56 protein-coding genes (2 of these 56 only partly in view) are annotated in these 54,816 nt (G+C 72.6%); 21 read left to right on the forward strand and 35 right to left on the reverse strand.

What is annotated here, in order from left to right; translation table 11 throughout:
* On the forward strand, positions 1 to 372 hold the 3' end of the coding sequence (mgrA, locus tag IO24_RS0131080) for an L-glyceraldehyde 3-phosphate reductase (RefSeq protein WP_031141423.1). Its footprint begins 621 nt before the window's first position; only the last 372 of its 993 coding nucleotides appear in the window; its start codon lies off the left edge, out of view; the stop codon is at positions 370 to 372.
* A gap of 43 nt (positions 373 to 415) precedes the next feature.
* On the opposite strand, the gene IO24_RS0131085 is transcribed toward mgrA, so the two are convergent.
* Together IO24_RS0131085 and IO24_RS0131090 are read right to left on the reverse strand one after the other, a co-directional pair.
* Positions 416 to 703, reverse strand: a complete 288-nt coding sequence (locus tag IO24_RS0131085) for a DUF1905 domain-containing protein (protein ID WP_031141425.1) — start codon at positions 701 to 703, stop codon at positions 416 to 418.
* A gap of 77 nt (positions 704 to 780) precedes the next feature.
* On the reverse strand, positions 781 to 1,164 hold the full coding sequence (locus IO24_RS0131090; RefSeq protein WP_031141427.1) for a nuclear transport factor 2 family protein: 384 nt from the start codon (positions 1,162 to 1,164) through the stop codon (positions 781 to 783).
* Between the two features lie 335 nt (positions 1,165 to 1,499).
* On the opposite strand from IO24_RS0131090, the gene IO24_RS0131095 reads away from it, so the two are divergent.
* Genes IO24_RS0131095 through IO24_RS0131110 form a run of 4 tightly spaced genes read left to right on the forward strand, consistent with a single transcriptional unit; the run spans position 1,500 to position 6,372 of the window.
* Positions 1,500 to 1,910, forward strand: a complete 411-nt coding sequence (locus IO24_RS0131095) for a hypothetical protein (RefSeq protein ID WP_031141429.1) — start codon at positions 1,500 to 1,502, stop codon at positions 1,908 to 1,910.
* Positions 1,911 to 1,969: 59 nt separating this feature from the next.
* On the forward strand, positions 1,970 to 4,309 hold the full coding sequence (locus IO24_RS0131100) for an FHA domain-containing protein (protein WP_031141435.1): 2,340 nt from the start codon (positions 1,970 to 1,972) through the stop codon (positions 4,307 to 4,309).
* Positions 4,310 to 4,318: 9 nt separating this feature from the next.
* Positions 4,319 to 5,380, forward strand: coding sequence for a hypothetical protein (locus IO24_RS47695; protein WP_045296752.1), 1,062 nt, complete (start codon positions 4,319 to 4,321; stop codon positions 5,378 to 5,380).
* A complete protein-coding gene (locus IO24_RS0131110; RefSeq protein WP_031141444.1) occupies positions 5,377 to 6,372 on the forward strand; it encodes a serine/threonine-protein kinase in 996 nt (331 codons plus the stop codon). The genes IO24_RS47695 and IO24_RS0131110 overlap by 4 nt, the downstream gene beginning before the upstream one ends.
* A 9-nt stretch (positions 6,373 to 6,381) precedes the next feature.
* Here the strand turns inward: IO24_RS0131110 and IO24_RS0131115 are convergent, their stop codons facing one another.
* Positions 6,382 to 7,680 (reverse strand): streptophobe family protein, encoded by a 1,299-nt coding sequence (locus IO24_RS0131115; RefSeq protein WP_031141446.1) that lies wholly within the window; start codon positions 7,678 to 7,680, stop codon positions 6,382 to 6,384.
* Positions 7,681 to 7,859: 179 nt separating this feature from the next.
* Between IO24_RS0131115 and IO24_RS41110 the strand changes: the two genes are divergently transcribed.
* Positions 7,860 to 9,026 (forward strand): DUF6777 domain-containing protein, encoded by a 1,167-nt coding sequence (locus tag IO24_RS41110; protein ID WP_045296754.1) that lies wholly within the window; start codon positions 7,860 to 7,862, stop codon positions 9,024 to 9,026.
* Positions 9,027 to 9,035: 9 nt separating this feature from the next.
* Here the strand turns inward: IO24_RS41110 and IO24_RS0131125 are convergent, their stop codons facing one another.
* Genes IO24_RS0131125 through IO24_RS45785 form a run of 3 tightly spaced genes read right to left on the reverse strand, consistent with a single transcriptional unit; the run spans position 9,036 to position 10,170 of the window.
* On the reverse strand, positions 9,036 to 9,452 hold the full coding sequence (locus IO24_RS0131125) for a PRC-barrel domain-containing protein (protein ID WP_031141454.1): 417 nt from the start codon (positions 9,450 to 9,452) through the stop codon (positions 9,036 to 9,038).
* Positions 9,449 to 10,033, reverse strand: coding sequence for a PRC-barrel domain-containing protein (locus IO24_RS0131130; RefSeq protein ID WP_031141456.1), 585 nt, complete (start codon positions 10,031 to 10,033; stop codon positions 9,449 to 9,451). Before IO24_RS0131130 ends, IO24_RS0131125 begins: the two co-directional genes overlap by 4 nt.
* Entirely contained in the window at positions 10,030 to 10,170 is a 141-nt protein-coding gene (locus IO24_RS45785) for a hypothetical protein (RefSeq protein WP_167551643.1), read from the reverse strand. The genes IO24_RS0131130 and IO24_RS45785 overlap by 4 nt, the downstream gene beginning before the upstream one ends.
* 186 nt (positions 10,171 to 10,356) lie before the next feature.
* On the opposite strand from IO24_RS45785, the gene IO24_RS0131140 reads away from it, so the two are divergent.
* Positions 10,357 to 10,821, forward strand: a complete 465-nt coding sequence (locus IO24_RS0131140; RefSeq protein ID WP_031141459.1) for an ATP-binding protein — start codon at positions 10,357 to 10,359, stop codon at positions 10,819 to 10,821.
* A gap of 167 nt (positions 10,822 to 10,988) precedes the next feature.
* Here IO24_RS0131140 and IO24_RS0131145 read toward each other — a convergent pair whose 3' ends face one another.
* Positions 10,989 to 11,876 carry an RNA polymerase sigma factor SigF gene (locus IO24_RS0131145; RefSeq protein ID WP_031141461.1) on the reverse strand — a complete coding sequence of 296 codons (888 nt, stop codon included), beginning with the start codon at positions 11,874 to 11,876 and terminating at the stop codon, positions 10,989 to 10,991.
* A gap of 207 nt (positions 11,877 to 12,083) precedes the next feature.
* Here IO24_RS0131145 and IO24_RS0131150 point away from each other — a divergent pair, with 207 nt between their 5' ends.
* On the forward strand, positions 12,084 to 12,497 hold the full coding sequence (locus tag IO24_RS0131150) for a helix-turn-helix domain-containing protein (protein ID WP_031141463.1): 414 nt from the start codon (positions 12,084 to 12,086) through the stop codon (positions 12,495 to 12,497).
* A 21-nt stretch (positions 12,498 to 12,518) separates the two neighbouring features.
* Here IO24_RS0131150 and IO24_RS0131155 read toward each other — a convergent pair whose 3' ends face one another.
* Positions 12,519 to 13,121 (reverse strand): ClpP family protease, encoded by a 603-nt coding sequence (locus IO24_RS0131155; protein WP_031141465.1) that lies wholly within the window; start codon positions 13,119 to 13,121, stop codon positions 12,519 to 12,521.
* Entirely contained in the window at positions 13,121 to 13,762 is a 642-nt protein-coding gene (locus IO24_RS0131160; RefSeq protein WP_031141467.1) for an ATP-dependent Clp protease proteolytic subunit, read from the reverse strand. The genes IO24_RS0131155 and IO24_RS0131160 overlap by 1 nt, the downstream gene beginning before the upstream one ends.
* A 248-nt stretch (positions 13,763 to 14,010) precedes the next feature.
* On the opposite strand from IO24_RS0131160, the gene IO24_RS0131165 reads away from it, so the two are divergent.
* Positions 14,011 to 14,493 (forward strand): VOC family protein, encoded by a 483-nt coding sequence (locus IO24_RS0131165; RefSeq protein WP_031141468.1) that lies wholly within the window; start codon positions 14,011 to 14,013, stop codon positions 14,491 to 14,493.
* A gap of 33 nt (positions 14,494 to 14,526) precedes the next feature.
* On the opposite strand, the gene IO24_RS0131170 is transcribed toward IO24_RS0131165, so the two are convergent.
* Together IO24_RS0131170 and IO24_RS0131175 are read right to left on the reverse strand one after the other, a co-directional pair.
* Positions 14,527 to 15,417 (reverse strand): aminoglycoside phosphotransferase family protein, encoded by an 891-nt coding sequence (locus IO24_RS0131170; protein ID WP_031141470.1) that lies wholly within the window; start codon positions 15,415 to 15,417, stop codon positions 14,527 to 14,529.
* An 18-nt stretch (positions 15,418 to 15,435) separates the two neighbouring features.
* Complete coding sequence (locus IO24_RS0131175; RefSeq protein WP_031141472.1) at positions 15,436 to 16,335, reverse strand: hypothetical protein; 900 nt, start codon at positions 16,333 to 16,335, stop codon at positions 15,436 to 15,438.
* A gap of 229 nt (positions 16,336 to 16,564) precedes the next feature.
* On the opposite strand from IO24_RS0131175, the gene IO24_RS0131180 reads away from it, so the two are divergent.
* Both IO24_RS0131180 and IO24_RS0131185 read left to right on the forward strand, forming a co-directional pair.
* On the forward strand, positions 16,565 to 17,362 hold the full coding sequence (locus IO24_RS0131180; RefSeq protein ID WP_031141473.1) for a VOC family protein: 798 nt from the start codon (positions 16,565 to 16,567) through the stop codon (positions 17,360 to 17,362).
* 52 nt (positions 17,363 to 17,414) lie between these two features.
* Entirely contained in the window at positions 17,415 to 18,128 is a 714-nt protein-coding gene (locus IO24_RS0131185) for a ribonuclease H family protein (protein ID WP_031141475.1), read from the forward strand.
* Here IO24_RS0131185 and melC2 read toward each other — a convergent pair whose 3' ends face one another.
* The 3 genes from melC2 to IO24_RS0131200 all read right to left on the reverse strand — a co-directional run bounded on the left by melC2 (position 18,129) and on the right by IO24_RS0131200 (position 21,518).
* Positions 18,129 to 18,950: a tyrosinase MelC2 gene (melC2, locus tag IO24_RS0131190; RefSeq protein ID WP_031141477.1), complete on the reverse strand. Its 822-nt coding sequence runs from the start codon at positions 18,948 to 18,950 to the stop codon at positions 18,129 to 18,131.
* A 32-nt stretch (positions 18,951 to 18,982) separates the two neighbouring features.
* Positions 18,983 to 19,351, reverse strand: a complete 369-nt coding sequence (gene melC1, locus IO24_RS0131195) for an apotyrosinase chaperone MelC1 (protein WP_031141479.1) — start codon at positions 19,349 to 19,351, stop codon at positions 18,983 to 18,985.
* 442 nt (positions 19,352 to 19,793) lie between these two features.
* On the reverse strand, positions 19,794 to 21,518 hold the full coding sequence (locus tag IO24_RS0131200) for a cholesterol oxidase substrate-binding domain-containing protein (RefSeq protein WP_234335304.1): 1,725 nt from the start codon (positions 21,516 to 21,518) through the stop codon (positions 19,794 to 19,796).
* 139 nt (positions 21,519 to 21,657) lie between these two features.
* Here IO24_RS0131200 and IO24_RS0131205 point away from each other — a divergent pair, with 139 nt between their 5' ends.
* Positions 21,658 to 22,641: an aldo/keto reductase gene (locus tag IO24_RS0131205; RefSeq protein ID WP_031141483.1), complete on the forward strand. Its 984-nt coding sequence runs from the start codon at positions 21,658 to 21,660 to the stop codon at positions 22,639 to 22,641.
* 9 nt (positions 22,642 to 22,650) lie between these two features.
* Here the strand turns inward: IO24_RS0131205 and IO24_RS0131210 are convergent, their stop codons facing one another.
* Positions 22,651 to 22,998, reverse strand: coding sequence for a hypothetical protein (locus tag IO24_RS0131210; protein ID WP_031141485.1), 348 nt, complete (start codon positions 22,996 to 22,998; stop codon positions 22,651 to 22,653).
* A 147-nt stretch (positions 22,999 to 23,145) separates the two neighbouring features.
* Here IO24_RS0131210 and IO24_RS0131215 point away from each other — a divergent pair, with 147 nt between their 5' ends.
* Positions 23,146 to 23,643: a DUF6328 family protein gene (locus IO24_RS0131215; protein WP_031141486.1), complete on the forward strand. Its 498-nt coding sequence runs from the start codon at positions 23,146 to 23,148 to the stop codon at positions 23,641 to 23,643.
* A gap of 76 nt (positions 23,644 to 23,719) precedes the next feature.
* On the opposite strand, the gene IO24_RS0131220 is transcribed toward IO24_RS0131215, so the two are convergent.
* Positions 23,720 to 24,145, reverse strand: a complete 426-nt coding sequence (locus IO24_RS0131220; protein WP_031141488.1) for an SsgA family sporulation/cell division regulator — start codon at positions 24,143 to 24,145, stop codon at positions 23,720 to 23,722.
* 62 nt (positions 24,146 to 24,207) lie between these two features.
* On the reverse strand, positions 24,208 to 25,236 hold the full coding sequence (locus IO24_RS0131225; RefSeq protein WP_045296759.1) for a hypothetical protein: 1,029 nt from the start codon (positions 25,234 to 25,236) through the stop codon (positions 24,208 to 24,210).
* Positions 25,237 to 25,397: 161 nt separating this feature from the next.
* Between IO24_RS0131225 and IO24_RS0131230 the strand changes: the two genes are divergently transcribed.
* On the forward strand, positions 25,398 to 26,093 hold the full coding sequence (locus IO24_RS0131230; protein WP_037668859.1) for a hypothetical protein: 696 nt from the start codon (positions 25,398 to 25,400) through the stop codon (positions 26,091 to 26,093).
* Here the strand turns inward: IO24_RS0131230 and IO24_RS0131235 are convergent.
* The gene (locus IO24_RS0131235; protein WP_031141493.1) at positions 25,990 to 26,961 is read right to left on the reverse strand and encodes an LLM class F420-dependent oxidoreductase; all 972 of its coding nucleotides are present in this window, start codon (positions 26,959 to 26,961) and stop codon (positions 25,990 to 25,992) included. The two genes, IO24_RS0131230 and IO24_RS0131235, sit on opposite strands and share 104 nt — an antisense overlap.
* Positions 26,962 to 27,033: 72 nt before the next feature.
* Here IO24_RS0131235 and IO24_RS0131240 point away from each other — a divergent pair, with 72 nt between their 5' ends.
* Positions 27,034 to 28,482: a serine hydrolase domain-containing protein gene (locus tag IO24_RS0131240; RefSeq protein ID WP_031141495.1), complete on the forward strand. Its 1,449-nt coding sequence runs from the start codon at positions 27,034 to 27,036 to the stop codon at positions 28,480 to 28,482.
* Here the strand turns inward: IO24_RS0131240 and IO24_RS0131245 are convergent.
* The 6 genes from IO24_RS0131245 to IO24_RS0131270 all read right to left on the reverse strand — a co-directional run bounded on the left by IO24_RS0131245 (position 28,474) and on the right by IO24_RS0131270 (position 36,155).
* Positions 28,474 to 30,126: a serine/threonine-protein kinase gene (locus tag IO24_RS0131245; RefSeq protein ID WP_037668880.1), complete on the reverse strand. Its 1,653-nt coding sequence runs from the start codon at positions 30,124 to 30,126 to the stop codon at positions 28,474 to 28,476. The genes IO24_RS0131240 and IO24_RS0131245 overlap by 9 nt on opposite strands.
* A gap of 343 nt (positions 30,127 to 30,469) precedes the next feature.
* Positions 30,470 to 31,429: a threonine/serine dehydratase family protein gene (locus IO24_RS0131250; protein ID WP_031141499.1), complete on the reverse strand. Its 960-nt coding sequence runs from the start codon at positions 31,427 to 31,429 to the stop codon at positions 30,470 to 30,472.
* 331 nt (positions 31,430 to 31,760) lie between these two features.
* The gene (locus IO24_RS0131255; RefSeq protein WP_045296763.1) at positions 31,761 to 32,831 is read right to left on the reverse strand and encodes a polyprenyl synthetase family protein; all 1,071 of its coding nucleotides are present in this window, start codon (positions 32,829 to 32,831) and stop codon (positions 31,761 to 31,763) included.
* A gap of 44 nt (positions 32,832 to 32,875) precedes the next feature.
* Positions 32,876 to 33,931, reverse strand: coding sequence for a tetratricopeptide repeat protein (locus IO24_RS0131260; protein ID WP_031141502.1), 1,056 nt, complete (start codon positions 33,929 to 33,931; stop codon positions 32,876 to 32,878).
* A gap of 172 nt (positions 33,932 to 34,103) precedes the next feature.
* Entirely contained in the window at positions 34,104 to 34,781 is a 678-nt protein-coding gene (locus tag IO24_RS0131265) for an AIM24 family protein (protein ID WP_031141504.1), read from the reverse strand.
* Positions 34,782 to 34,859: 78 nt separating this feature from the next.
* Positions 34,860 to 36,155, reverse strand: coding sequence for a CAP domain-containing protein (locus tag IO24_RS0131270; RefSeq protein ID WP_031141506.1), 1,296 nt, complete (start codon positions 36,153 to 36,155; stop codon positions 34,860 to 34,862).
* A gap of 610 nt (positions 36,156 to 36,765) precedes the next feature.
* Between IO24_RS0131270 and IO24_RS0131275 the strand changes: the two genes are divergently transcribed.
* A complete protein-coding gene (locus IO24_RS0131275; protein WP_031141508.1) occupies positions 36,766 to 38,007 on the forward strand; it encodes an SGNH/GDSL hydrolase family protein in 1,242 nt (413 codons plus the stop codon).
* 21 nt (positions 38,008 to 38,028) lie between these two features.
* On the opposite strand, the gene IO24_RS0131280 is transcribed toward IO24_RS0131275, so the two are convergent.
* The 4 genes from IO24_RS0131280 to IO24_RS0131295 all read right to left on the reverse strand — a co-directional run bounded on the left by IO24_RS0131280 (position 38,029) and on the right by IO24_RS0131295 (position 44,526).
* Entirely contained in the window at positions 38,029 to 40,965 is a 2,937-nt protein-coding gene (locus tag IO24_RS0131280; RefSeq protein WP_031141510.1) for a helix-turn-helix transcriptional regulator, read from the reverse strand.
* A 92-nt stretch (positions 40,966 to 41,057) separates the two neighbouring features.
* Positions 41,058 to 41,411, reverse strand: a complete 354-nt coding sequence (locus tag IO24_RS0131285) for a UBP-type zinc finger domain-containing protein (protein ID WP_031141512.1) — start codon at positions 41,409 to 41,411, stop codon at positions 41,058 to 41,060.
* Positions 41,408 to 42,853, reverse strand: coding sequence for an ATP-binding protein (locus tag IO24_RS0131290; RefSeq protein WP_031141514.1), 1,446 nt, complete (start codon positions 42,851 to 42,853; stop codon positions 41,408 to 41,410). Before IO24_RS0131290 ends, IO24_RS0131285 begins: the two co-directional genes overlap by 4 nt.
* Entirely contained in the window at positions 42,850 to 44,526 is a 1,677-nt protein-coding gene (locus IO24_RS0131295; RefSeq protein ID WP_031141516.1) for an NAD(P)/FAD-dependent oxidoreductase, read from the reverse strand. The genes IO24_RS0131290 and IO24_RS0131295 overlap by 4 nt, the downstream gene beginning before the upstream one ends.
* Before the next feature lie 184 nt (positions 44,527 to 44,710).
* Between IO24_RS0131295 and IO24_RS0131300 the strand changes: the two genes are divergently transcribed.
* Entirely contained in the window at positions 44,711 to 45,592 is an 882-nt protein-coding gene (locus tag IO24_RS0131300; protein ID WP_031141518.1) for a universal stress protein, read from the forward strand.
* A 13-nt stretch (positions 45,593 to 45,605) separates the two neighbouring features.
* On the opposite strand, the gene IO24_RS0131305 is transcribed toward IO24_RS0131300, so the two are convergent.
* The 3 genes from IO24_RS0131305 to IO24_RS0131315 all read right to left on the reverse strand — a co-directional run bounded on the left by IO24_RS0131305 (position 45,606) and on the right by IO24_RS0131315 (position 48,373).
* On the reverse strand, positions 45,606 to 46,838 hold the full coding sequence (locus IO24_RS0131305; RefSeq protein WP_031141520.1) for a DUF4032 domain-containing protein: 1,233 nt from the start codon (positions 46,836 to 46,838) through the stop codon (positions 45,606 to 45,608).
* A 41-nt stretch (positions 46,839 to 46,879) separates the two neighbouring features.
* Entirely contained in the window at positions 46,880 to 47,626 is a 747-nt protein-coding gene (locus tag IO24_RS0131310) for an MBL fold metallo-hydrolase (protein WP_031141523.1), read from the reverse strand.
* A gap of 123 nt (positions 47,627 to 47,749) precedes the next feature.
* Complete coding sequence (locus IO24_RS0131315) at positions 47,750 to 48,373, reverse strand: alpha-ketoglutarate-dependent dioxygenase AlkB (protein WP_031141525.1); 624 nt, start codon at positions 48,371 to 48,373, stop codon at positions 47,750 to 47,752.
* Positions 48,374 to 48,474: 101 nt separating this feature from the next.
* Between IO24_RS0131315 and IO24_RS0131320 the strand changes: the two genes are divergently transcribed.
* Both IO24_RS0131320 and IO24_RS0131325 read left to right on the forward strand, forming a co-directional pair.
* On the forward strand, positions 48,475 to 49,113 hold the full coding sequence (locus tag IO24_RS0131320; protein ID WP_031141527.1) for a TetR/AcrR family transcriptional regulator: 639 nt from the start codon (positions 48,475 to 48,477) through the stop codon (positions 49,111 to 49,113).
* A 16-nt stretch (positions 49,114 to 49,129) separates the two neighbouring features.
* On the forward strand, positions 49,130 to 50,803 hold the full coding sequence (locus IO24_RS0131325) for an FAD-binding dehydrogenase (protein ID WP_031141529.1): 1,674 nt from the start codon (positions 49,130 to 49,132) through the stop codon (positions 50,801 to 50,803).
* 22 nt (positions 50,804 to 50,825) lie between these two features.
* On the opposite strand, the gene IO24_RS0131330 is transcribed toward IO24_RS0131325, so the two are convergent.
* Positions 50,826 to 51,176, reverse strand: coding sequence for a DUF488 domain-containing protein (locus IO24_RS0131330; RefSeq protein ID WP_031141530.1), 351 nt, complete (start codon positions 51,174 to 51,176; stop codon positions 50,826 to 50,828).
* Positions 51,177 to 51,324: 148 nt separating this feature from the next.
* Here IO24_RS0131330 and IO24_RS0131335 point away from each other — a divergent pair, with 148 nt between their 5' ends.
* Positions 51,325 to 51,768, forward strand: a complete 444-nt coding sequence (locus IO24_RS0131335; protein ID WP_031141531.1) for a DUF6098 family protein — start codon at positions 51,325 to 51,327, stop codon at positions 51,766 to 51,768.
* 114 nt (positions 51,769 to 51,882) lie between these two features.
* Here IO24_RS0131335 and IO24_RS0131340 read toward each other — a convergent pair whose 3' ends face one another.
* Both IO24_RS0131340 and IO24_RS0131345 read right to left on the reverse strand, forming a co-directional pair.
* Positions 51,883 to 52,137, reverse strand: coding sequence for a WhiB family transcriptional regulator (locus IO24_RS0131340; RefSeq protein ID WP_030844076.1), 255 nt, complete (start codon positions 52,135 to 52,137; stop codon positions 51,883 to 51,885).
* A 102-nt stretch (positions 52,138 to 52,239) separates the two neighbouring features.
* Positions 52,240 to 53,457: a saccharopine dehydrogenase family protein gene (locus IO24_RS0131345; RefSeq protein WP_031141533.1), complete on the reverse strand. Its 1,218-nt coding sequence runs from the start codon at positions 53,455 to 53,457 to the stop codon at positions 52,240 to 52,242.
* A gap of 133 nt (positions 53,458 to 53,590) precedes the next feature.
* Between IO24_RS0131345 and IO24_RS0131350 the strand changes: the two genes are divergently transcribed.
* Entirely contained in the window at positions 53,591 to 54,292 is a 702-nt protein-coding gene (locus tag IO24_RS0131350) for a TetR/AcrR family transcriptional regulator (RefSeq protein WP_031141535.1), read from the forward strand.
* Positions 54,293 to 54,312: 20 nt separating this feature from the next.
* Here IO24_RS0131350 and IO24_RS0131355 read toward each other — a convergent pair whose 3' ends face one another.
* Positions 54,313 to 54,816, reverse strand: partial view of a LysR family transcriptional regulator ArgP gene (locus IO24_RS0131355; RefSeq protein ID WP_037668863.1) — the 3' portion only. 396 nt of this gene lie beyond the right edge of the window; the window shows 504 of its 900 coding nt (coding positions 397-900); its start codon lies beyond the right edge, outside the window; the stop codon is at positions 54,313 to 54,315.

A 54,816-nucleotide genomic window follows, 5' to 3' on the forward strand; every position in this document is an offset into this window, starting at 1 on the left:
CTCGACGCCCTCGACGAGCTCCAGGTCGGCTCGATCGTCTTCTCCCCGCTGGAGCAGGGCGTGCTCTCCGCCCGCTACCTCGACGGCATCCCCGAGGGCTCGCGGGCCGCGAGCGACAGCCCCTTCCTGAACTCCGACGCCCTCACCGAGGACCTGGTGGGCCGGCTGCGCGACCTGAACGACATCGCGAAGTCCCGCGGCCAGACCCTGGCCCAGATGGCACTGGCCTGGGTGCTGCGCGGCGGCCGGGTCACCTCCGCGCTGGTCGGCGCGAGCAGCGCGCAGCAGATCGAGGACAGCGTAGGCGCCATCCGCAACCTGGACTTCGACGCGGACGAGCTCGCCCGGATCGACGCCATCGTCAAGCAGTAGCGCATCCGCCTGCCCGGGGGCGGCCACCCCCGGGCACCCCGGGTCAGGAGCTGATCCGCTCCTCGAGGCGCACCGTCACGGTGTCGCCCTCCTCCTTGCCGATGGCCTTGCGGATGCCCGCCTTCACGGGCAGCTTGTGCGTGCCGTCCCCCAGCGCCATGAACGAGCTGCGGAAGGGGTGTCCGTCGATCGTCCCGCGGACCTTGACCAGGCCGCGGGTGCCGAAGAACTCGACGGACCGGGGCCAGACCAGATAGGTCCAGCCGCCCTCGGCGGGGCTCTTGCGCAGGACGGCGGTGAACTCCGCGTCCAGTTCTGCCGTGGTGGCCATGGCGTCCTCCGGTGCTCGGCGGCCTCTTCCCTCATGCAGACCGCCGGACCCCGGAGAACTCATCGCGGACGCCGGCCTCACGCCCCGGCGGGCACCCGGTCCAGGAATCCGAGCACGGCCCTGATCCGGCCCTGCCCGTCCAGCGTGATCACATCGGACCCGGCGACCGGCGCCGAGCCGTCGGCCGCGCTCACCAGCTCCCACGAGAAGCGTGCGGTGTCGTGGTGCCCGTCGACGCCACCGGTGAGCCGGAACTCGAACCCCGGGAACTGCTCGCGGGCCGCCGCGATCAGCCCCGCGATCTCCTCATGGCCGCTGACGTCGGCCAGGGGGTCGGTGTAGCCGCCGTCCTCGGTCCAGGCGGCGGCGACCGCCTCGGCGCGAGCCGCCGGGTCCTCGGCGTTCCAGGCCTCGAAATAGCGGGCGACGGCGTCCTCGTGGCGGTGGGCGGTTGCGGACATGGCGATCAGCCTCCAGGAAGGTCGTATCTGCTGGTCAGAGGCCGGGTCCTGGTCTCGGTGAACCCGGTGAGACCACCTTGCCCGCACCCGCCGGGAGCGTCGATTACCTCCGGAGTCATGGGCCGTCGCCACCGCGCGCACGATTCCGGCCAACTCGAGCGGTGAATATGCCAGGAGAGTGGCCGGAAAGTCATGGTGACAGTGATTCAGTAGTGAACATACTGACCTGCGAGAGCGTTTTCACATCGAGCGACGGCGTCCTCACGCACAGCACGCGAGCCGCACGAGAAGCGAGGCCGGGCCGGCAGACGGGCAGAGCAACGGGGGAGGGTCACGTGCACGACGAGTTTCTGTGCCACGTCACGGCGTACGGAGTCTGCGACGGTCGCCGTATCGGAGTGCCCCTCGGTACCTACCGGGCCCCCACTCTCGCCCTCGCCCTGTGGTGGCTGCGCGACCGCGCCTCCTGGATCGCCCAGCGCCTCGACCCCCGGCCCGACGCCGAGCACTTACCGCCGGGCGCGCTCGTGCCGGTCGCCCACACCGTGCCCGACGTGCCCGGGCTGCTGCGCGCCTGGTGCGCCGATCCGGCCCAGCAGGAGCGGGTCGCCGAGGAGTTGGCGGCCGGACGGCTGGTGCGCATCGCCACCAGCGACGACACCACCGAGTACGAACTGCTCGCCGAGTCCGTGGACGCCCTGCGGATGCAGCGCACGGCTCCCTTCGTCGGCATCTCCGTCGGCTGACCCGCCGCCCACCCCACTCGATCAGGCGCACACCAGGGCAAATCGGTAGAATCTTGCCCATGGCGCAACCCTCGGTAGCACCGGAACTCGTCCTGGAAACAGAGACGGGCACCACCGTGATGATCCCGGGCCACGACTACCACGTAGGGCGTGACCCGCTGTGCGACATCGTCATCGACGACGACCGGGTCTCCTGGCACCACGCGGTGCTGAAGCCCGAGGACGGTCACTGGACGATCGAGGACGAGGACAGCACCAACGGCACCTACGCCGACGGCCGGCGCATCCGTGAGTGGGACGTCGGGCCCGGCAGCGTCATCCGCTTCGGCAATCCCGCCGACGGACCGCGCGTGACCCTGACCGGCCGTCCCGCCCCCGCCCCGCGCACCGCGGGACGCCCCTCCGCCGTCTCCATGCCGGCCCACACCGGCACCTACCGGCAGCCCACGACCGTACGGCCGCTGCCCTCCCGCACCGTCCGCATCGGCCGCGCCACCGACAACGACCTGGTCATCGACGACCTGGTGGTCTCCCGCCGGCACGCCGAACTGCGCGCCCTGGCCGACGGAACCTACGAGATCACCGACCTCGGCAGCCACAACGGGACATACCTCAACGGCAGCCCCGTCACCACCGCCCCGGTCGGCCAGGGCGACATCGTCGGCATCGGCCACTCGGCGTTCTGCCTCGTCGGCGACCAACTCCAGGAATACGTCGACACCGGTGAGGTCTCACTCGACGTGCAGGACCTCGCGGTCGCCGTCGACCACGGCCGCAAGACGCTCCTCGACCACGTGTCGTTCCCGGTGGGGGAGAAGTGCCTGCTCGCCGTCGTCGGCCCGAGCGGCGCCGGCAAGTCCACGCTCCTCAACGCCCTCACCGGCCAGCGGCCCGCCAACCACGGCACCGTCCTCTACGACGGCCGCGACCTCTACCGCGACTACGCCGAGCTGCGCCAGCGCATCGGCCTGGTCCCGCAGGACGACATCCTGCACGCGCAGCTGACCGTTCGCAAAGCCCTCTCCTACGCCGCCGAACTGCGCTTCCCGCAAGACACCGCCAAGGCCGAACGGCGCGCCCGGGTCGACGAGGTCATCCGCGAACTGGGCCTGGAGCAGCGCGCCGACCAGCACGTGCACAGCCTGTCCGGCGGCCAGCGCAAGCGCGTCAGCGTGGCACTGGAGCTGCTGACGAAGCCGTCGCTGCTGTTCCTCGACGAGCCGACCTCCGGACTCGACCCCGGCATGGACCGCTCGGTGATGCACATGCTGCGCGGCCTCGCCGACGACGGCCGGACCGTCATCGTCGTCACTCACAGCGTGCTCAGCCTGGACGTGTGCGACCGGCTCCTGGTGCTCGCGCCCGGCGGGAAGATCGCCTACTACGGACCGCCCGAGGACGCCCTGTCCTTCTTCGGCTTCGAGGAGTGGCCGGAAGCCTTCGAGGCCTTCGACCGGGACACGGAACGGGACTGGGCGGGGGAGTACCTCGTTTCGCCCTTCCACGGCCGGTACGTGGCCGACGCCTCCGCGCAGCCCCAGCAGCTCCGCTCCGAGCCCGTCGTCATCACCGCTCCGCCCCGGCCGCGCAGCCGCCGCGCCCAGCTCGGCACGCTGGTGCGCCGGTACGCGGCCGCGCTGAGCGCCGACCGCACCTTCCTGATCATCATGATCGCGCTGCCGTTCGTGATGGGCGCGATGGCGCGTGCCCTGGCGGGCGGCAGACTGACGCTCGACACGGCGATGAACGCGCTGCTCATCCTGTGCGTCGGCGCGGTCCTGACCGGGGCCGCCAACGCCGTGCGCGAACTCGTCAAGGAACGCGTGATCTACCAGCGGGAACGGGCGGTGGGCCTCTCCCGATCGGCGTACCTGATGTCCAAGGTCATTGTCCTGGGCGTCATCACCGTCCTCCAGGCGGTGGCGCTGACCCTGGTGGCGCTGCTCGGCGTCGACCTCAACGCACCCGGCGGCGAAGGCGTGCTGATGCCGCCCCTGGTGGAGATCACGGTCGCCGTCGCCCTGCTGGCGTTCACCGCGATGATGCTCGGCCTGCTCGTCTCCGCGCTGGTGCGCAAGGAAGAGGTGACGATGCCGCTGCTCGTGCTCATCGCCATCGTCCAGGTCGTCTTCTGCGGGGCCCTGCTGAAACTTGCCGCCACCCCCGGGCTGGAGCAACTGGGCTGGCTGGTGCCGGCGCGCTGGGCGCTGGCCGCGATGGCCGGGACCGTCGGGCTGGGCCGGATCGTGCCCGACGACCTGACGAAGGACCCGCTCTTCGAGCACTCGGCGGGCACATGGCTGCTGGACGTCGGAATGCTGGTCGTGCTGTCGGTGCTGTTCGGCTTCCTGGTGTCCCGGCTGCTGCGCCGGCACGAACCGGCCGTGATGCGGAAGTAGGGAGCGCCTGTGACGACTCCCGGATTCCGGCCCACACACGTCGTCCCGCAGCACGGGATGCCCGCCTGGGAGGCCCCCGACCCGTCCCGGCCCACCGTGGACCTGGATCCCCTGCTGCCGGTGCAGCTCATGGAGCGGCAGGGCGACTGGGGGCACGTGCTGTGCTTCAACGGCTGGTCCGCCTGGGTCGACGGCCGCCGCCTGGTCGCCGTACCGCAGGACCCGCCCGCGGCGGGCGGGCCGCTCACCCGCGCCGCCGACCCGCGGCCGCTGCTGGGCCGGGCGCAGGAAACCCTGGCGCGCTACTGCTCCGCGGTGGAGGACCTCGCGGGCGGCCTCGACCGGGAGGCGTTCCGCACCCGCACCCACGGCATGCGGATCGGCGTCGTCGTCGACGGCGAGTCCGTGTGGCTCTACGACTCCGCCCACGAGCACTGGGTGTACGCCGACGGGACCCGGATGACCACGTATGCGACGGACGATACGCCCGCAGCCCGACCGGCGTCCCGCCCGGCCGAACCGCCCGTGCATCCCCCGACGCGGGTGGCACCGCCCCAGGGCCCTGTCGGAACGCCGCGCGCCGAGGAGACCGTCCGCCCGCCCGACGCGCCTCCCCCCGCCCGGGGCGCCCCCGCAGGACCGACCCGGACGGCCCCGCCCGAGACGCCCGAGCCCTCGGAGGCTGCGCCCGCGGAGGCTCCTGAGCCGACTCGGGTGGTGGCCCCGGAAGCGCCCGAGCCGAAGGGGGCCGGGCCTGCCGAAGCCGCGGAGCCGACCCGGGTGGTGGCTCCGGGAGTGTCCGAGCCCATGCGGGTGGCGCGTGAGGAGACCCCCGAGTCCTCGCGGGCTGCGCCTCCTGAGGCGGCCCACCAGCCCACACGAGTGGTGCCACCCGGCGCTCCCGAGCCGGCGCGGGTCGGGTCCGCCGGCGCCGCCGAACCCACGCGCGCCGTGTCCTCCGAGGAGGGGGAGGGCGAGGACGCGGCGGATCGTCCGGCTGCGGCGCCGCCCACGCGGGTCGTGGGGCAGGAGCCCACCCGGGTCGTCTCGCCCGAGGGTGACGGCCGTTGAACCGCGAGACGAGTTTGTTCTCCGGGCGGCCCTCCGAGCTGGTCGGGCAGCAGATCGCCGGGTACCGGCTCGAGCAGGAGATCGGGCGGGGCGGCATGGCCGTCGTCTACCGGGCCCGCGACCTGCGCCTGGAACGCACCGTCGCCCTGAAGCTGCTCGCCCCGGAACTCGTGCGCAACGACACCTTCCGCCGTCGCTTCACCCACGAGTCCCGGGCCGCCGCAGCGATCGACCACCCGCACATCGTGCCGGTGTTCGAGGCCGGGGAGGCGGACGGCGTGCTGTACATCGCCATGCGCTACGTCGCCGGCAGCGACCTGCGGCACGTCCTCGACCGTGAGGGCCCGATGCCGCTCGTCACCGCCGTGCGCGTCGCCGCCCAGGTCGCCTCCGCGCTCGACGCGGCCCACGATCACGGGCTGGTCCACAGGGACGTCAAGCCCGGCAACATCCTGGTGTCCCGCGGCACCGACAGCGACCACCCCGAGCATGTCTACCTCACCGACTTCGGCCTGACGAAGAAGTCACTGTCGCTCACCGGATTCACCACGGTCGGCCAGTTCGTCGGCACACTCGACTACGTCGCCCCCGAGCAGATCTCCGGCAAGCCGGTCGACGCCCGCTGCGACGTGTACGGCTTCGCCTGCGTCGTCTTCGAGACCCTGGCCGGCCATCCGCCCTTCCTCCGGGACGACGACATGGCCCTGCTGTGGGCCCACCAGTACGACGAACCGCCGCCGCTGACCGAGGACCGGCCCGACCTCGACCCGCGGGTCGACCCCGTCCTGGCCCAGGCCCTCGCCAAGAGTCCCGACGACCGGTACCCGTCCTGTCTCGCCTTCGTCGCCGCACTGCGCGCGGCGACGACCGGCGGTGGCACCGGCGCCACCCGGTCGCCCACGCGGGTGGACCGGCAGTTGCCGGGCGCGGGGGAGGAGCGGCCCAAGCCGCCGCCGCGCTGGGCCGAACCGGTCTTCGTGCAGCGGACGTAGAGCGCGGCGTCAGCTCTCGCTGTCGGAGCGCACCTCGCCGCGCCGCCGTACGTGCCGCGCGAGCAGTGCCCCGGCGAACCCGGTCACCAGCCCCCACGGGACGGCCAGGCCGACGGCACCCCACAGCCGGGGTCTCAGGAACAGCTCACCCCCGAGACCGCCGCCCAGATCGCCGATGCCCAGCACGGACAGGCCGTAGTGCGCGGAGATGCGCCCGACGAGGCAGATCATGAACACCGTGAGCACGAGGGCGACCGCCATGTGCACGGCGTGCTGCCAGGCCCGCACCCGGGCCGGTGACCGGGCCGCCATCACGAACGCGGCGGACAGCAGCAGCACGACGTCGACGACCAGCAGCCACCACACCCGGCCGTCGTGCTCGGAGAGGGTCCGCAGGTTCAGCTCGGAGATGTCCGGGGTGCGCAGCACCTCGTCCAGCACATGAGGCATGGGCAGCCCGAACGGCCCCTCCACCTTGCCGTTCCAGGTGGCGCCGAGCCCGATCGTCAGCGCCAGCCACACCAGGTTCGGCAAGCCGAGCAGAATCACCGCGAACGTCTCCCGCGCGTGCCCCTTCGCCGTCGCGACGACCAGCGCGACGACCACGCCGATGACGACGCAGGCCAGCAGCAGCGCGACCATCGCGTACGCGGCCGGCCGCACCGACGCCTGGAAGCGCAGCAGCCCCGCGGGCAACGGGGCCCCGCGCGACACCAGCAGCGCCAGCACCAGCACACCGGCCAGCCACACGACGCCGACGAACACGGACAGCGGAACGTCGGTGGTGAAGCCGATCTCCGGTGAGGCGCCGAACAGGTCGCCGAGTTCACCGAGCGTGTCGTCCCCGAGGGAGATGTCGAAGGTGTGGCGGGCGGCGAGCGTCAGGCCGATCAGCGCGAGCAGCCACAGGGCCGCCACCCGGCCGGCCCAGCCGGCCAGCTCCGTGGCCCCGGCGACCGCGCGGTGCCGCAGCGGCCGGAGGAAGCCCCAGGCGATCACCAGCGCCCCGGTGAGCGTGACGGACAACGGAATCACCGTCAGGCCCGCCTGTGTGTCGGCGAGGTCGCCCGCGCTTCCGGCGAGCTTCACCGTGCCGCCGACAGCGGTGACCACGGTGGCCGCGACGACGGGGGCGAACGCGCCGTCCGGAAGGTCCGTGGCCCCGGCCGCCCACAGGCCCAGAGCGGCCACCACCGCCATGGCGAGCAGTCCGCCGAGCACCGTGACGAGGGCATGCGCCCAGCCATGGCGGGCGACGGCCCGCTCGCCGGAGGTGCGTGCCTGGCCGGAAGGGGTGCGCGAACTCACGCTGCCACGCTAAGGAGCCCCCGCCCCGGGCGCCCGCCGGAGGGGTCCGTCCGCGTCGGCTTGCGTGGCGTACGGGACTGGAGCACACAATGAGCTCGTAGTGGAAAAAGCGGCACACATCGGGATCAACCACTTCGAGTGTGTGAAGGCCGCAGAGAACCCACGCGGGAGAAGAGCTCGTGAGCGTCGATCCGCCGTCGTCCGACCGCCCCACCGGACCTCCCTCGGGCCCGCTGTCGGGTCCCTCCCAGCCGCCCTCGGGCGGCGGCCCGCCCTCGGAGCCGCCCAGCGGAGGCGGCAAGGAGCCCGAGCCCCGCCGACCGTGGTGGGGGTCCGTGCCCCGTGTCGCGATCATCGCCACCGCCGTGGTGGCCGCCGTGGTTCTGGCCGTGGTGCTCTCCCGGCCCGACGACGGCGGCACCGGTGCGTCCGACGGCGGTACCAGCACGTCCAGCGGCGAGGTCTTCCTCCAGCCCGCGGCCGACACGGGGCCGGACGAGTTCACCGAGTCGACGGTCGACGAGAAGAGCTCCGCCTCCCCGGTCGCCCCCTCGGGGGCCACCGAGTCGGCGCCGCAGAACGCCGTCCGGGGCGTGAAGGGGGATGCGCCCGGCCTGTACGGAGGCACCCGCAAGGTCGCCAGCTGCGATGTCGAGAAGCAGATCAAGTACTTCGAGGACGCCCCGGACAAGCAGCGCGCGTTCGCCTCGGTCGCCCGGATCCAGCCGTCCGAGGTTCCCGCCTACCTGCGTTCGCTCACCCCCGTGCAGCTCCGCATGGACACCCGCGTCACCAACCACGGCTACAAGGACGGCGCCCCGACCAGCTACCAGGCCGTCCTCCAGGCCGGCACGGCCGTCCTCGTCGACGACCGCGGTGTGCCCAAGGTGCGCTGCGCGTGCGGCAACCCGCTGTCCCCGCCGGTCGCCCGGCAGACCGCGCCGAAGACGACCGGCGACGCGTGGCCGGGGTACAAGCAGTCGAACGTCGTCATGGTGACGCCCGCGCCGGAGCCGGTCGACGTCTTCGTGATGTGCGAACCCGACGGCGAGTGGTTCGAGCGCCACAAGGGCGACACCGGCAAGAAGGACAACAAGACCGAGAAGCCGGACAAGCCCTCTCCATCGGCGAGCGTCACCACGCCCACGGCGCCGTCCGACCCGGCGTCGCCGCAACCGCAGCCCCCGAGTGATCCGCCGACCTCGGACACGGACACGTCCGGGCCGACGACGGACGAGCCGCCCTCGTCCGGCACCCAGCCGCCTCCGCCCGACAGCGACACCGGGGGTGACACCGGGAGCGACACCGGCGGCGGCACCACGGAAGAACAGGCCCCGGCCTCCTGACCCGGCCGGTCAAGCGGCGCGGACCACCAGGGCGTAGTCTCCGAGCCCGAGCAGCCGGTCGGCCGGCAGGTCGCCGTGCGCGGTGACGACCGCCTCGATGCGCCCCGTCTCCGGTTCGAACGCGACGTCCTGGACCGCGCCGAGCGTGTCGCCCGTCTCGGTGAGGATCCTGAGGCCCACGAGCTCGTGGTGCGGCGGCACCTCGGCCGGTGTTGCGGTCATGCGGACCAGTACCGCGTCCGGGCCGATGGCGTGCAGGGCGCCCCAGGCCAGCACGGTCTCCTTCCGGGAATGCCGGCCCCGCACCCGGACGTGTGTGACCACACCGGACACGGCGTCGACCGTCAGCGACCTCAGGGTGCCGACCTCCTCCGCCTCGGTCAGCGTCAGCACCGGCAGGCCACGCGCCTCGGAGAACAGCATCATGACGCCGTGCCCTCCCGCCCGGCGCGGAAGGCGTCGACCCGGGCGACGAAGGCCGGCAGGTCTTCGGCGACGTAACGGGTTGCGTCCGCCGGGATGACCAGGGCCCGGCCGGAGACCGCCAGTGTCTCGCCACGCGGGACGTACACCCGGTGCCGACGGCGTCTGGAGCCCTGCACCAAGGCTTTGGCGGCGGCGATCCGGAAGCCCACGACCCGGCCGCCGGCGCCGCCCTCGACGATCACGTCGAGCACCGTGCCGACCTCGGCGCCCTCATCAGTCAGCACCTTCGCGTGCAGCACCCGGCCCTGCTGGGCCTCGCGGCGGGCCACCACGGCGGACGTGTCCTGCAGCACGAGGGCGTCACGGATCATCACCGCGTACGGACCCAGCGCGTGCACCGCCGACCAGGGCAGGCTCTGCTTCAGCGGACCCGACAGCAGACCCCGGCCGCTGAGCGTGAAACCGGTGACCCGCCCGGCGGCCGCGTCGAAGACGGTGTCCTTGACCTGCGCGACGGCGTCGCCGCCCAGGGTGACCACCGGCAGGGTCGTCAGACTCCGTGCGGCCAGCAGCTCGTTCATCGCAGGCCCTTCCCGCGGGGCCGGCGCCGGACCGCTATGACGGTCCCCGACCGCCGGCCGGCCTGCACCGCGAGCGTCACCGCCGCGACAGCGGCGAGCGCCGCGATCACCACGACCAGCCATATCCACCAGGCCACCGCGCACCTCCGGCGATCCGGCCCGGCCGCCCTCGGCCGGCCCTGAGTCCTTCCGAGTGCCCCGCGGACGGGGGACAATGCCCTGGCTACCGAACGGGCGGAGAACTGTCAGGACTGCGAAGCCCGGCTCGGGGTACGAGCACTGTGCAGAGCGTCCGGCCAGCCCGGCTTCCCAGAGAGAAAAGAATGATCGACCACCTGGACGGGGCAGTGATACCGACTGGTTTCGACGTGCCCGTTGAACCGCTGAGGCGAGCGGCACACTACACCGGCGAGCAGGGCTGCATCGCCGAAGCGCGGTCCTTCGCCGCGCTCTTCCTCGATCAGCTCAGGACCGAGTGGTGCGCGCGTATCGACGAGCGCGTCGACGGCGCCGTACTGCTGGTGGTGAGCGAGCTGGTCACCAACGCCGACCGGCACAGCAACGGGCCGTACATCCTGGAGCTCGTCGGCACCGACACCGCGGTGACGGTGTCGGTCTACGACAGCAGCTCCGCACTGCCGCGCATCTTCCCCCGCAATCCCGAGCGCATCGGCCGGCACGGCCTGGAGATCGTCCACGCGCTCGCCGAGCAGGTCAGTGTGGAACGGGTGCCGGTGGGCAAGCGGGTCCGCGCCGTGCTGCCGCTCTCCGAGACAGCCAAGCGGTGAACCGGCCGGGCGAGAGCATCACCCGGACGGCGCACATGGTCCCCATCTGTCTGGTTCCGCTCGGTCTCTCAGCGGGCGCGCTCTCCTGATGAGGCTGCTGCGAACGCGGTCACGGGTGCCGCCCCACTCCCGCGTGGAGGACGGCACCCGCTGGCCGGACGACGGTGTCAGGCGCAGCCCAGCTCGCCCAGCATGCCCTCGCGCAGCCGCGTGATGATCCGCTTGATCAGGCGGGACACGTGCATCTGCGAGCAGCCGAGCCGCTCACCGATCTCCGCCTGGGTGGCCTCCTCCACGAACCGCATGTGGATGATCTGCCGGTCGCGCTCGCTCAGCTCCGCCATGAGCGGGGCGAGCGAGTGGAAGTCCTCGACGAGCCGCAGCCCGTCCTCCTCCACGCCGATGAAGTCGGCCAGGACCGCCTCGCCGCCCTCCGGACCGTCGCCGGTGAGCGCGGCGTCCAGCGACGACGAGTTGTACCCGTTCGCCGCGATCTGCCCCTCCACCACCTGGCGCTCGGAGATGTTCATCAGCGTGGCCAGCTCGGCGACCGTCGGCTCGCGGTCCAGCCGGCTGGCGAGCTCCTCGCGGGCCTTGGCCAGCTCCACGCGCAGCTCCTGCAGCCGCCGCGGCACGTGCACCGCCCACGTCGTGTCCCGGAAGAAGCGCTTGATCTCGCCGACGATGTACGGCAGCGCGAAGGAGGTGAACTCGACCTCACGCGAGAGCTCGAACCGGTCGATGGCCTTGATCAGACCGATCATGCCGGTCTGGACGATGTCCTCCATGTCGTCGCCCCGGCCCCGGAACCGTCCGGCCGCGAAACGCACGAGTGACATGTTCATCTCGATCAGGGTGTTGCGCGCGTACTGGTACTCGTGCGTGCCCTCTTCGAGTTCCGTCAGGCGCTGGAAGAACTGGCGGGACAGCTCCCTCGCGTCCCGCGGGGCCACGGACCGCGGGTCCACGACGCCAGGCAGTGCTCCGTCACCCGCGCTGGCTTCGGTGTTCTCTTCGGCGACCTGTGCCTTCGACCGGATCACGGCGGTCTCCATTACCTCTCCCACGAACGTCACGGCGACATCTGCATAGGTACTCCCGGGTTGCGGGTACCCGGGTTGAGGCGCACCATGCCCGAAGATTTTCCTACGGGCGCAATCGGAAGGAATGTCACCTTCTGTGCCCGTCGCGGGCGCGGTGATTCCACCGAGGGCGGAACGCCTGGCCCTTCCCCCGGCGACCGGGATTCCTAGGCTGGAGAAGTGAGCAACCACCTGCCGAACGCAGCCCGAGTCATCCCCCTGCGCCCGCACGGCGCGCGTCCCGCCGGCGCACCGCCGCGCAAGGCGCCGCCGGCCCCCGCCGCGAAGGAGCCGCTGTGGCGGGACCTCGTGGGCGACGTCCTGCGCCGTGAACGCCTCGCGCAGGAGCGCACGTTGAAGGACGTCGCCGACGAGGCGCGGATCTCCATGCCCTACCTCTCGGAGGTGGAGCGCGGCCGCAAGGAAGCCTCCTCCGAAGTCCTCGCGGCCGCCGCCCACGCCCTCGGACTGAACCTCGGCGACCTGCTGACGAGGGCGCAGGGAGAACTGACCCGCGTCACCTCGCGCCACGCGGGCGGCAGCCACCGCGGGATGTCCACCGCGTCGCACGACGGAATGTGCCTGGCCGCCTGAACCGTATGTCCGGCCGGCGCCTCAGACCTTCACGAGGCGCCGGCTCAGCACCTCGTCGGCCAGCCCGTAGCCCACCGCCTCCTGCGCGGTGAACACCTTGTCGCGGTCCATGTCGGCGCGCAGGGTCGCCACGTCGTGGTGGGTGTGCCGGGCCAGCACTTCCTCCACCTGGGAGCGGATCCGCACCATCTCCTTGGCCTGGAGCGCCAGGTCGGACACCATGCCGCGCTGCCCGCCCGCGGCCGGCTGGCCGAGCAGCACCCGCGAGTGCTCCAGCACGAACCGCCGCCCCGGATCCCCGCCGGCCAGCAGCACCGCCGCCGTGGAGGCCGCCTGCCCGACGCAGAACGTGGAGATGGGCGCCTGCACGAACGTCATGGTGTCGTAGATGGCCATGAGTGAAGTGAAGGAGCCGCCCGGGGAGTTGAGGTAGATCGCGATCTCGCTCTCCGGGGACGACGACTCCAGGTGGAGGAGCTGGGCGATGACGACGTTGGCCACGCCGTCGTCGATCTCGGTGCCGAGGAAGATGATCCGCTCGTTGAGCAGCCGGCTGAAGACGTCGAAGGAGCGCTCGCCCTGCGGGGTCCGCTCGATGACGTTCGGAATCGTGTAGCTCCCCATCACTGCAGCCCCATCCTGCGTCGCGTCGCGGCCGGGCGGACGTCGGAGAGGGACTCCACGACCCGGTCCACCATGCCGTACTCCCTGGCCTCCTCGGCCGTGAACCAGCGGTCCCGGTCGCCGTCCCGGGAGATGGTCTCCGGGCTCTGGCCGGTGTGTTCGGCGGTGATCCGCTCGATGGTCCGCTTGGTGAACTCCAGGTTCTCCGCCTGGATCTCGATGTCGGCGGTGGTGCCGCCGATGCCCGCGGACGGCTGGTGCATCATGATCCGCGCGTTCGGCAGGGCGTAGCGCTTGCCCGGTGCGCCGACGCTCAGCAGGAACTGGCCCATGCTGGCCGCGAAGCCCATGGCCAGCGTGGACACGTCGTTCGGGATGAGCCGCATCGTGTCGTAGATGGCGAGGCCCGCGTGGACCGCGCCGCCCGGGCTGTTGATGTACAGGCTGATGTCGGTGTGCGCGTCCTCCGCGGACAGGATGAGCAACTGGGAGCAGACCCGGTTTGCGGAGACCTCGTCGACCTGGGTGCCCAGCAGCACGATGCGCTGCGCGAGCAGCTGTGCGGCCAGTTGGTCGTCGAAGCGGGTCGGAGGGGTGTCGCCCTCCTCCGCCCGCGGGGCGAGTGTCGTCAGTGGAGTCATGGGTTCTCCTCGTCGCGGCGACAGGTGCCGCGGACGTGTCGGGGAGGTGCCGTCGACTTCACTCTCGGCCTCGGACGATGCCCGCGAACGGTTTCTCTGCCTTCGGCAGATCCGCTACCGGCAGAGCCGGCAGGCGCGGCCGTTCTCACTCGTGGGGCAGCACCTGAATTCGCCGGCCCCCGGCCGATGAGTTCCGGGGCGAGGGCCGGTCGACAGTGGTGACAGCGTTCCAGCGCCCAGGAGGACTCATGACCACCGATGGCTTCACCACGTGTCTCTGGTTCGACGGCCAGGCCGAGGAGGCCGCCCACCACTACGTCTCCATCTTCAAGAACTCCGGCATCGGCAGGACCGTGCGCTATCCCGAGGGGGCGCTCCAGCCCGCGGGCAGTGTGATGACCGTCGAGTTCACGGCCAACGGTCACCGGTTCCTCGGGCTCAACGGCGGCCCGCAGTTCAAGTTCACCGAGGCCACCTCCTTCATGATCTTCTGCGAGGACCAGGAGGAGATCGACTACTACTGGACCAGGCTCACCGAGAACGGTGGCGAGCCCGGCCCCTGCGGCTGGCTCAAGGACAGGTTCGGCGTGTCCTGGCAGGTCGTCCCGGACCGGCTCGACGAGATGATCAGCGACTCGGACCCGTCGAAGGCGGCCCGGGTGACCCAGGCGTTCATGGCGATGAGCAAGTTCGACATCGCCACCCTGGAGAAGGCGTACGCGGGCGAGTGAGGTGCCCCGCGGGGGCGGAGCCTCCTTCCGCCCCTAAGCCGTCTCGGCCAGGATCTCCCCGATCACATGCCGGGAGTTCGCCGCGACCGGCGGGTTCGTGTCCCAGTAGTAGGGCAGCGCGATGACCGCGATCGACAGGGCCCAGCCCCGCCCCCGTGCCCATTCGGCTTCTCCGGCGCCCACGGCCTCGCGGAAGACGCCGCGGGCCGCGGCCGGCAGCAGGCACCAGGCGCTGATGAGATCGACGGCGGGATCCCCGACCCCCACCGTGCCGAAGTCGATCACGGCGCTCAGCCGCCCGCCCGTGACCAGGAGATTGCCGGCCATCAGGTCGCCGTGAGCCCAGAGCGGCGGGCCGGTGTGCTCCGGGGCCCGCAGGGCCTCCTCCCACGCCTCCGTCACCGCGGCGGTGTCGACCCGCCCCGCGAGACGCCCGAGCGCCTCGCGCAGGTAGGGGTCCCGGGCCGCCAGTGGCACTCCCCGGTAGCCGAGGGGGCCCTCCGACGCGTCGATGCGGCGCAGGGCCGTGACATACGCCGCCAGGTCGCCGGCGAGCAGCGCGGGCTCCTCGAGCCTGCCGGGCACCGGATTGCGGCCGTCCAGCCAGCTGTAGACCGACCAGGGCCACGGGAACCCGTCGCCGGACACGCCCCGGCCGAGGGGCTCGGGTGCGGCGGCGGGCAGTTCCGGGGCCAGCCGGGGCAGCCAGCGCGACTCGTGCGCGATGGCCTCCACGGCGCGGGGATGCCGGGGAAGCCGTACGACCTTGTCCGCGCCGAGGCGGAACATGGCGTTCTCCGTACCGGAGGACTCAAGCCGCCGCAGGGGCAGCCCGGCCCACTGCGGGAACTGCTCCGCGATCAGCCGGCCGACGAGCGAGCCGTCGATGTCCAGCTCGTCCTCATGCATTCGCACTGCGCACATGGTTGCCCATTCGAGCGGTCAACGCGCCGCCTGTCGAATGGTTTTGGTGATCTCGCGGGCGATGCGCAGGATCCCGGGGGAACGCACCGGGCACGGCTTCGGCTTGGTCGTGGTGGGGGCCAGGCAGAAGTGCAGATAGTCGTCGTCGCGGTGCAGGGCCGTCCGGTCGCGGCCGGGCTGTGTGCACAAACCGGGGCGGGCGCGCTCGTAGGCCGTGCACGGCAGGTACTGCGTCCACGCGTAGCGGCCGGTGGCGGAGCTCACCGTTTTCCCGGCGTCCGCCACGAGGCCGCCCGAGGCGGCGGCCCGCTGCTCGTAGAGCGCGTTGACGCGGCGGACCCGGTCGGGGGTGATCGGATCCGGGCCCTGGGACACCCACACGATCCTCGGGCCGCCGCCGCCCCCGGCCGCGGTGATCTGCTCGCTGAGCCGGCGTGCGTCGGCGTCGTAGCGGCTGAAGTACCGGGCCGGTGACTTGTCGTAGGTGATGCCGTCCATGCACGGCGTGTAGCCCCAGGAGTTCCCCCAGAACTGCAGGACCACGAAGTCGGGCCGCAGCCTGCGCACCAGTGCGGCGGCCTTGTCCGCGGCCGGCACCAGGGACCGGTCGGCGGTGCCTTCCAGGTAGTCGCACAGGGTGGTGCCGGAGTACGGGACGCCGGTGTACCGCGCCTTCAGGTCCCGGCGTAACTCCTGGCCGAGGACCTTCTGGCCCTCCATCGCGAGCGAGTCGCCGAGGTACAGCACCGTGGGTGCCTTCCCCGGCTGCGGACCTGGGGAGGCGGGGGCCCGCTGGTGGGTGGTGGCCGACGCGCGCGGCGCGGCCGGTGCGGGCTCCTCGGGTCCGGACGCGGGGTCCCCGCACCCGCCGAGGAGCACCCCGGCCAGCAGTACTCCCACGACCCACGGCTTGCGCATACGGTAACTCCCGCCCCGGCCACCGAATCGGCACTCAGGCAAGCACAGCCGGGCGCCGGGGGGAAGACGTACGCCGGACGGAATGGCCAGGACCGGCCGGTCGCGAACCGCGAGGGGCGGTGCGGCAGCCGGGCGTGACCGGCGCGGGTCCGCTCGGCGCGCGGGGCGGCCCCGGGGTGACTAGCGTGAGGAAGCGGACGATTCCGCTCATCCGGAGAGGGCCGTAGCCATGGCCGTGCAACCTGAAGGAACCCCATGCTGGGCCGACGCGATGTTCAGCGACCTCGAAGGGGCCAAGAACTTCTACGGCGGCGTCCTCGGCTGGACCTTCGCCGAGGCGTCGACGGAGTTCGGCGACTACACGGAGGCCTACGCGAACGGCAAGGCGGTCGCCGCCGTCGTTCCGCCCATGCCCGGCCAGGAGGGCCTGTCGCAGTGGTGTCTGTACTTCGCCGCGGACGACGCGGCCGCCACCGCCGCCCGGATCCGTGACCACGGTGGCGAGGTGCTGATGGATCCCATGCGGGTCGCCGACTTCGGCACCATGTGCCTGGCCCGCGACCCCGGCGGCGTCGTCTTCGGCGTCTGGCAGGCGGGTACCCATGAGGGCTTCCAGGCGATGGCCGAACCCGGCGCCTACACCTGGGCGGAGGTCTTCACCCGCGAGCCCGGGAAGTCCGACGCGTTCTTCCCCGCCGTCTTCTCCTACCGGCAGCGGGACATGGAGGACGGCGAGATGGACTTCCGGATCTACGACCTCGGCGAACGCACGGTGCTGGGCCGGATGGAGATGGGCGAGGACTTCCCGCCCGAGATGCAGCCGTACATCAACGTGTACTTCACCGTGGAGGACTGCGACGAGGCCGTGGCGAAGGCCACCGAGCTCGGCGGCGTGCTGCGGTTCGGTCCGATGACCACCCCGTTCGGCCGGTTCGCGGCGATCAGCGACCCGCAGGGCGCGAACTTCTCGGTGATCGACATCACGAAGACCGAGGGAGAGATGCCGAAGCTGACCGACGTGGCTTGAGGCGCCGGCCCGCACCCGGACCTCCCGGCCGGACGGCTGCCGCGGCCATGGCATGATCGAGCGCATGCGTGAACGTGTTGTGGCCGCGTGCGACGGGGCTTCGAAGGGAAATCCCGGGCCCGCGGGCTGGGCCTGGGTCGTCGCCGACGCTTCCGAGACACCGGAGCGGTGGGAGGCGGGGCCGCTCGGCAAGGCCACCAACAACGTCGCCGAACTCACCGCGCTGGAGCGCCTGCTGACGGCGACCGACCCGGACGTGCCGCTCGAGATCCGGATGGACTCGCAGTACGCGATGAAGGCCGTCACCACCTGGCTGCCCGGCTGGAAGCGCAACGGCTGGAAGACCTCCGCCGGCAAGCCGGTCGCCAACCAGGACCTCGTGGTGCGCATCGACGAGCTCCTGGACGGCCGCTCGGTCGAGTTCCGCTACGTCGCCGCCCACCAGGTCGACGGCGACCGGCTCAACGACTTCGCCGACCGCGCCGCCAGCCAGGCCGCCACCGTCCAGGAGCCCGCGGGCAGCGGCCTCGGCTCTCCCGAGCCGCCGCCCGCCCCGGACACCCCGGCCAAGGCCCCCCGCTCCCGCCCGCGCGGCGGCGCGGCCCGGACCGCGAAGACCGCAGCGGGGAAGGGCTCCGCGCGCACGATCAAGGCGAAGTTCCCCGGCCGCTGCCAGTGCGGCCGCTCGTACGCGGCGGGCGAGCCCATCGCCAAGAACGACAGCGGCTGGGGCCACCCGGAGTGCCGCTCGGGCGCGACCGTCTGATCAGACGTCGAACGTGTAGTGCGGCGTGTGGTCCAGTAGATCCGCCGGGCTCATGTCGTGCCACGGCCGCATCGTCTCGTTGAAGTCGATCACGTTCGGCGTGCCGGCGGCCGGCAGGTAGCCGGAGCCGGGGTGCCGGCGCTGCCACTCGGCCCACAGCTTGTCTATGTACGCGTGGTGCAGCCAGAACACCGGATCGTTGGGGGAGGCCCCGGTGGCCATGTGCCCGCCGACCCAGACGTGGACGCGGTTGTGCAGGTTGACGCCCCGCCACCCTTCGAGGTGGTTGCGGAAGCCGTCCGAGCCGCTGTTCCAGGGCGCCATGTCGTACGTGGACATCGCCAGCACCGAATCGACCTCGGCCCGCGTCGGCAGCTCCCGTACCCCGGCACCGAGGGAGCGCCGCAGGAACGTACGGCCGTCGACCCGCACGATGATCGGCCAGTTGCCGCCGGACGCGGTGAACGGCCCGTCCGTAACCCGGCCGTCCCGCTCCCGGCCGGTGCCCCCGAGGAAGTCGGGAGCCCACAGCGAGGCGCGCGGCGTGCGGTCGACGGTCCAGTCCCAGTAGGGCAGTGTCACCGACGCGTCCACCGACTGCAGCGCCCGCTCGAACTCCAGGAGGAATCTTCGGTGCCAGGGCAGGAAGGACGGTGAGCGGTGCCCGGTCCGTTCGCCGTTGTCGGTGTCGGAGACGATGAACGCGTTGTGCGTCGTGACGAACTCGTCGTAGCGGCCGCTGCGCTTCAGCTCCAGCAGCGCGGCGACGAAACGCCGCTTCTCGTCGACGGTCAGGGTGGACTGGTTCTTGCGGACAGCCATGTGCGGGTGCTCCAGATGCCTTGCGGGGCGGGTCAGTTGGCGGGGAAGGGCAGCAGGGGTGCGCCCTGCAGCTCGTCCACCGCGGCACGGGCGGCGGCGCGCGGGGTGGGCACCGGGTCGTAGTGGCTGACGACGCTGATCCAGCTGCCGTCGGCGTTGCGCATCACGTGCAGCTCGACACCGTCGACGAACACCGCGTATCCCGCGCCGTGGTGGTCGTGGTGACCGGACCCGGTGGCCGGCCGGCCCTGTATCCGGCGGCCCTTGTAGACCTCGTCGAAAGTCCCGGGGGAGTCGTGGTGGCCGGCGGCCGAGGCGGGGGTGAGGGCGGACAACGTCCCCGCACTCGTGGCGAGGACGGCCGCGGCGGTGAGCGCGCTGCGACGGCTGAGTTCCGGCATGCGGACCTCCTGGGTGGGTTCGGCTGATGACCCCGCATGCCTATCGGCCCGCCCGCCACCGGGAGAAATCCACGCGAGCCGGTTGGCTGCGATCCGGGCAATTCCCCTTATGTCGTGCAAGGTTGAACGAAGATGATCTTGCTGCGAGGAGTCTGCGCCCGGGAGTGGAAGGGGAAGTTCCACCCGCGGAGGGTGCCGTGGCGGATGTTTCTGCCGGTGCGGCCAGCCGTCCGTGGTACGCGTCACGCCGCAAAAGTGGCGCGATTCGACGGTCCGGCCCGCGATGCCCGCGCGGTGCCACCCCGCGTCGGCAATCGACAGCTCTCGGTAATCCTCACAGGTGTGCGTAACCTGCCCCGCTACGTGCACTTGCCCCAGGAGCGCATGTTCGCCTTGCTCGGCCGGCGCCACTCGCCCCGGCCGTGCAGGCGTACCTGGCTCCTCAGCCGAACAACCGGTCCAGGAACGTGTTGCCGTACACGCGGTGCGGATCGAGCCGGTCCAGCACGGCGTTCGCATCCGCCCACGCGGCCGGGCCGACCGCCGCCGGGACGACGCCGCCCAGTACCTCTTCGTCGCTCCACGCCTCATCGTCCGTGTACGCCCAGCCCTTGGACCACTCCACCCGGGTGAGCGCATGGCCGCCGTCGAACGTACGCAGCAGGAACCGCTCGAGCTCGCGCAGGAACGCCTCCGCGTCCGGCGTGCCCGGCAGGGTCAGGACGTCCAGCCACACGGCCGTGTCCCACTCGGCGTGGTCCTCGGGCGGCCGGAGTGCCGACAGCAGCGGCGGACGGGCCCCGGCCACCCCGGCGTCGGCCGGGTCGTCCAGGCCGGTCACCCGGATCTCCACCGAGCCGTTGACCGGGAAGCTGCCCCGGGCGGCGTACGCCGTCAGCCGCTCCCGGTAGAACGCGGCGAACTCGGAGACGATCCGCTGCACCCGGTCCCGCGAGGTGAGGACCGCGTAGCCGTTGGCGTGCACCCGCAGCGTGGTCGGCTTCAGATACAGCAGCGTGTTCTTGGACGGCCCCCAGAGGTCGGCGGACAGCGTCGTCACCAGCCCGAGCGCGGCGGTCTCGTACTGCGCGGTGCCGAGCACCGGCGCGAGGTACCAGGCCGCGTCCGACGTCATCCGGCCGGCCAGCTCCGCCACCGGCCCCGGGATGTTGTCCGAGAACGGGTAGTTGTAGGGCCGGGTCACCTTCCGCGAGGTCAGCGGCCGGCTGGGGGAGACGCTCCACACCTTCAGCCAGGGATGCTCCGTGAAGGCGAACCAGATCGCCTCGACCCGCCCCGCCGCGTCCAGGAAGCTCGCGAAGGTCCGCCCGTGGCCCTGCCCGGGCGCGGCGAACAGCTCCCCGGCCGGGATGTCCGTACGGCTCACGCACCGCAGGTTCGTGTTCACGCCGACGCGCAGCACCACCTCGGTGACCAGGGACCGCCCGAGATGTGTCAGCAGCGCGGCGCAGTCCGCCCCGTCGCGGTGGAAGGTGCGCAGCGCGTACGCACCGGCCCGGTCGTCCCACACCAAGGCCGTGAGAGAGAGGATCAGATTGCTCAGCGAGCCGTAGGTGTGCCCGGGCCGCCGCTGCTCGCCCCGCGCGGGGACCGCGGTGCCGTGCCCGTCGACGGCCAGGACCCCGCCCAGGGTGAGCACACCGGGAGCGGGTGTCGCCGTGACGCCGAGGCCGTGTTCCTCCAGGAAGGCGAGCAGGTCCTCCATGGTCACGCCCGTCCCGGCGCGTACGGCCGTCGGGGAGTCCAGGGCGAGGCCCGTGAGGTGGGCCGCGGTGTCGACCAGGAGGACCGGCGCCCCGGACGGCGTCCCCTCCGTCACCGTCAGAGGCGACCAGCCGTGTGCGGCGCCCCGGGCGCGCACCCGCCACCCGTGCCGCCACGCCCAGTTGACGACGGTGACCACCTGGTCCGGGCTGTCCGGCGCACAGGCCCACAGGCCGTCGGCGGTGATCTCGCCGACCCAGTTCCGGTACGCCGAGCGGTACAGCGCGACGTCCGCGGGGAAGTCCGGCAACTCCGCCGCGGCGGCCGCGGGATCCGCCGGCAGGCCGGGCACGACGGCCAGCGCGGCGGCGGTGCGGAGGAAGCCCCGGCGCGTCCAGCGCGGATCGTCCGACGGCGAGTTGCTCACTGCGTCATGGGTCACGGGGAGTCACGCTAGGGGCCGGTGGACACGTGACAGGTTCCTGTCGCCTTTTCTCACTCGTGTGAGTGAATCGGGTGAGGTCGACGGGCCGGACCGGCGCGTTCCGCGCGGAGCGTTGCCGGATGACAGACTGACGCCCATGGACGAGCGCACATTCGACAGGTCGGGTCAGCACGCCTCCGTCATCGGTCTGGGCACCTGGCAGCTGGGTGCCGACTGGGGAGACGTCGACGACAAGGAAGCCCTCGCGGTTCTGGAGACGGCGGCCGAGGCCGGGGTGACCTTCTTCGACACCGCCGACGTGTACGGCGACGGCCGCAGCGAGCAGACCATCGCCACGTTCCTCAGCGGCCGCCCGGACCTGCACGTCATGGTCGCCACCAAGATGGGCCGCCGGGCCGACCAGATCCCCGCCAACTACGTGCTCGACAACTTCCGCGCCTGGAACGACCGCTCCCGGCGCAACCTCGGCGTCGACCGCATCGACCTGGTGCAGCTGCACTGCCCGCCGACACCCGTCTACGCCACGGACGAGGTGTTCGACGCGCTCGACACCCTGGTCGAGGAGGAGCGCGTCGCCGCCTACGGCGTCAGCGTCGAGACCTGCGAGGAGGCGCTGACCGCCATCGCCCGGCCGAATGTGGCGAGCGTGCAGATCATCCTCAACCCCTTCCGCATGAAGCCCCTGCGCGAGGTGCTCCCCGCCGCCCGTGAGGCAGGCGTCGGCATCATCGCCCGCGTCCCGCTGGCCTCCGGCCTGCTGTCGGGCAAATACACCCGGGACACCGTCTTCCCGGACAACGACCACCGCACCTACAACCGGCACGGCGAAGCCTTCGACCAGGGGGAGACCTTCTCCGGGGTCGACTACGTCACCGGTGTGGAGGCGGCCGCCGAGTTCGCGGCGCTCGCCCCCGAGGGCTACACCCCGGCCCAGTTGGCCCTGCGCTGGATCGTCGAGCAGCCCGGCGTCACGACCGTGATCCCCGGCGCGCGCTCACCCGAGCAGGCCCGGGCCAACGCGGCCGCCGCCCGCCTCCCGGAGCTGCCCGGCGAGACGCTGACGGCGATCCGCGACCTGTACGACCGGCGCATCAAGGGCCAGGTCGAATCCCGCTGGTGAGGCCGGTTCTCACGGCTCCAGGAGCAGCTGCCTCTCCAGCTCCTGGTCGCCGGAGGCGGCCCCGTCGTCCCGTGCAGTGAAGGCCTGGGTGAGCGTGTCGCTCGCCCGCCGCACGGCCTCCGGGCTGCCCTGCACGGTGACGGTCACCGGCGCGGACAGCCGAGCGGAACCTTCTCCGTCGCCCCCGGCGGAACTCGCGTCCGTCTCCCCGTCGAAGGTCGCCATGTGCACCGTCGCGTTCTCGTCGGCGGGAAGCTCGTCCGGTGACCCGAACGTGCCTTCCAGAGCGCGGACGACCGCTCGCGCGTCGGCGGCGCCTCCGCCGCTGAGCGTCACGGTGAGCTGGGTACCGGACATGCGTCCACGACCTCCTCGGTTCTGCGTCATTCGCGTCGTCCGTGTAACCGCCCCCTGATCGCTCAAACCGCCGCGAGCCTGGGGACGACGACTCGTTCCGGGGAACCTGGGAAAGAGGAGGGCTCAGGTCTCACACCGGGAGGAACCGTGGCGGACGCGGCAGAGGGCGGGGTCATGCGCCGGGGGCGCAACGAGACGGAGGAGGAGAGAGCGGACCGGATGTGGCAGGAGCTCATCCAGGAGGTCCGCGTGGCGCAGATGGGCGTGCAGATCCTGTTCGGCTTTCTGCTCACCGTGGTGTTCACGGAGAAGTACGGGGATCTTTCCGACACCGACCAGACGATCTATCTCGTGACGGTCGTCCTGGGCGCCTGCGCGACCGGGGCGCTCATAGGCCCGGTGTCCCTGCACCGCCTCGTCTCCGGGCGGCGCGTCAAACCCCAGGCGGTGCGGCTGGCCTCCCGGCTCACCCTGCTCGGCCTCGTGCTGCTGCTCGCCACGACGACCGCCTCACTGCTGCTGATCCTGCGCGTGGCCACGCACGACGGCTTCGTGCCCTACCTGGTCGCCGGCGTGGTCGGCTGGTATCTGCTGTGCTGGTTCGTCCTGCCGCTGTGGACCCGGTACCGCCACACGTCGAGATGACGGCACCGTCGCCGGCGGGCAGGACACGTCCCCCAGCGTGTCCCGGACGTCGCCGGCGGCCCGGACCCGCCGCGATTCAGCCCCCGGCGAGAACGCCCGCCAGGAAGTCGTCGACATGGACCTCCTCGCGGCCCGGCTGCACCACCTCGTAGGTCTCCCGCAGGAACGCCGCGAACCCCGGCGCCCACGCGAACACCACCGCGTGGTGCCGGCCGCCGTCGGGGCGGGCGTCGCCGAGGAACTCCATGCGCAGCTCCCGCCACATCCCCTGCGACTCGGGGCGCATCCGCACGTCGCCGACCCCGACCGGACGCAGCAGCGCGTCACCGAGCATCTCGCGGTCCAGCTGCCACCGGGCGAGGACGCGGCCGTCGTGGCTGAAGACCACGGTGACGGCGAACGGGTCCGCGGCGTCGTAGCTCAGGTGGGCGAGCACGGAGAAACGGTCCGTGTCGCCCGCCTGGAGCTGCACCACCAGGGTCTTGTGGACGAACGAGTTCACGAGAGGGCCTCCGGGAAGAACCGACGTAGAGCCCTCTAGTACCCCCGATCCAGCCGGAATGCTCAGCCGACCGGGTGATTCCCGCGAGCACCGCGCAGCGACTCGATGCATACGGCGACGGCCCGCTGGAGATCCTCCAGACGCTGCACCATGTCGTCCTCGTAGAACTCCCCGGCGTCGTCGAAGGTCAGCTCCTCGAACACCTTGGTCGCCTTCTGCAGGCTGCTGTAGAACTTCGTGCGCCGCTCCTGCACCCGCAGACCCGGGTCGGCCTCCACGACCTCGACGACGAGGGACTTCATCGCGCCGTACGCCTCGGCGGCCCACTCGCCGGCGTCCTCGCCCTCGTCCAGCTCGTCGATCAGCGACAGGTGCCGCTCGGCCTCCTGACGCAAGTCGGCGGGCGCGTCGACGGTCTGCCCGGCGGGCGTCTTGAACTGCCCCGACTCGGCGATCTGGCGCACGTATCCGATCCGGTCGGCCGCCCTGCTCTCCCCGGCGACGGCCTTCTTCAGCTCGTCGGTGCGCACCACGTCACGGGCCAGCTCCGACTGGAGGTCCGGGTCCTCGCGGACCCGGTCCAGCAGGGCCTGGCGGGCCGCGCGGGCGGTGGAGGGGTCGGCGAGGATCGCGGCGCGCAGAGCGGTGGGGTTCTCGGCGACCTCCAGGGCCTTGGTGGGCCGGATGCCCTCCGCCTCGGCGGCCTCGGTGATGGCGGTGCCGCGCTCGGAGGTCGCGCTGTTGCGGGAGACGTAGTAGCTCAGCCACACGTCGGCGTCCGGCAGGTCCACCTCCTGACCCGGCGTCAGCGCCTCGAAGTGCGGGACCATCCCGTCGTCGGCCGCCCGGTCCCAGGCCTTGTAGTAGCGCATGACCCGCTCCGGGGAGCAGCCGGCGAGTTCCGCGAACTCCTTGGCGGACACCTTCGGCGTCTCGTCCGCGCCCTGCCCGCCGGGCCGCACACTGCGCGCCACCTTCAGCCCGAAGGCCCACCCCCCGGTCCGGGCGTACGCCCCGAACTCCCGCGCGTCCCGCGCGACCGGGTCGGAGACGGGCGCCGGGGCAGCGGGGGACGTCTCGGGCGGGGTCATGGCTACGGTCACGGACGACTCTCCAGAGGCGGGGCGGGCGGGACTGCACGAGGTGCGGACGGAAGCCTAGCGGCACCCGCTGACCTCGCCGTTTCCCCGCCCGCGCGGCCCGGCCGAAAACCGTTGTGTCGGCCGGTCCAGGGTGCGCGAGGATGCCCGGCATGGTGCGACAGGAGACGGCCGGCACGCTGCGCCGCTGCGCGGAGTGCGGCGGCTACGCGTACGGCGGTGCCCCCGCCTGTGGCGTCTGCCGTGACCTGGTGGACGGCATCGTCGAGGGGGAGTGGGCCGCCTTCCTGCGGCAGTGGGACACCGCCGCGGGCGGCGACCAGGAGCGGGCACTGGCCGGGATGGTCGCGGCCGAACCCGACCGGCACGACTGGCGGATCGTGGACGCCGCCCTCGACCGGCTGGTGTGCCCCGACTGCGGCGACCGGCTCGCCCGGGGGCCGGCCGGCTGCCCGGGCTGCGACCTGGCGCACGGCTTCCGCTACGCCGCGATCGAAACGGACCGGCCGGGCGTCCCGCCCGGCAACGAACACGCGATCCGGGTCAACGTCTCGGTGGTGCGCAGGCCCCAGGTCACCTCGGAGAGCGAAGTGCTCGTCCGGCGCCTGCTGCTGCCCCTGCTGCTGGCCGGGTTCCTGCCCACGACCGAGGAGGCACAGCGGATGGGCGCGCTCGTGAAGAAGAGCCCCCCGGGGCGGAGGGCTCAACTGGTGGAACGGGCTGTCGAGGCGCTGGCGGAGGACTTCAGCCGAACGCGTCGCGCAGCGCGGGCAGCAGGGTCTTCTCCGACCAGTCCAGATACGCCGGCTGCGACTCGCCGCCGATCTGGACGAGGGCGATCTCGGTGAACCCGGCCTCGGCGTACGGGCGGACGGCCTCGACGAACGCGTCCGGGTCGTCACCGCACGGGATGGAGTCGGCGACGTCGTCCTGCGTGACGAACTGGGTCGCCGCCTCGAAGGAATCCGGGTGGGGCAGCTCCGAGTTGACCTTCCAGCCACTGCCGAACCAGCGGAACTGGGAGTGCGCCCGCTTGACGGCCGTGTCCCGGTCGGGGTCGTAGCAGACCGGCAACTGGCCGACGCGGGGCTTGCCCTGGCCGCCGTGCCGGTCGAACGCCTCCAGCAGCCCGGCCTTGGGCTCCGTGGCGATCACCAGGTCACCGAGCCGGCCCGCGAGTTCGCACGACCGCTCCCCGGAGACGGCGATGCCGATCGGGGGCGCCTCGTCCGGCAGGTCCCACAGCCGGGCCGACTCCACGTCGAAGTGCGTGCCGCGATGGTTGACATGGCCGCCCTTGAAGAGGGCACGGATGATCTCCACGGCCTCCTCGAACATCTCGTGCCGCACGTCGACGGACGGCCAGCCGCCGCCCACCACGTGCTCGTTGAGGTTCTCGCCCGAGCCCAGCCCCAGCCGGAACCGGCCCTCGGACAGCAACTGCAGGGTCGCCGCCTTCTGCGCCACCACCGCCGGGTGGTAGCGGAACGTCGGGCACGTCACATACGTCATCAGCGGGATACGTGACGTGGCCTGGGCGGCCGCGCCGAGCACGGCCCACGCGTACGGCGAATGACCCTGCGAGCGCAGCCACGGGAAGTAGTGGTCGGAGGTCACCGAGAAGTCGAAGCCGGCCTCCTCGGCCCGCACCACATGGCCGACGAGTTCTCGGGGGCCGGCCTGCTCGGTCATCATCGTGTATCCGATTTGCACCATACCCGGCGAGTCCCCTGACAGCGGGCCCGGAAACGGCTCGATCACGGTCGCCGACGGGTGCAGGATGCATCCATGAGTGCTTCCGCCCTGCCGTCCTCCGGCCCCGCGGCACAAGGGGTCGACGCCTCCGGCGTCCACGCCTTCCTCGACGCTCTCGAAGCCGCCCCCGAGATCGAGCCGCACAGCCTGATGATCATGCGGCACGGGCATCTGGTCGCCTCCGGCTGGTGGGCGCCGTACACCCCCGGACGTCCCCATCTGCTGTACTCGCTCAGCAAGAGCTTCACCGGGACCGCGGCAGCTCTGGCCGAGGCCGAGGGGCTGCTCGACTTCGACGCGCCGGTGATCTCGTACTTCCCGGAGTTCGAGGCCGACATCACCGATCCGCGCAGCCGGGCCATGCTCGTACGGCACGTGGCGTCCATGTCGAGCGGACACCGGCGGGAGACCGTCGACGAGGCCTTCGGGCAGGACCCCGACGAGCCCGTGCGAGGGTTTCTGCTGCTGCCGCCGGACGGCGACCCGGGCACCGTCTTCGCCTACAACCAGCCCACCACGTACGCCCTCGCCGCGATCGTCCAGCGCGTGGCGGGCCAGCCGCTCACCGCGTATCTGCGGCCCCGGCTGCTGGATCCGCTGGGCATCGGCGAGGTGGCCTGGGGGCGCGACCGTACCGGCCGCGAGCTGGGCTTCAGCGGTCTGCACGCCACCACCGACGCCGTCGCCCGGCTCGGCCAGCTGTATCTGCGCGACGGGTTCTGGGAGGGCAAGCGGCTGCTGCCGCAGGGATGGGCGGCCCGGGCCTCGCAACCCCGTATACCCACCGCCGGAGCCATGGGAGACAGGGAACGGCAGGACTGGGACCAGGGCTACGGCTACCAGTTCTGGATGTCCCGGCACGGCTACCGCGGCGACGGCGCGTACGGCCAGTTCTGCCTGGTGCTGCCGGAGCAGGACGTGGTGATCGCGGCGACCGGGGCGACCGAGCGGATGCAGGAATACCTGAACCTGGTCTGGGAGCATCTGCTGCCCGCCTTCGGACCCGAGCCCCTGGCCGGTCGCGAGGCCGCCGACGCGGAGCTGCGTGAGCGCCTGGGCCGGCTCGCGCTGCCGCCCGCCCCGGGCCGGCCCGCACCGCCGGAGCGGCACGGGGAGGGGGCCGCCGCGTTCACGTTCTCCGCGCCGGCCGGACCGGTCCGGTCGGCGGGGCTCGTCCAGGACGCGGACGGCTGGACGCTCACGCTCACCGGGGCAGCGGACCGCCCGGACCAGCCGGACCGGCTGGACCTGCGCCTCGCGGGGGCGGGCTGGACGGTTGCCGAGGAACCCGTCCCGGCCGCCGTGAGCGGCGGCTGGACCGATGCCGGCACGCTGGCCGTCGATGTGGTGTTCCTGGAGACCCCGCACCGCCTGGCACTGACCTGCTCCCCCGCGGACCGCACGCTCACCGCGCACTGGCGCACCGAGCCGCTGCAGCGTGGCCGGTTCACCTCCCTGCGTGCCCCGCACGGCTCACTCTGAGCCGGGCCGGAAGGTCTTGAAGAACGTGCGCAGCGCCTCCTGGTTCGCGGCGTCCTTCCAGTCGGCGTCCGGGGTCGTCCAACGCAGTGAGAAACTCCGGCCCCCGCCCAGCAGGAGGCCCCGGCCGTAGGTGTGCACACGGGTGCCGTCGACGTCCGCGGTCCACTCCATGTCGGCGGCCTCGAGCCCCTGGTACGTCGTCGCGCGGATCGCGCCGATCCGGTCGTAGTCGTCGGTCCGCTTCAGGTTCGGTTCGACGTCGTCGCGCCACACGGCCACGGGGTCCGGGCCCGCCTGTTCGCTGTAGGTGACGGCCAGCGTGCGGTCGTCACCCTCGGCGCCGAAGACGACCCGGTACGCCTTGCCATCGCGGTCGGTGTCCAGCCGCTTCCAGCCCTCGGGGAGCGCGACGGAGAAGCCCTCCGCCGCCCGGTAGCGGTCGAAGCCGGGCGGCAGGGCCGTGGCCGGGGCCGACGGGGTGGGCGTGGGTGTGGGGGTGGGGGACGGGGACGACGGAGTCGGGGAGGGGGAGGGGGACTCGGGCGGGCTGGGCGCCCCGGACGGTTCGGGGCGGTCACCGCCGGTTCCCTCGCCCGGCGTGGCCGCGGAGGCCGGAGGCCGGGCCGGCGACTCGGCCGCGTCGCTGCCGCCGTCCGTGCCGGGCAGCCCCTGGGTCGCGGCGAGCACGGCGACCGCGACGGTGACCACGGCCAGGGCCGTACCCGCCACCATGGTCCGTCTGCTCCACGCCGGGCTCCCCGGCCGCAGGGCGGCGTAGGCGCCGCGCAGTCGCGGGGCCGGTGCCGCGGCCAGGGCCGCCTCGGGGTCTTCGCTGAGCGCGCGGGTCAGCGCCTCACGCACCACCGGGCGGATCAGCCGCTCCCGTGAGTCCTTGCGGAGCAGTCCCTGTACGGCCTGGGTGAGCGGCCCGGCGCGCACCGGTGTACGCAGCGGCAGCCGGTCCACGCCCTTCAGGGTGTTCTCCGGGCGCCCCCGGTCCCGGAAGGGCGGGCGCCCCTCGACCATGGTGTACAGGATCGCGCCCAGCGCCCACAGGTCGGCCGCGGGACCGATGCGCTGGTCGCGAGCCTGCTCCGGGGACGCGTACGCGGGTGCCGTGAGCCGGGGCGCCAGGGTCGCGCCGGCCAGGCCGAAGCCGGTGACGACGACCGAGTGGTCCTCGCGTACGAACACCTGGCCGGGGCTGAGTTCGCCGTGCGTGATGCCCTCGGCGTGCGCGGCGTCCAGGACGTCGAGCAGTTCCAGGCCGATCCGTGCCGCTCGTACGTAGTTGAACGTGCCCTGCTCCGAGAGGAGTTCGCCGAGCGGGGTGCCGTCGATCCACTCGTTGACGGTCCACAGGGCGCCGGCCTCCTCCACGGCGTCGACGACCATGGCGATCCGGCCGGGGCACAGCAGCGCCATGTTCTCGGTCGTGCGCAGCAGGCGGGCGCAGGCCCGGCGCTCGGCCGCGCGCGGGTCCTCCGGGAGCCCGATCTGGGTCACGAGGCACGGGCGGGGGATCTCACCGGCCCCGGTGTCCTCGGCGTACCAGCAGATGCGGTTGGTCTCGCGCTGGATGATCTCGAGCAGCCGGTACCGGCCGGCGACCAATTGGTGTGTGGAGACGTGCGCCCTGCCCATGGCCATCCCTCGCTGGAAACCTGGCTCTCACTCTTTTCCAGAGGTACGGGGAGTGAGGCGGCCTGCGTTCAATCCGATCGCAACTCCGCGTTCATTCTTGTCTTTTGTTCAAGAGATGGGATCAAGTGTGCGAGGGGAAAGGGTCTTTCGGGGGCTCGGGCACGGTTCACCTCGGCCGCCCGGGGCTGCCGCGGGCGCGAGGAATTCGCCCGCGGCAGACCGAGGATTCGCAAATTCCGGCCCGGCCTGGTGGTAACCGGCGGTAAATGCGGACGTGTACAACGTCTGAACTCAGAGCCCTCCGATGAATTCCGTGACGGATTCCCCGCGGGCGGCCGGAACGTCAGCGCAGACCGAAGCGGCGCGCCCAGGCGAACAGGTCGCCCGTCGTCGCGTTGCCCCCGCACACCACCAGGCCGAGCCGGGCCCCGTCGCCGACCTGCTCCAGGACCCGCCGGGCGGCGGGCAGCAGACAGCCGGCCGCCGGTTCGGCCCACACCTTGGCGTGGTCGGCCAGGTCCAGTGAGCCCTGCACGGCCTCCCGGTCCGGGACGACGAGGACTTCGGTGACCAGGGCACGGACATGGTCGTACGTCAGCTGCGACACGGACGGGGCGCTGAGAGTGGAGACGATCGACGACAGGGCGACCGGCAGCGGGCCGCCCGCGGCCAGCGCCTCGGACATGGCCTGCGCCCCCTCGGTCTCCACGCCCCACACCCGCACCCCGGGCCGGCATGCCCGCAGCGCGGCGGCGACACCGGCGATCAGGCCACCGCCCCCGATGCTCACGAGGACGTCCGTGAGCTCACCGGCGTCGGCGGCGAACTCCAGCCCGACCGTGCCCTGTCCGGCGATCACCACCGGGTCGTCGAAGGGATGGACCAGCGTCAGCCCCTCCTGCTGGAGCCGTGTCATGAGTGCGAACGCGCCGTCCATGCCGTCGGTCAGCCGCACCGACGCGCCGGCCGCCTCCGCGATCTCCACGGCTTTGGCGGGTGCCGAGCGCGGCATCACCACCGTGGCCTTGACATCGAGGGCGGCGGCCATGACCGCCAGGGCGATCCCGTGGTTGCCGCCGCTGACCGCCACCACCCCGGCGGCCCGTTCGGCCTCGCTCAGCGACAGCAGCTTCGCCGTCGCCCCGCGGGCCTTGAACGAGCCGGTGCGCTGCAGCAGTTCGAGCTTCGCGGTGACCGGCGCGCCGAGCAGCGCCGACAGCCCCGGGCTGTCCACGGTCGGTGTGCGCACGACGTGCCCGGCGATCCGCTCGGCCACGGCTTCGATCTCCGAGATGCCGATCATGGCAGTCATCCTTCCGGCGCGGGTTGCGGAACGCGCCGTGTTGAACCCTGACGCGCGCAGGGGGCCGAGGTCAACGCGGTGCGCGGGCGGTCGGAGCGGCCGGGTGCGTCGCCCCGGCCGTGGCGAGTGCCGGCCCCACGCGGTTGCCACAGCCGTGCGGAGCGCCCTCCCCGCCCGCCCCGCCGGCCGTTCGGATCGGTGCGGATGTCCTGCCGCACGGGGTTGGCGAGCAGGGACCGCGGTGGGTTGCCGGCGCCTCTGGGCGATGGCGCCGCGGCGAGCGCCCGCGGGCTGAGCCCGCCCCGGAGGCCCGCCGGCCGTTCGGATCGGTTCAGACGTCGCGCCGGACCACGTAGGCGAGCAGCGACCGAAGTTCACCGGCGGCCCCCGCGGCCAACGGGGCCCCCGCGAGCGCCGTCTCGACGGCGGTGATGTGCCGCAGGGCCTCCGCCATGGCCACCGAACGGCCGCCCGCCTCCTCGATCATCGCCGCCGCCGTGCCGGGCGCGTCGCCCGACTCCAGGAGTGCGGCGATGCGGCCGCCCGTCGGGGAGCCGAGTGCCACCAGCACCGGGAAGGTCCTCTTCCGCTCGCGCAGATCACCGTGGACCGGCTTGCCGGTGACCCGGGGGTCACCCCAGATGCCCAGCACGTCGTCGACGATCTGGAACGCCACTCCGAGATGCCGGCCCGCCCGGTCGAGCGCGGCGACCGTGTCGGGTCCGGCACCCCCGAGCGCGGCGCCGAGCCCTGCAGCGCAGCCCAGCAGCGCGCCCGTCTTGTGCTCGGCCATCGCCCGGTACTCGTCCGGCCTCACCCGCTCCGGCCCCGTCCACGGACGGTCGGCGAACAGCAGGTCGTCCGCCTGCCCGTGCACCAGGTCGCCCAGCGCCACGGACAGCGTCCGCACGGCCCCGGCACCTCCTGGCTGCGCGGCGAGCGTCTCGACGGCCAGGGCGAACAGGGCGTCGCCCGCGAGCACCGCGGGCCCCGCGCCGTAGGCCTTCCACACGGCCGGGCGGCCGCGCCGGTCCGCGTCGCCGTCCATGATGTCGTCGTGCAGCAGGGAGAAGGTGTGCACCAGTTCCACCGCGACGGCCGCTGCCACCCCGGCCTGCCCCGGAGCGCCGGCCGCCTCGGCGCCGAGCACCGCGAGCGCCTGCCGTACGCCCTTGCCGCCGGAGGTGACGGCCGGCGCACCGCCGACCTCGCACCAGCCGAAGGAGTACGCGGCCATCTCACCGACCCACGGGTGCAGCCGCCCGACGCTTTCCTCCAGGGCGGGCCGGACCAGGGCGCGGCAGCGGTCGAGGACCCGGAGGGTGTCGGCGGCGTCGGCCGCGGGACCGGGCCACGCGGACTGTCGTGCTGTCCGTGCCTGCGCGGCAGGGGGCGATGCCATCGTGGTGCTCCGCCGCGCCGCCTGCACCGTCGTCGGCAGCGCCGTCACAGTGCCGCCTCCGTCGCCCGCTCGCCCGCCGGTATGCCGAGTTCCTCGTGGGCCCGGGCCACCATCCGACGGGCGTGCTGCAGGCCGATGCGCTCCAGCAGGCCGGCCAGTTCGGCCAGTTCGGCCGCCGTCTCGTCACGGTCGCGGCCCAGGCGGGCCAGGGACTTGGCGAGCCCCAGCCGCGACAGTGCCTCCCCGCGCGGCTCGCTCATCTCGCGGAACTCCTTCAGGGCCTGCTCGTACCACTCCCGCGCCTGCGCGTAACGCCCCGCCCGGTACAGGACGTTGCCGCGCATCTTGTGGTTGTAGGCCAGCGCGCTGGACAGCCGCATCGCGCGGCACGTCGCCTCCGCCTCGCTCAGCAGCTCCAGAGCCCGCCCGGTGTCCCCGTCGCGTACCGAGACCACATCGGCCAGTCCGCGCAGCGCCCAGGCGTGGCCGCGCCGGTCGTCGGCACGAGCGGCGATCTCGGCGGCCTCCTCGAACAGCGCGTACGCCGAGTCGTAGCGCCCGGTGTTGCGGTGCATCTGCGCGATGCCCTCCAGCGCCCACACCGTGTGCCGCGCCTCCCCGCGCCGCCGGGCCTCGGCGAGCAACTGCTCGTGCAGCCGCCCCACGGCCTCGTAGTCGCCCTGGATGCGGCCGGTTTCGGCCAGGCCGGCCAGCGAGTAGCCGCGGACGACGACGTCATCGCCGCGTTCGCCCAGGTCGGCCGCCAGCCGGAGCAGCCTGCGGGCCAGCGGGAGCGCGCCGCGCTGCCGGGCCAGTGTGCCGCCGCTCCACAGCGCCCAGGCCATCGCCCCGACGTCCCCGGCCTGCCGGGCCGCGCGGTAGCTCGCCTTCCAGGCCCGGTCCGCGTCCTCCACCCGGCCCAGCCGGCGGTGCGCCTCGGCCACCGCGAGTCCGGAACGCGCCGCCTCCCCGGGCTGTCCGGCACGCTCGGCCGCCCTCAGCTGCTCGGTGCCGGCGGCCAGGACGTCGGTCAGTGAGGAGTTGACGGACAGGGTGGTGAGCGAGCCCTGGTACTCCGGGGCGAATGCCTTGCCGTACATCGATGCCTTTCGGTCCGTATACGCCCCATGTATACATAGTGCGTATACATGGCGTGTATAGAGGGGTGGAAACCTGCCCTGGCCACAAGGGCCAGGGCATCACCTGCTGTCGATCAAGACGTCGGCGGCACGGACCGGGTTGCCTCTGAGGCGCAGATCACCCGACGCGGCTTCAGTGCTGACCGGGTTTGTGCGGTGTCGCCTCACTCGGCCGGACGACGACGTACCCCTCGCCCTGGAGCAGCAGTTGCACGGCCTCGCCGGAGCCGCCGCGCAGCATGGAGCCGATGGACTGGGAGCGGTGCAGCGAGGTCTGCAGGCCCGCGGTCCAGCCGACGATCGCGTCCGTGTCGACGTACACCGGGTACTGCTGCGAGACCGGGATGACGAGGGGACTGCCCTCGCACACCAGGCCCAGCTTGCCGTGCCCGGTGAAGACACTGTTGAACAGGCCGCCGCCGGTGATGCCGGCGCCCTTCACGGTCGCGATGCGGTACGCCAGCGTGGCGTCGAAACACAGGACGTTGCGGCCGTTGACCGTGAACTCGTCACCGGGCTCGACGTCGACGATGAAACAGTTCTGCGCCTCGTGCGCGAACCAGGCCTCGCCCTGCCCGCGCACCGCCATCAGCGGCAGCCCCTCACCGGTGACAGCGCGCTTGAGCATGCCGCCCATGCCCTGGCCCTTGCGCTCGAACTGCAGGTTGCCGCGGTAGGAGATCATCGCGCCCTGCCGGGCGAGCATCTCGCCGTTCACCGTGTATCGGATGCACTTGGCGTTCTCGACCGCCATGCCCGGCGCTACGGCCGGCTGCACCATGTGTTCACTGGAAAAGAGGTCACCCTTCATACCCGCATCCTCGCCCGGAGCCTCTCCCTCCGCCAAGATCGCGCAGGGGAACCCGGTCGTGCGGCGCTGTCCACGGCGTCATCCCCCGAAGAGCTGCGTCCAGTACATGCCCGCCCGGCCGCCCCCGGACAAGCCGATGCCGATACGGGTGAAGCCGGGTTTGAGGATGTTGGCCCGGTGGCCGGGGCTGTTCATCCAGCCCTCCACGACTTCGGCCGGGGAGCGCTGGCCGCAGGCGATGTTCTCGCCGATGGAACGCAGGGTGGAACCGGCTGCGGCCGCCCGGTCCCAGGGCCGGCTCCCGTCGGGTGCGGTGTGCGCGTAGAAGGCGCGGGCCACCATGTCCGCGCTGTGCGCCTGGGCGGCCGTGGTGAGCAACGGGTCGGCGGCCAGAGGCCGGAGCCCGGCCCGGGCTCGCTCCCGGTTGGTGAGGTCGATGACGGCCGCCGCCGTGCCGGCCAGCCCGTCCGGCGTGAACGGCCTGGCCCACAGCGCTGTCCAGAAGGTGTCACCGGACGGGCCGTCGTGCACCCGGGCGAGCCCGGCTCGGGTGAACGCCGGGTCGTGCAGGGTGCGCCGGGGCCCGTCGGTGCGCAGGCAGTACGCGACGAACTCGGCGGCCGAGCGCGGTCCGGACACCAGGTGCTCGCCGAGGGTGAGATAAGCGAACCCGGAGTCGATGACGCGCTGGTAGACGGAGACGCCGTCGCGCGTCTCGACGCCGAGACGCCCGGCAGCGGCCATGGCGGCGGCGTGCTGCCGAGCGGCCGTCATGAGACGGGCGTCCAGGGAGAGCGGGGGCGAACCGGCTGTGGCCCGGGCGGAGTTGACCAGGGGGAGAAAGCCGTCCGGATCGGGGGCGGCGCAGGCGCTCGGGGGAGGACCGGGGGGCGTGTCGTCCACGACGTCGACGCCGAAGTCCCGCGCGAGGCCCGCCAGTCCGTCGGCGTACCCCTGGCCCAGAGCGCGCAGCTTCCAGCGGTCGCCGCGCCGGTAGAGCTCCGCGAGCAGCAGCACCGCCTCCTGCCGGGGGCGCGGCGGCGTGAAGCGGGCGAGCGGGCGGCCGCAGGCGTCGGCGACGTGGAGCGTGGGGGAGGGCAGGTGGCCGAGGGGGGTTCCGGGTTCGGCGGGGCTGACGACGACGGTGACGCGGGTCGCGCCGGGGCGCAATCCCGGCGGGTCCACGGTGAGCGTGCCGCCCCGCAGGGCGGCTCCCGGCGCCGCCGGCTGGTTGTAGAAGACGAAGTCGCCGTCGTCCCGGACTTTTCCCCCGTCGTCGGTGACGAGCGCGGACACGTCGAACGGCCCGGGCACCCGGACGGTCACCGCACCGCCCGGGAGCGCCAGATTGCCTCCGGGAACCAACTCGCTCATCACGCCGCCTGCCCCTCCCCACGGGGGATCCGGTTGCCCGGACAACGGCCGTCGCGGCACCGGGGTTCCCTCACCGGCCGGCGTGCCGGGGGCTGCCGAGCCGCCGTCCGTCCGCCGCGGAACACGGCTGCCGCCGCCGCCGCACTTCCGCACCATGGGGCGCACGTACCGGCATGTCAGGACAGGGCGGCCGGCGAGAAGGGGGACACCCCGCCGTCGCCCCACGCGGCGCCCTCACCACGACCGACCGGCTACGAGGCCGAGTCCGCCGCCGACACCCTCGCCACCCTCGGTCGGCAACGCCTCGCTCGCCGGCTGCTCCTCCTGCTCCGAGGGGCGCAAGGCCGGCAACCTCCACCTGGCCTCGGCAGCGGTTCGGGGTACGCCCCGGACATCGGCCGGATCGACGTACCGAAGTCGTCCTGACCGGGAGGGACGGCACGCCCGCCGAGGCCGCCCTGCACAGCGTCGGAGGCCGCACCACTACCGTGGCGTACGCCGGGACGACCCGCAGGATCCGCCGGACGCCTCAAGGCTCCGCGAACCTGCGCCACCTTGCCCCGTCACATCGCCCGTACACGACCGACCGGCCGAAGGAGCGCCGAAACGAATGTCCCGCACCGCACGCCCCCGCTGCCGTGCCGTCCTGGCCGCCCTCTCCTGCTGCGTCGCGCTGGGCTGCGGAACCGGCACGGAGCCTCAAGATGACCAGCCGAGCCCGCCGTCCAGCGCCCCGACGGCGGCCGGGCAGGGCGTGGTCACCTGGGCCTCCTCCGCAGGCCGCGTCGGCGAGGCGGCCGACGGGCGCGGCTACCGGCTGATGGTGCACACCAGCGTCGGTGGCAGCGGCCTGAGGGTGCGGCTGTCGAACGCCTTCGGCGACCAGCCGGTGACGTTCGACAACGTCCACGCGGGCCTGCAACGGGACGGCGCCGCACTCGTCCCCGGCAGCAACCGGCGCCTCACGTTCGGCGGCGTCCGCTCCGTCACCGTCCCCGCCGGCGGCATCGTCTACAGCGACCCACTGCCCGGCCACGTCCCCGCCGGGCGCACCCTCGCCGTCAGCCTGTACGTCCCCCGGGCGGGCGGCGCGCTCACCGGGCACTGGATGGCGATGCAGACGTCGTACACCACCGACGGCGACCACACCGCGCAGGAGAGCGCGGCCCGCTGGAAGCAGCGGACCGGCTCGTGGTCCTACCTCGATGCCGTCACGGTACGGCCCCGTGCGGAAACGGGTGCCGTGGTCGCCCTCGGCGACTCCATCACCGACGGCTGGCAGTCCACCACCGACCGGGACCGCCGCTGGCCCGACTACCTGGCCCGCCGCCTGGCCACATCCGGCACCACGGTCAAAGGGGTGGCCAACGCGGGCATCGCCGGCAACAAGCTCCTCCTCGACGGCCCCGGGCAGAGCGCCCTGAACCGCCTGCAGCGCGACGCGCTCTCACTCCCGGGTGTGCGCACGGTGTTCCTCTTCCAGGGCGTCAACGACATCAAGGCCGAGCCCGGCGCCACGGGCGCCGCGCTGATCACCGGGTACCGCAGGCTGATCGACCGGGCGCACGCGGCCGGGAAGTGCGTCGTCGGCGCCACGATCGCCCCCTACAAGGGCTGGCAGGAGTGGGACCCCGCCGGGGAAGCGGTGCGGCAGCAGGTCAACACCTTCATCCGCGACAGCGGCGAGTTCGACGCGGTCACCGACTTCGACCGCGTCCTGCGCAGCCCCCGCGACCCCGAGCGGATGCTCCCCGTCTTCGACGGCGGCGACCATCTGCACCCCAACGACAAGGGAATGCGGGCGATGGCCGACGCCGTCGATCCGAGGACCCTCGACTGCGGGACCGGCTAGCGCGGGGGACACGCCGGACCGTCAGCCGGACGTCGACGGCTCCGGGGTGATCAGGCCCTCGCGGTAGGCGATCGCCACGGCCTCGCCGCGGCTCGACGCGCCCAGCTTGGCGAGGATGTTGGAGACATGCACGCTCGCGGTCTTGCCGCTGATGAACAGCTCCTCGCCGATCTGCCGGTTGCTGCGGCCGAGAGCGAGCAGCCGCAGTACGTCCTCCTCGCGCGCGGTGAGCATGCCGGCCCGGTCGTCGTTGCCCGGTGTGTCCGACAGCCGGCTGCGCCGGAGCAACGCGTCGACCTGCTCCCGCAGCGGCGTGGCACCGAGGTCGTCGGCGGTCCGACGGACCGCCCGGGCCTCTGCCGCCGCCTCCTCGCGACGTCCGGCCGCCACCAGAGCCTCGGCGTAGCGCAACCGGCAGCGCGCCCGCTCGTAGACGTCGCCGTAGCCGAACGCCGTCACCGCCTTCGACCAGGCCGCCGCGTCGGGCCCCTTCACGGCCCGGACCCACTCCGCCTCCGCCCGGGCCAGCCAGGCCTGTCCCTCCGGCCCCTGGGGTGCGCCGTCCTCGCCGTGGGTGGCGATGGCACGTGCCAGTTCCACCAGTTCGGTGGCGGTGTCCGTCCAGCGGCGAGCCCCGGTCTCGTCGCCGGTCAGCCGCAGCCCGGCGGCTGCGTCGGCCACAGGGGAGAGGGCCAGGGCGGCGAGCCGGACCGTGACGCCCGGGCGGGGGACCGCCTCGTCGGCCAGGGCCGTGACCGTGGACCGCATCCACCGCACCGCGTCCTCGGGATCACGGCGCAGTCCCGCGGCGTCGGTGAGCACGATGCCCGCGACCAGTGTGGCCATCCAGTCGAAGGGCCCCTCCAGCAGGGCACGCGCCCGGTCGGCGGCCCCGAGATCGCCGCGCGCCAGCATCACGTACAGCGCGGGACCGACGGTGTAGCCGCCGGCCGCCGGCAGCACCTCGGCGTCAGCCGCCGCCGCGCGCACGCACTCGTCCCAGCGGCCCAGCACATGCAGCACCAGCAGCCGCAGGTAGCGCATCTCCAGCGGGTAGGGCGAGGACAGCAGCCCGGCGCGCCGGGCCCGGTCCAGGCCCTCGGTCAGCCAGGACACGCACTCCGCCAGGGCACCGGACTCGTAGCAGCCCATGGCCAGGTTGAACAGAGCGCGCAGCTCCACAGGGGCGTTGCCCGAACTCCGGGCCAGCTCCCGGGCCTTCAGCAGCCGCTCACGGCCCTCCTCGCCGCGCCGCCCGGCCCCGTCGAACACGGCCAGTGAGATCAGCAGGTCCGCCTGCGCGTCGGTCACCCGCAGCTGCTCCGCCACACCCAGGGCCCGGCGGGCGACCCGCAACGCGGTCTCGTTCTCCCCGACGTGGCGTGCGGCCAGGACATGGGTGGCCGCCGCCCACACCCACGTCCGCGACGGAGGATCCTCCGGAATCATCGCCAGGGCCTCGCTGCTGTAGGCGAACGCCGCCGTCAGGCTGTCCACGCTCAGCAGGTTCCCGGCGAGTGTGTAGCGGACCCGGGCGGCGAGCTCGGAGCCGGAGTCCTGGCCGAGTTCGGCCAGCGCGGACCGGCTGAGGGAGACCGCCCGGTGCAGTTCCCCGGCGTGTGCGGCGGCCGCCGAGGCGCGCAGCGTCAGCGTCACCCGGTCGACGCCGCCGCCCGAGGGCCTCGCTTCGGGACCCACCGCCGGCCACAGATCGAGCGCCGCTTCCAGATGCCGCTGCTCCTCCGCGGGCGCACCGACGCGCTGGGCGTGGTCGGCGGCTTCCAGGGAGGCGGCCAGCGCCTCGGCGAGGTCGTGACTCTCCCGGTAGTGGTGCGCGCGCTCGGCAGCGCTCTCGGCTGTCCGGCCGCGACCGGCGAGCAGCCGGGCGAAGGCGCCGTGCAGCCTCGCCCGTTCTCCGGGCAGCAGATCGGCGTAGACGGCCTCACGGGCGAGGGCGTGCCGGAAGGAGTACGTGTCGTCGCCTCCGGCCACGAGAAGCTGCCGCCCCACCGCTTCGCGCAGCGCCGACTCCAGCTCCTCCTCGGGCAGCCCGACCGCCTCCCGCAGCACAGGGTGCTCCACGCGGCGTCCGGCGACGGCGGCGGTCCGCAGCACCTGCTGCGCGGTCTCGGAAAGCTGCTCGAAGCGGATCAGCAGCACATCGGCGAGCCCGCTGGGCACCCCGCCGGACTCCGTGTCGGTGGCCGCGAGCAGTTCCTCCGCGTAGAAGGCGTTCCCCTCGGCCCGCTCCACGATCCGCCGGACCGTGGCGTCCGGCAGCGGCCGATGCTCCAGGGCGCGCACCAGGCGCGCCACATCCGAATCGCCCAGCGGCCGCAACTCCAGCCGCTCCACGGCCGGTAGCCGTATCAACTCCGCCAGCAGCGGCCGCAGGGGATGCCGGCGGTGCAGGTCGTCGGTCCGGTACGAGGCGAACACCGCCAGCCGGTGCCGGAGCACGCCCCGGCCGAGCAGGAACCGCAGCAGGTCCCGCGACGACTGGTCGGCCCAGTGCAGATCCTCCAGCACGAGCAGCAGCGGCGCGGCCTCCGCCACGTCGGCCAGCAGCCCCGCCATCCCCTCGAACAGCCGCAGCCGCCCGTCCACGTCCCGCACGGAATCGGTCCCCGCCCCCAGCAGCCGCTCGACCACGGGATGCGCGGCCACGGCGCCCGAGAACCGCTCGTCGGCGGCGAGCACCCCGAGAATCTCGGTGAACGGCAGATAGGGCAGCCCGACGTCCCCGAGATCCACACAGTGCCCGGTGACCACGGTCATGCCCGCAGCGGCGGCTCGCCCCCCGACCTCGTCGAGCATCCGGGTCTTGCCGACACCGGCGTCCCCGGCGATCAGCACGGCCCGGGCCTCACCACCACGCGCACGCTCCAGTACACCGGACAGGCGCGTGAGTTCGGCATCCCGCCCGACGAGGGGCGTGGCCGATGAAGCCTGCTGCACAGAACCAACCTTCTTGTTCAGGGGCGCGGCGGAGAACCGCGCGACCCACCACAGACAATCCGCTGCCGCATCGACGCGACAGCGCCGGGCTCCTAGGCCCGCAACACCTTCGCCCAGTCGTCGGGCACCCGCCCCGCAGGCCCCGGTGCCGTCTGATCGGCCGGATGACTCACCGGCCCGGCCAGCTCCGGCCCGCCCTCGTACAACTCGTTGGTCTCATAGTTCCAGTACCAGTCCTCGCCGGGCTCGAAGCTCTGCACGAACGGATGCCCGGTCTCCCGGAAATGCCCCGTCGCGTGCTTCGCCGGTGAACTGTCACAGCACCCCACATGCCCGCACTGCGCACACCGCCGCAGATGGAACCACCATCCGCCCGCCGCGTCGCACTCCGCGCAACCACTGCCGCTCGGCGCGGCACCCGGGTCGATTCCGTTCTCCGCACTCATGCCGACTCCTCCTCGACCGCTGTCAGCGGAAGCAGTACCTGGAAACGCGTGTCCCCCGGCTCCGACTCCACCCGGATGCTCCCGTGGTGCTTGTTGACCACGATCCGCCAGGAGATGTCGAGACCGAGCCCGGTCCCCTCACCCACCGGCTTGGTGGTGAAGAAGGGATCGAAGATCCGCTCCCGGTCCTCGGCCGGGATGCCGACGCCCGTGTCACGGAACTCCACCAGCAGCCGGTCGTGTTCCGCGGCCGTCCGCACGGTCAAGGTCCCTTCGCCGCCCGCGCTGTTCATCGCCGCCACCGCGTTGTCGATGAGGTTCGTCCACACCTGGTTGAGTTCCGCGGGGTAGGCGGGGATCGTCGGCAGCGTACGGTCGTAGTCCTTGACGACCTTGATGCGTTTGCCGATCTTGCCGGACAGCATCAGCAGGGTGGAGTCGAGGAGTTCGTGCACGTCTGCGTGTCGGAAGGGCGCCCGGTCGAGCTGCGAGTACTGCTTCGCGGCGTCGACGAGGTGCGAGATGCGGGTGGTCGAGTCGTTGATCTCGTCCATCAGCAGCTCGGTCTCGACGGTGTAGTTGAGCCACCCGATCGCGTTCGGCAGGATGTCCTCGTCCACCGCCGCGGCGACCTGGTCCAGCCAGTCCACGTCGAGACCGGCCTGCACGAAGGTGGGCGCGATCCGCCAGCCCTCGGGGATGCCCTGGTCGTCCAGCCAGTCGGCGACGGCGTCCTCCCGGTCGGACGCCTCCAGCGGACTCAGCGCCGGCGCCTTCGCGACCCGTTCGGCCGTGCGCTCCTGGATGTCGATGAGGTTGGCCATGACCTCGGGGGAGTACGAACCCTGGGCGATGACCGCCAGCTTGTGGCGCATCTTGCCGACCCGCTCCCGCAGCGTCGACGTCGCCCGTACGGCCGCCGCAGCGGGGTTGTTGAGCTCGTGCGTGAGCCCCGCCGACAACGAGCCCAGCGCCAGCAGCCGTTCACGCTGGCCGATGGCCCGCTGCGTGCTCTTCGAACCGAAGAACAGCCCCTCCAGCAGATGCACCGCCATCGGGAACCACTCCTGCATGATCCCCGCGAACGTGTCGGCGGGCAGCACGAAGAACCGCGTCGGCTCCGTGACGCGCATGGAGTTGTTGTAGACCTGCCGCACCCGGTCGCCCAGGTACGCCTGCATGGATCCCGCGTACACCCCGCGCTGGGAGGTCCGCGTGACCTCCACGTCGTCCCCGCCGACCCGGCGGTACAGCACCACCGTGCCCTCGAGCATCACGTAGAAGCAGGTGGCGGGTTCGCCCTCGGTGTACACGGGGCCGGGCTCGAACCGCTCCACCCGCCCCTCGCTGCACAGCCTGCCGAGCTGCCCGGGCGTGAGCTTCTCGAACAGGAACAGCGCCCCGATCTCCTGCGGGTCGCACGGCGCCGACCGCCCACTCATGACTGCTCCAGGTACCGGTGGACGAGCATCACGGCCATGGCTCCCTCTCCGACGGCGGACGCGACCCGCTTCGCGGACTCGGAGCGGGCGTCGCCCGCCACGAACACGCCGGGCACATTGGTCTCCAGGTGGTACGGCGGCCGGTCCAGCTCCCAGCCTTCCGGCGGGCGGCCGTCGGCGGTCAGGTCCGGCCCGGCGAGGATGAACCCGCGCTCGTCCCGCAGCACCGTGCCGTCCAGCCAGCCGGTCAGCGGGGCCGCGCCGATGAACACGAACACCCACTGCGCGTCGACCTGTTCGGTCTGCCCGCTGTCCACGTCCCGCAGTGTCAGCCGCTCCAGGTGGCCGTCGCCGTGCGCCTCCTCGACGACCGTGCGGGTGCGCACCTGGATGTTGGGCGACTCCTCGATCTGCCGGATCAGGTAGTGCGACATGGACGCTGTCAGCGCATCGCCGCGCACCAGCAGCGTCACCGACTTGGCGCCCCGGGACAGGTACATCGCCGCCTGCCCGGCGGAGTTGGCGCCGCCGACGATGTACACGTCCTGATCCTGGCAGGCGGGAGCCTCCGTCAGGGCCGACCCGTAGTACACGCCGCAGCCCGTCAGGTCCTCGCAGCCGGGCGCCGCCAGCTGGCGGTAGGACACGCCGGTCGCCAGGATCACGCTGTGCGCGGCGACCGCCGAGCCGTCGGAGAACCGCACGATCCGGGCGGCGCCGTTGACCTCCAGGGCCGTCACCTCGCGCGCGGTGAGGATCTCGGCGCCGAACTTCGCCGCCTGCCGCCGCGCCCGGTCGGTGAGCTGCGCGCCCGACACCCCGTCGGGGAAGCCCAGGTAGTTCTCGATGCGGGAGCTCTGCCCCGCCTGCCCGCCGGTCGCCGACCGTTCCACCAGCACGGTCCGCAGCCCCTCGGAGGCGCCGTAGACCGCCGCGCCGAGCCCGGCCGGGCCGCCGCCGATCACGACCAGGTCGTAGAAGTCGGCCGTCGGGGTCGTCGCCAGCCCGACCCGGGTGGCGAGGTCGACGGCCTCCGGCTCGACGAGAGGTGTCCCGTCCGGCGTGATCACCACCGGCAGCCGCAACCCGTCCTCGCCGGCCGCGGCCAGCAGCCGCCGCCCCTCCGGCTCGTCGGAGGAGTACCACCGGTACGGCACCTGGTTGCGGGCGAGGAACTCCCGTATGTCCGAGGAGCGCGAGGACCACCGGTGCCCCACGACCTTGGTGCTGGGCACGGGCCGGAAGTCGCTGGAGCGCCACGCCCGGAGCAGATCGTCGAGGACCGGGTACAGCTTCTCCTCGGGCGGGTCCCACGGCTTGAGGAGATAGTGGTCGAGGTCGACGACGTTGATCGCGTCGATCGCGGCGTTCGTGTCCGCGTACGCGGTCAGCAGCACGCGCCGCGCGCCCGGGTAGACGTCCAGGGCCTGTTCGAGGAACTCGATGCCGTTCATCTGCGGCATCCGGTAGTCGGCCAGGATGACGGCCACGAGATCGCCGCGCAGCTTCAGCTCCCGCAGCGCGTCCAGCGCGGACTCGCCGGACTCCGCCCGCACGATCCGGTACGACGCGCCGTACCGCCGCCTCAGGTCCCGGGCCACGGCCCGGGAGACCCCCGGGTCGTCGTCCACGGTCATGATGACGGTCCGCGCCGAATCGGCGGCCTGTGCCATACGTCCCCCACGCCGGGCGGTCGATTCACGGCACGGCGTCCCGGGGGCACCGCGCCGACCTCCGCCCATCGTATGTTCGATCGCTGCGCGGCGCTCCGATAGGGAGATCGGCTCCGGCGGGCCCCATTCAGGGGTAGGGAAGACTGGGCACCGGCATGGAGTGATCGACAAGGGAGGCAGCGGGATGACACGCCCGATCACCGCAGGGGTCGACGGATCGCAGGAGAGCCTCGCGGCCCTCGGCTGGGCCGCGCGGGAGGCGGTGCGGCGTGGCCGGCCGCTGCGCGTGGTGCACGCCTGGCGGGTCCAGCCGCAGGAGGCGCTCGAAGCGGGGATCGAGGGGGACGCGGACAGCCAGGCCGAGTGGGTGCACAGCGCGGTGACCGAGGCCGTCGGGACCGTCACCGAACGGCATCCGGATCTCGCGGTGACCACCGATGTCGTCGAGGGCCCGGTGGCCGACACCCTGGTCGCCGCCGCGGCCGACGCCGAGACGATGGTGCTCGGCTCGCGCGGGCACGGCCGCATCGTCGGATTCCTGCTCGGCTCGGTCGGCCAGCAGGTGATCGCCGCGGCCACCCGGCCCGTGGTGCTCGTCCGGGCCGGCGACCGGCCCTCCTCCGAGGCAGCGGGGCGTGAGATCGTCGTCGGCCAGCAGGGCGACCCCGAGGACAGCGCCGGGGCGCTGCGCTTCGCCTTCGAGACGGCCGCCGCGCGCGGGGCGACGGTGCGGGTCGTGCGGGCCTGGAACCTGCCGCCCGTCTTCGCCTACAGCCCGGGCTCGCTGAAGCTGCTCGACCAGGCCGGGGGCCTGGAGCCGTACGAGAAGAAGAGCCTGGCCGCCGCCGTCCGGCCCTGGCGGGAACGCTTCCCCGACGTGCGGGTGGAGGAGCACGTGGAGATGGGGAGCGCGAGTCAGGTGCTGCTGTCGGTGGCCGGGACGGCCCAGTTGATGGTCGTCGGCCGCCGGGCCCACCGCACGGCCGTCGGGGCCCGTATCGGCTCGGTTGCCCACGGGATGCTGCACCACGCGGACTGCCCGGTGGCGGTGGTGCCCCACGGGTGAGGGCGTCGGCCGCTCACTCCGCCGTCGGCTGCAGCGTCTTGCGGGCCTTGGGCAGGATGTTCCGGATGTAGTCCTCGACCACCGCGTCGAGGCCGATGTCGTGCTGGGCCCGCTCGGACAGGTACCAGCGGTGTTCGAGGAGCTGGTGGTAGATCTCCGCCGGGTCCATGGCGCCGCGCAGTTCGAGCGGCACGGCGCGCACGGTCGGCCGGAACACCTCCCGCACCCAGCGGTGCGCCAGCACCTCGGGGCGGGCGCCGAGGGGGTCGCCCGGGGCGTAGTCGTCCTGGGTCGCCATCCAGCTCTCCAGGTCGTTCAGCAGCCGCCGGGCCTGGTTCTCCTCGGTGTCCAGACCGGTCAGGCGCAGCAGCTGCCGCTGGTGGTGGCCCGCGTCGACGACCTTGGGCACGAAGCTGACCGTGTCCCCGTTCGAGGCGTGCTCGATCTGCATCTCGGCGACGTCGAAACCGAGGTCGTTCAGGCGCCGGATCCGGCGATCGATGTAGTGGTACTTGCCGGCCGGATAGACGGAGGCCCGGGTCAGCTCGTCCCACAGGCCGCGGTAGCGGGCGCAGATCTCCATGCCGAACTCGATCGGGTCCACCGACGGGTGCAGCGCCCCCGAGGCCTCCAGATCCAGCAGCTCCCCGCTGATGTTCACCCGGGCGAGGTCGAGGTCGTAGTCCCGCTGTCCGGTGCTGAGCTGCGGATGCAGGTCACCGGTCTCGGCGTCGACCAGGTAGGCGGCGAAGGCGCCCGCGTCGCGCCGGAAGAGGGTGTTGGACAGCGAGCAGTCGCCCCACGCGAACCCGGCGAGATGCAGTCGCACCAGGAGCACGGCGAGCGCGTCCATCAGCCGGTGCATGGTGGCCGGGCGCATGGTCGTCTCGAACATCGAGCGGTACGGCATCGAGCCGCCCAGGTGCCGGGTGACCAGGACGCTCTCCAGCGGGGCGCCGTTCGCGTCGGTCCGGCCGGTGACCACGGCGAGCGGGTCCACCGACGGGATGCCGAGCCGGTCCAGGTCGCGCAGCATGTCGTACTCGCGTTGGGCGGGCCGCTGGGCCAGTTCCTTGACGGCGATCACCTCGTCGCCGGCCCGGGAGTAGCGCACCACGTGCCGGGAGATGCCGCGCGGCAGCGGGACGAGGTACTCCTGCGGCCAGTCCTCCAGGGGCAGGTGCCACGGCAGCTCCAGCAAGAGCGCGGGATGCTCGGGGTTCGTCGCGCTGATCTGCAGTGCCATGCGCCGGGTGTCCTTGTCTCGCCGCCGATCGTCGCCTCACTCTAGAGGGCGCGTTCCCGGGCCAGGTGAGCGGCGTCCCGCACCGGCCCGCGGTGGACCGGCCCGTGCCCGGGGAGCAGCACCTCGCCCTCCAGCTCCGCCAGGACGTCCAGGGAGGCCACGGCACGCGGCCGCTCGTGGTGGAACATGTCCGGCAGCAGCTGCGGCCCCTCCACTCGCGCGGTGGGATGCCCGCTGACCAGGGCGTCCCCGGAGATCAGTACTCCGGTGCCGGGCAGGTGGTAGGCACAGTGTCCGCCGGTGTGGCCGGGCGTGTGCACCGGTACCGGCCGTCCCGGAAGGTCCAGGGCGCCCGCCGCCGGGAACGCCTGCGGAGCGGTGACGGGGACGTCGGCCGTACCGCCCGAGCGCAGCGCGCGTACCGCCCACGGCAGCACCCCGGGCCGCCAGCCGTTCCTCAGCACCGTCCCGACGGACACCTGGTGCAGGAACTCCCGGCGCGCGTGCGGCACTTCGGCCTCGTGCAGGTGCACGGGCGTGCCGTACGCGGCGCGCAGGTACTCGGCGTTGCCCAGATGGTCGTTGTGCGCGTGCGTGATCAGCACGGCCGCGACGGCCTCCGGGGAGCTGCCCACCTGCGCGAGCGAGGCGAGGACCCGCTGCCGGTCGCCGGGGTAGCCGGTGTCGACCAGCGTGACGGCGTCCCCCTCCTTGAGGATCACCCAGTTGGTGTGAGAACCGTGCACCAGGTAGGTGCTGTCCGCGACTTGCCGTACGTCCGCCCGCATGATCGCCCCGCCCTGTGCGGTCCCGGTACCGGCCCGCTGGGAGAAGAGAAGCAGACCCGGCGGCGGACGGAATCGCCGGGTCCGCCTCAACGGGCCCGTGCGGCGGGGGCCGTTCGTCCGTCCTCAGCGCACGCCGTGCGGGCGGAACTGGATGCTGATGCGCGGCTCCTTCGCGCGGGAGCTCTTGGGGATCGCGTGCTCCCAGGTGCGCTGGCAGGAGCCGCCCATCACGATGAGGTCGCCGTGGCCCAGGGGCCGGCGCACGGTGTCCCGGCCGCCTCCGACGGGGCGCAGCAGCAGATCCCGGGGCGCTCCCACGGACAGGATCGCGACCATCGTGTCCTCATGCGCACCGCGCCCGATCCGGTCGCCGTGCCACGCCACGCTGTCCCGGCCGTCCCGGTAGTAGCACAGCCCGGCCGTGGTGAACGGTTCTCCCAGCTCCTCGCGGTAGTGGGCACTCAACGCGTCCCGGGCGTCGGCCAGCACCGGGTGCGGCAGCCGGTCGTCCACGCCGTAGAACGCGAGGAGGCGGGGGACGTCGACCACGTTGTCGTACATCTTGCGCCGCTCCGCCCGCCACGGAACCTCCGCGGCCAGCTGTTCGAACAGTTCGTCCGCGCCGCTGAGCCACCCGGGGAGCACGTCGAGCCAGGCACCGAAGCCGAGGTGGGTACGGCTGATCCCGTCCAGAGGGCCGAGGCGCAGCTCGTCGGCCTGGTCGAAAAGGGAGCCCTGGAGGTGCATGTGGCCAGCGTACCCCTAATCGAAAGTATGTTCCATCGAGAACTCGCCCTTTCGATACATCGGTGTATCCAATACAGTCGTGTATCGAAAGGGGGTCCGGCATGGCTGTCGAAGGAAGCACCGGGCGCGTGACCAGGCGCCGTGTCCACACCCGCGCCAACCTCCTGGACGCGGCGTTCTCCGTGTTTGCGGCCAAGGGCTTCGGGCACGTCTCGATCGAGGAGGTCTGCGAGGCCGCCGGCTACAGCAGGGGCGCCTTCTACTCCAACTTCTCCAGCCTCGACGAGCTGTTCTTCGCCCTGTACCGGGAGCGCGCCGAGCTGATCGCGGAGCAGGTGTCCGGGGCCCTCGCCCTCGACGGGCCCGGCCTCGACGTGCCCGCCGCCGTGGACCGCGTCACCGACGTGCTGCTGCTCGACCGCGACTGGCTGCTGGTGAAGACGGACTTCCTCGTGCACGCCGCCCGCGACCCGGAGGTGGCACGGAGCCTGCTCGAACACCGCGCGCGGCTGCGGCAGGCCATCGCCGACCGGCTGGGGCGGGCCCGCGGGCACACCGCTCTGCCCGCCGTGCTGGGCGGCACCGACGGCGCCGCCCGTGCCGTGGTCGCCGCGTACGACGGCGTCACCACACAACTGCTGCTGGACCGGGACCTGGAGCACGCCCGCGCCTGGCTGAAGCAACTGCTCACGGCCCTGCTGACCGACGGCAGCGGCACCCTCGATCACACGAAGAACTGAAGAAGGGACGGTCGCCATGGATGCCGATGTCATCGTCGTCGGAGCGGGCCTCGCCGGGCTGGTCGCGGCGCACGAACTGACCAGCAGGGGCCGGAGGGTCGCCCTCGTCGACCAGGAGAACGCGGGCAACCTCGGCGGCCAGGCCTTCTGGTCCTTCGGCGGACTGTTCATCGTGGGTTCGCCCGAGCAGCGGCGCCTGGGCATCAAGGACTCCTTCGACCTCGCCTGGAGCGACTGGCGGGGCAGCGCGGGCTTCGACCGACTGGAGGACGAGGACTCCTGGGCCGTGCGCTGGGCCCGCGCCTACGTCGAGTTCGCCGCGGGGGAGAAGCGGTCCTGGCTCGAAGGACACGGCATCACGTTCCTGCCCACCGTCGGCTGGGCCGAGCGCGGCGACCTCACGGCGCACGGGCACGGCAACAGCGTGCCCCGGTTCCACATCGCCTGGGGCACCGGAACCGGCGTCGTCGAACCGTTCGTGCGGTACGCCGAGCAGGCCTCCCGCGACGGCCTGCTCACCTTCCACCACCGCCACCGCGTCGACGCCCTCGTCGTCGAGGACGGCACCGCCCGGGGCGTGCGCGGCACGGTCCTGGCCGAGGACCCCGCCCCCCGGGGCGTCGCCTCCAGTCGCGACGTGATCGGCGAGTTCGAACTCACCGCCCAGGCCGTCGTCGTCACCAGCGGCGGCATCGGCGCGAACCACGACATCGTCCGCCGCTACTGGCCCGAACGCCTCGGCACCCCGCCCCGCGAGATGGTCACCGGCGTCCCCGCCTACGTCGACGGGCGGATGCTCGACATCAGCGCCGAGGCGGGCGTCCGGCTGGTCAACCGCGACCGCATGTGGCACTACACCGAGGGCCTGCAGAACTGGGACCCGATCTGGCCCGGCCACGGCATCCGCATCCTGCCCGGCCCGTCCTCGATGTGGTTCGACGCCCTCGGCCGCCGCCTGCCCGGGCCCTGCCTGCCCGGCTACGACACCCTCGGCACACTGAAGCACCTGCGCACCACCGAGGACATCGCCGGGCACGACCACTCCTGGTTCATCCTCACGCAGAAGATGATCGAGAAGGAGTTCGCCCTGTCGGGCTCGGAGCAGAACCCCGACATCACCGCCAAGGACCGTGCCGGATTCCTCAAGGAACGCATCCTCGGCAAGGGCGCGCCCGGACCGGTCGACGCGTTCCTGCGCAAGGGCGCCGACTTCGTGACCGCGTCAAGCGTCGAACAGCTCGTCGCGAAGATGAACGACCTCACCGACGAGCCGCTCCTCGACGCGGCCGGGATCAAGCGCCAGATCGAGGCCCGTGACCTGCAGATCGCCAACCCCTACGCCAAGGACGCCCAGGTGCAGGGCATCCGCAACGCCCGCCGCTACATCGGCGACCGCCTCGGCCGGGTCGCCACTCCGCACCGCATCCTCGACCCGGCGGCGGGCCCGCTGATCGGCGTCAAGCTGCACATCCTCACCCGCAAGACCCTCGGCGGCATCCAGACCGACCTCGACTCCCGCGCCCTCGGGACCGACGGCAAGCCGGTCGAGGGGCTGTACGCGGCCGGTGAGGTCGCCGGATTCGGCGGCGGCGGCGTGCACGGCTACAACGCCCTGGAGGGCACCTTCCTCGGCGGCTGCCTCTTCTCGGGGCGGGCGGCGGGGCGGGCGGCGGCGCGGCAGACCGCCTGACCGTACGGGACGGCCCGCTCCCTCAGGACTCGAGGAGGCGGGCCAGCACGGCGGCGTGACTCCGATCAGGTGTCTTCGACGCGGTCAGCAGGGTCACCTCACCCTCGCGGACCAGCTCACGCACACCGTCGAGCGCCTCGGCGGCCTCGTCGGCGGCGAGCTCCGCCTCGTACCGATCGGCGAACTCCTCGTACGATCCCTCGCCCGCGTGGTACCAGCGGCGCAGCTCCGCCGACGGGGTGACGGCCTTCGGCCACCGGTCCACCCGAGCCGCGTCCTTGGCCAGTCCGCGCGGCCACAGCCGGTCGACCAGGACCCGCACCCCGTCCTCCGGCTCGGCAGGGTCGTAGACACGGCGCACGCGCACGCTCATGTTCGGCTCCTCTCCGCGGTGGTACGGGTCTGCCGCGAGCCTAATCCCCTGGCCGGGGCCCGGCACCGTCGGTGCGAAACGGCCGATTCCGCTCGTGCCGGGCGGGGTACTCCTTCCGCCTGGCGGCGTCGAGGAAGGAGGTCATGACATGAGCGCACCGGACGACCTGCCGGTCGTGCGTACGCTCGACGAACTCGCCGCGCTCGTGGAACGGCACCAGGGCCTGTACGTCCGCTGGTCGCGCGGCCCGGAGATCGATCTCCGCAGGGCGTCCAGCACCGACGACCTGACCGGCGTGTCCCTGCCGGGCCTGTCCGCCAACCCGCTCGGCGTCGAGGAGTGGTGGGAGGACCGGCCGGTCCGCGTGTGGGTGGCCCGCCGCCTGCACGACTACGCCCATCTGCCGCACGACAAGGGGCCGGGAGTCCACCCCTGGGTGCTCGCCGGACAGGAGGCCGCCCGCGGCCCCGACAACGAACCGCTGGTCACCGACGTCCGCCCGATGTGCTGGATCGACCGGCGGGTGATCGACGAGGCGAAGGCGGAAGTGGCCCGCCAGGAGAACCCCTGGGGACCGCTGCGGCGCGGCTAGGGGCCTGCCGTCTGGATCATGCCGACCCGAGCAGGACGGCTGAATGGCCCCGTCTCTCGCAGCCGACCTGATCCGAACGACAGGCCCCGGGCCCCCAGGGGTGGTTGGCCGGTGTCAGCCGGAGCGGCGCCGGGCCGCCGTGCGGCGCTTCAGCGCGCGCCGTTCGTTCTCACTCGTCCCGCCCCACACGCCGATGGACTGACCCGTGTCCAGGGCCCATTGCAGACACTGCTCCTGCACGGGGCAGCGCCGTCGGCACACCGCCTTGGCCTGCTCCGTCTGCAACAGAGCCGGGCCGGAGGTGCCGATCGGGAAGAAGAGCTCGGGGTCCTCGTGCCGACAGGCAGCGTGGTCTCGCCAGTTGTCCATCGAAGTCACCTGCATCGCAGTAGAAACGTGCTCTCTCGGACTTGCTCCTCATGCGGGTGACCTCTCGATGCGCGGTGAAACAGGGCATTCCCGGACCGTCGTTCACCGCTCCCGCATGCCCCAGGGGGAACCGTAGTGCGTCAGCAGGTCCAGGAAGGGCCGGGCCGGGAAGGCCTCCGGGCCGAGCACGCCCGTCCCCGACCAGGCGCCCGTGGCGAGGAGTTCGAGCGCGACGACGGGGTTGATCGCGGTCTGCCACACCACGGCCTGGGAGCCGTACTCCGCCATGGACCACTGGTTGTCGACCACGTGGTACAGGTACACCTCGCGCGGCTCGCCGTCCTTCACGCCCCGCACCCAGGTGCCCGCACACGTCTTGCCGTGCATCCGCTCGCCCAGCGTCGCCGGGTCGGGCAGGCACGCGGCGACCACGTCCCGGGGCGATACCGCCACCGGGCCGTCCGGTCCGGGCACGGTCACCGGGTCGGTGCGGTCCAGGCCCAGCAGATGCAGTGTCTTCAGCGTCTCGACGAACTCCCGGCCCAGGCCGTACTTGAAGGTCACCCGGCGGGCGTCGATCCAGCGGGGGACGAGCAGCACCTCCTCGTGCTCCACGTTCACGCACTCGACCGGGCCGATGCCCTCGGGGAAGTCGAAGACCTCGGGCTCACTGAAGGGCGCGGTGGTGAACCAGCCCTTGCCCGTCTCGTAGACGACGGGCGGGTTGAGGCACTCCTCGATGGTGGTCCAGATGCTGAAGGAGGGCGCGAAGTCATAGCCGTCGACGGTCAGGTTCGCGCCGTCGCGGATGCCGATCTCCTCGATCCCGTCGAAGAGTTCGTCGGCGGCGTACCGCGCGAAGACGTCCGACAGGCCCGGCTCGACGCCCATGCCGACGAGGGCCAGCAGCCCCTCCTTCTCCCAGTCGGCGGCCTGCGCGAACTGCTCGTCGCCGAGCTTGACCCCGCACTCCTCGTACGGCCGCTCGGCGTGCGGGCGGGACAGCGACATCGCCATGTCGAGATAGGTGGCGCCGGCGGCCCGGGCCGCGCGGAACAGCGGCATCACGAAGCGGGGGTCGGTGGCGTTGAGGAGGACGTCGCAGCGGTGCCGGGCGAGCAGGCGGGTCACCGCCGCCTCGTCGCCCGCGTCCACCTGCTCGGCGGTGAACCGGGCGTCGCCGCCCAGCGCCGCGACGGCCGCCCCGGCACGGTCCGGGTCGTAGTCGGCCACCACCATGGCCTCGAAGAACGGCCGCCGTGCCGCGATCCGAGTGATCGCCCCGCCCACACCCCCGGCACCCACGAGCAGTACACGCATGTCAGAAACTCCCTGTTTGCGAAGAACGTGACGCGTCCTTGGGGGAGATACAACGCCGCCTCCTGTCATAAGGTCAATGGCGTTGGCATAAGGACCGGGGCGGGACCACAGGGCCCCGAGGAGGGAGCACGCCGTGCCCAAGCCCGTGGTGCCCGAGGAGAAACGCCGACGGCGCAGGCCCACCAAGAGCGGCACCGTGCTGTCCGAGGAACTGATCGTCCAGACCGCGCTGCGCATGCTGCGCGAACACGGCAGCGCGGGACTGACCGCCCGCCGGCTGGGCCTCGCCCTGGACGCCGACCCGAGCACCCTGTACCGCTACTTCCGGGGCATGGACGATCTGACCCTCGCCATCGGCGACGCGCTCATCGGCCGCGCACTGGAGGGCTGGCGGCCCACGGGGGAGTGGCGGGCGGACCTGCGGTCCTTCGGGCTGCGCATCCACGCCGCGTATCTCGCCCATCCCCAGGCCGCCCTGCTGACCACGAACCGCGTCACGGGCCGGGCCCATGAGCTGGCCGCCGACGAGACCGTCCTGGACGTCCTGCGCACGGCCGGCTTCCCGCTGCACGACACCGTGCGCATCTACCACGCCTTCATCGACCAGACCCTGGCCTTCGCCGCGCTGGACGCCGCCTCACTGGCCCTGCCCAGCGACTCGCTCCACGCCGACGAGGACATGTGGCGCTCGACGTACGCCCACCTGCCCGCCACCACCCATCCGCGCATCGCCGAGGCGGCGCCCCTGCTCGCCACCCGCATGCTCACCAGCGCCTACCCGACGGCCCTGGAGATGCTGCTGGACAGCGCGGCGGCCCGGCTGGACGCCATCTAGGTGCTGAGCGGGCCCGGGCGTCAGGGGCGCAGGGCTTCCGCCGCGGTCGCCGTCACCGTCTGTGCCACCTGGGCCAGCGCCGGCGAATCGAGCTTCCACTGCTGCCAGTACAGCGGCACGTCGACCACGCGGCCCGGGGCGATGCCGACCAGCCGGCCGTCGCGCAGCAGCGGATCCGCCTGGGGCTCCGGCACCAGACCCCAGCCCAGCCCGGCTGCGACGGCCTGGACGAAGCCCTCCGAGGTCGGCACGTAATGCCGCAGCGTGCTCGCGCCGCTCCGCCCCCGGGTGAGCCCGCGGACGAAACCGTCCTGGAAGTCGTCACGCCGGTCGAAGACCACCACGGGCGCCTCCGTGAGCGCCTGCGCCGGCGGCCCGCCGAGGTGGTGCGCGGCGAAGCCCGGGGAGGCCACGAGGAGGTAGCGCATCCGCCCGAGCGAGCGTACGGAGCAGCCGGGCACTGGGTCCGGCGACGAGGTCACCGCGGCCATCACCACGCCCTCCCGCAGCAGTGCCGCCGTGTG

This window comes from Streptomyces flavovariabilis, assembly GCF_000725785.1.
In the GTDB taxonomy this organism is placed as follows: Bacteria; Actinomycetota; Actinomycetes; order Streptomycetales; family Streptomycetaceae; genus Streptomyces; species Streptomyces hawaiiensis.

Coding starts and splice junctions, on each gene's coding strand:
- IO24_RS0131225 (WP_045296759.1), bottom strand. CDS start 25,236: ATGACCCCGCCCGAGACGTCCCCCGCTGCCCCGGCGCCCGTCTCCGAC.
- IO24_RS0131240 (WP_031141495.1), top strand. CDS start 27,034: ATGAGTGCTTCCGCCCTGCCGTCCTCCGGCCCCGCGGCACAAGGGGTC.
- IO24_RS0131090 (WP_031141427.1), bottom strand. CDS start 1,164: ATGTCCGCAACCGCCCACCGCCACGAGGACGCCGTCGCCCGCTATTTC.
- IO24_RS0131245 (WP_037668880.1), bottom strand. CDS start 30,126: ATGGGCAGGGCGCACGTCTCCACACACCAATTGGTCGCCGGCCGGTAC.
- IO24_RS0131300 (WP_031141518.1), top strand. CDS start 44,711: ATGACACGCCCGATCACCGCAGGGGTCGACGGATCGCAGGAGAGCCTC.
- IO24_RS0131345 (WP_031141533.1), bottom strand. CDS start 53,457: ATGCGTGTACTGCTCGTGGGTGCCGGGGGTGTGGGCGGGGCGATCACT.
- IO24_RS0131205 (WP_031141483.1), top strand. CDS start 21,658: ATGGACGAGCGCACATTCGACAGGTCGGGTCAGCACGCCTCCGTCATC.
- IO24_RS0131260 (WP_031141502.1), bottom strand. CDS start 33,931: ATGTACGGCAAGGCATTCGCCCCGGAGTACCAGGGCTCGCTCACCACC.
- melC1 (WP_031141479.1), bottom strand. CDS start 19,351: ATGCCGGAACTCAGCCGTCGCAGCGCGCTCACCGCCGCGGCCGTCCTC.
- IO24_RS0131290 (WP_031141514.1), bottom strand. CDS start 42,853: ATGAGTGGGCGGTCGGCGCCGTGCGACCCGCAGGAGATCGGGGCGCTG.
- IO24_RS0131210 (WP_031141485.1), bottom strand. CDS start 22,998: ATGTCCGGTACCCAGCTCACCGTGACGCTCAGCGGCGGAGGCGCCGCC.
- IO24_RS0131230 (WP_037668859.1), top strand. CDS start 25,398: ATGGTGCGACAGGAGACGGCCGGCACGCTGCGCCGCTGCGCGGAGTGC.
- IO24_RS0131265 (WP_031141504.1), bottom strand. CDS start 34,781: ATGAAGGGTGACCTCTTTTCCAGTGAACACATGGTGCAGCCGGCCGTA.
- IO24_RS0131185 (WP_031141475.1), top strand. CDS start 17,415: ATGATCGAGCGCATGCGTGAACGTGTTGTGGCCGCGTGCGACGGGGCT.
- IO24_RS0131160 (WP_031141467.1), bottom strand. CDS start 13,762: ATGACTCCACTGACGACACTCGCCCCGCGGGCGGAGGAGGGCGACACC.
- IO24_RS0131270 (WP_031141506.1), bottom strand. CDS start 36,155: ATGAGCGAGTTGGTTCCCGGAGGCAATCTGGCGCTCCCGGGCGGTGCG.
- melC2 (WP_031141477.1), bottom strand. CDS start 18,950: ATGGCTGTCCGCAAGAACCAGTCCACCCTGACCGTCGACGAGAAGCGG.
- IO24_RS0131235 (WP_031141493.1), bottom strand. CDS start 26,961: ATGGTGCAAATCGGATACACGATGATGACCGAGCAGGCCGGCCCCCGA.
- IO24_RS0131310 (WP_031141523.1), bottom strand. CDS start 47,626: ATGCGGGCGGACGTACGGCAAGTCGCGGACAGCACCTACCTGGTGCAC.
- IO24_RS0131180 (WP_031141473.1), top strand. CDS start 16,565: ATGGCCGTGCAACCTGAAGGAACCCCATGCTGGGCCGACGCGATGTTC.
- IO24_RS0131130 (WP_031141456.1), bottom strand. CDS start 10,033: ATGAACGAGCTGCTGGCCGCACGGAGTCTGACGACCCTGCCGGTGGTC.
- IO24_RS0131275 (WP_031141508.1), top strand. CDS start 36,766: ATGTCCCGCACCGCACGCCCCCGCTGCCGTGCCGTCCTGGCCGCCCTC.
- IO24_RS0131170 (WP_031141470.1), bottom strand. CDS start 15,417: ATGTGCGCAGTGCGAATGCATGAGGACGAGCTGGACATCGACGGCTCG.
- IO24_RS0131140 (WP_031141459.1), top strand. CDS start 10,357: ATGATCGACCACCTGGACGGGGCAGTGATACCGACTGGTTTCGACGTG.
- IO24_RS0131285 (WP_031141512.1), bottom strand. CDS start 41,411: ATGAGTGCGGAGAACGGAATCGACCCGGGTGCCGCGCCGAGCGGCAGT.
- IO24_RS0131305 (WP_031141520.1), bottom strand. CDS start 46,838: ATGGCACTGCAGATCAGCGCGACGAACCCCGAGCATCCCGCGCTCTTG.
- IO24_RS0131325 (WP_031141529.1), top strand. CDS start 49,130: ATGGATGCCGATGTCATCGTCGTCGGAGCGGGCCTCGCCGGGCTGGTC.
- IO24_RS0131155 (WP_031141465.1), bottom strand. CDS start 13,121: ATGGGGAGCTACACGATTCCGAACGTCATCGAGCGGACCCCGCAGGGC.
- IO24_RS0131340 (WP_030844076.1), bottom strand. CDS start 52,137: ATGGACAACTGGCGAGACCACGCTGCCTGTCGGCACGAGGACCCCGAG.
- IO24_RS0131295 (WP_031141516.1), bottom strand. CDS start 44,526: ATGGCACAGGCCGCCGATTCGGCGCGGACCGTCATCATGACCGTGGAC.
- IO24_RS0131315 (WP_031141525.1), bottom strand. CDS start 48,373: ATGCACCTCCAGGGCTCCCTTTTCGACCAGGCCGACGAGCTGCGCCTC.
- IO24_RS0131175 (WP_031141472.1), bottom strand. CDS start 16,335: ATGCGCAAGCCGTGGGTCGTGGGAGTACTGCTGGCCGGGGTGCTCCTC.
- IO24_RS0131250 (WP_031141499.1), bottom strand. CDS start 31,429: ATGATCGGCATCTCGGAGATCGAAGCCGTGGCCGAGCGGATCGCCGGG.
- IO24_RS0131255 (WP_045296763.1), bottom strand. CDS start 32,831: ATGGCATCGCCCCCTGCCGCGCAGGCACGGACAGCACGACAGTCCGCG.
- IO24_RS0131330 (WP_031141530.1), bottom strand. CDS start 51,176: ATGAGCGTGCGCGTGCGCCGTGTCTACGACCCTGCCGAGCCGGAGGAC.
- IO24_RS0131145 (WP_031141461.1), bottom strand. CDS start 11,876: ATGGAGACCGCCGTGATCCGGTCGAAGGCACAGGTCGCCGAAGAGAAC.
- IO24_RS0131125 (WP_031141454.1), bottom strand. CDS start 9,452: ATGATGCTGTTCTCCGAGGCGCGTGGCCTGCCGGTGCTGACGCTGACC.
- IO24_RS0131320 (WP_031141527.1), top strand. CDS start 48,475: ATGGCTGTCGAAGGAAGCACCGGGCGCGTGACCAGGCGCCGTGTCCAC.
- IO24_RS0131335 (WP_031141531.1), top strand. CDS start 51,325: ATGAGCGCACCGGACGACCTGCCGGTCGTGCGTACGCTCGACGAACTC.
- IO24_RS0131085 (WP_031141425.1), bottom strand. CDS start 703: ATGGCCACCACGGCAGAACTGGACGCGGAGTTCACCGCCGTCCTGCGC.
- IO24_RS0131165 (WP_031141468.1), top strand. CDS start 14,011: ATGACCACCGATGGCTTCACCACGTGTCTCTGGTTCGACGGCCAGGCC.
- IO24_RS0131100 (WP_031141435.1), top strand. CDS start 1,970: ATGGCGCAACCCTCGGTAGCACCGGAACTCGTCCTGGAAACAGAGACG.